The following is a 54165-nucleotide window of genomic DNA, read 5'->3' as shown; positions in this document are numbered from 1 at the left end:
CGAGTGGTCCATGATGCGTCTCCCCGACATCGGGGTTCCGGTGCTCGCCGTGCTGGGCACCGAAGTTGACCCGATGGGATGGGGCACCACCGCCGCCGACGTGCTCTCGCACCTTCCTCACGGTGGACGCTTAGTAATGTTGGAGGGCGCTGGTCACTTTCTGCACATCGAAAAGCCGCGCGAGGTAGCCGACATGGTGCTGGAGATTCTCGCATGAACGCTTCGGTGCGTCTCCGTCATAACCGGATCGAACTGGCCCTGCACGAACTGCGCCCGGCGGCCGGTAGGCCTCTCCTGCTTCTGCACGGACTCGCCGAACGGTCACCGAGTGCGGTGCCGTCGCATCTGGCGGCCTGGCCGGGGGCGGTGTGGGCCCTGGATCTAGCCGGCCACGGCGACTCCGACGTGGCCATCGGGGCCGGCTACTTCTGCGAGGCCCTCATGGGCGACGTCGACGTCGCCATCGCCCATCTGGGTGCGGTCACCCTCTACGGCCGCGGCCTCGGGGCCTACGTGGGCCTGTTGGCGGCGGGCGGTCGGGCCGAAGAGGTGCGCGGGGCCATCCTCGCTGATGGCCCTGGCCTGGCCGGGGGCGGACCGAGCCCTGCCTCCCCCGCGGTGCCCACCGCAGTGGGTGCCCCCCCGCCGGGCGGTACGCCCGATCCCTGGGCCCTTTATGAACTCACCCGAGATGTGCGCCCACCGGATTACGCGGCCACCTTCGCTCGCCAGGCCAGCACCCGGAGTGGCCTCGACACGGCCCTGGCCGTAGTGGGGGTCAACCGGCCCCCGTGGCTGGAAGCGGTTGTGCAAGAACCCGGAGTGATCGAGGGGACCCTCCCCGACGCGCTGGTGTTATTCGCTCGCCCCTGACCCTTCGGGCGACCCCGCCGCGCTCAGGTGTCGCGCCAGGCCACGAACTCGGCGAGTTCCGTGAGGGCCGTCCGCGCCTCGGGATCGATCGGAGCGGCCTCAATGGCGGCGATCGCCCGGCCGGTCAGCGCATCGATGGTGGCCTCGCTCTGGTCCCGGGCACCGGTGTCGATTAACACCGCTTGGATCCGGTCCACCGCCTCCGGCGAGAGGTCTTGGTTGCCCACCTCTTGTAGCACCGCTGCCTGTGCCCCCGTCGCCGCCGCCACGGCTAGCGCCAGTAGGGGGGTGGGCTTGCCTTCGCGCAGGTCGTCGCCCACCGGTTTGCCGGTGCGGGCCGCCTCACCGAAGGCGCCGAGCAGATCGTCGCGCAGTTGGAATGCCTCGCCCAACGGGTCGCCGTAGGCGCTCAAGGGCGCTTCAAACTCTTCGAATCGCCCGGCGAGGGCGGCCCCGAGGTGCAGGGGACGCTCGATGGTGTACTTGCCGGACTTATAGCGAGCGATACGACGGGCCGACTCCAAGTCTGTGTCGCCGCGAGCAGTGCCGACAATGTCGAGGTACTGCCCGATGTTGAGTTCCACCCGCAGTTCGTCCCACAGGGTCAGCACCTCCGGACCGCTGCCGCGCAGGAGTTTGTCGGCGTACACGTGAGCGAGGTCGCCGATGAGGATCGCCACCCCCTCTCCGAAGCGGCGAGGCTCGCCCCGCCACGCCGAGTCCAGGTGCCGATCGACGAAATCGAGGTGGGCGGTGCGAGCGCCGCGGCGGGTGGCGGAACCGTCCATCACATCATCGTGGACGAGAGCGAAGGCCTGGAGCATCTCGAAGGCGGCCCCGGCATCAATCACCCGGTCATCGTCGGCATCGCCCCCGACGGCCCGGAATCCCCAGTAACAAAAGGCGGGCCGAAGGCGCTTGCCGCCATTACGAACGAGAGCGTGGAGGGAATTGAGAGGATCGATCAATTCCGGGCTGAGGGCGCCCCAGCGGAGGCACTCGGCCGCCAGGAGCGCAGCGATGCGGTCCTCCACCCGATCGGCCACCGTGAGGAGGCCCAAGGGAACGGGGACAGGGGGGTGAACCATGGTGAGCCGCATCGTAGAAGGGCACGGTGATCCACGTCGGTTTGGTCGCACCCCTCGGCCTGCGGCGGGACGGCCTTAGCCCTCGGGGGTGGACTCGGGCTCGAGTTCGGCGACGATCTGGGTGACCTCCACCTGGGCGGCGGTGATTCGATCGCGACAGATACGGAGTAACTCGGCGGCTCGTTTCACTCGGGTGGCCAGCACGTCCACGTCGACGGTGTCGTCCTCGATTTCGGTGAGAATCGTTTCGAGTTCGCCAAGGGCCTCGGCGTAACCGATCTCGTCGGGGGTGGGGGCATCAGCCATTGGTTGACACCGTAGAGGTTTCCGTCACCGTGGAACGCACCGTTCCTCCTGCCAGCACCGTCACGAGCGCGTCGCCGGCACCTACCTCGCGGGGGTGGCGCACCACCTGGCCATCGGCGGTGCGAGTGATGGACCAGCCCCGCGCCAGGGCGCGTTCGGGATCGAGGGCACGAACGCGCGCTTCGATACTCTGGAGCACGCGGTCGGCTTCGGTGGTTACTCGGGGGGCCCGGTGGGTGAGGCGGCGCTGGCGGGTGCCCACGGTGACCTCCGCCGCCCGGAGGTGGGAGCGCGCCCCGCCCGCGACCCGCTCCCGATAGTTGGCGAGGCCCCGGTCGGCGGTTTCGAGCGCCAGGCGGCCCACCCGGTGAAGATCGCTGGCGTGGCGGTCGAGTTGCTGGTCATGGTGGGCCACCGTGCGGGTGGCCTGTCCGGCAATGGCCCTCCAGGCGCTCGCGAGGGCATCGGTCACCTCCTGTACCCGGGCCACCAGCAGTCCGGCGCAGGCGGTGGGGGTCTTGGCGGGGGTGTGGCCAACGTCGTCGGCGATCGACGAGTCGGTTTCGTGACCGATTCCGGTGAACACGGGAACCGGCGCCGCTGCGATGGCGCGTGCCACCGCTTCGTCGTCGAAGGCCGCCAAGTCGGTGCGGGCTCCGCCGCCGCGCACCAGCGCGATCACATCGGGGCGGTGGGTGCCCAGCATCCGAAGCGCCGACGCAATCGACCGGGGAGCGTCCATGCCTTGCACCCGAGTGTCGGCCTGCAGCACCTTGAAGGCGAAGCCACTGCGACGGAGTTCATCGAGAAAGTCGGCCTCGGCGGCGCTGCCCACGCTGGTGATCAATCCGATGCGCAGGGGGGCCAGGGGGACGGGAAGCAGGCCGTTGGCCTGCAGGAGGCCTTCCCCTTCGAGGCGATGCAGGAGTTCGGCTCGGGCCAGTTCCAACTGACCCAGCGTGTACGCCGGATCGATGGCGGTCATCTGGAGTTGGAGTTGTCCGCGCGGGGCGTACCAGCGCAGCCGACCCCGGATGCGCACGTCGGTGCCGGCAGTCATGCGAACGGTGTCGCCGGCCCCGGTAAGGGTGGCGTTCACCGCCGGCTTTTGGCGCGCGTGCAGCATGACTGAGATGGAGGCTCCGGATCCCATCGCCGCGCCCGGGGCGGCTGGGTCGGTGAGGGTGAGGTAGACGTGACCTGACTGCGGGCGCGAGAGATCTCGGATCTCGCCTCGAACCCACACCTCGTCGCTGAAGGTGGAGCGCAACGCTTGGTCGATGGCTACGGCGAGGTCGGAGACCGACCAGGTGACCTCGGCCGGGCTGCCCACGTTGGGATCTTCGAACAACGACATGAGGCCTTACGGTAGGCGAGGCGGGGGCGAGATCAAGGCTGAACTGGCCGCAGTGGCAGTCTCCGACCAAACTCCACCCCGTCCTACTCCGTTCTGCTCAAGGAGGGCTCCCATGCCCGAAGCTGTCATTGTCGCCACCGCCCGCACCCCCATTGGCCGGGCCAACAAGGGGAGCATGACTGAATGCCGCCCCGACGATCTGGCGGGCTTCATCATCAAGTCCGTTCTGGAGAAGGTTCCATCGCTCGATCCGCAGACGGTTGAAGACGTCATTCTCGGTTGCGGTCAGCCCGGTGGCGAGGCGGGCTACAACATCGGGCGGGTGGCGGCGCTGCTCGCTGGTCTCCCTGACGTACCGGGGGTAACGGTGAACCGGTACTGCTCGTCCTCGCTCCAGACCATTCGGATGGCCGCCCACGCCATCAAGGCCGGCGAGGGCGACGTGTTCGTCGCCGCCGGCGTGGAGACGGTGAGCCGCTACCTGCACGGGGCGTCCGACACCGGCCCGCACAACGTCCTCTTCGCCGACGCCGAGGCCACCACCGCCGAGCGCACCGGGGGTGCCCCCTCTTGGGCGCCGCCGGTTGGTCTTCCCGACATCTACATCGCCATGGGTCAGACCGCCGAGAACGTGGTCCTCTCTGAAGGCGTGACCCGTGAGGAGATGGACGAGTGGGGGGCCCGCTCGCAGCAGCGAGCCGTCGCCGCCCAGGAACGGGGCTTCTTCGACCGAGAGATCACGCCGGTCACGCTCGCTGACGGCACTGTGGTGAGTAAGGACGACGGCCCTCGCGCCGGTACCACCGCCGAGAAACTGGCCGAACTCAAGCCGGTGTTCCGCCCCGATGGCCAGGTCACCGCCGGCAATGCCTGCCCACTGAACGACGGCGCCGCCGCCGTGGTTGTGATGAGCGACACCCGGGCCGCAGCCCTCGGGCTCACTCCGCTCGCCCGTATCGTGTCGTCCGGGGTCACCGGATTGAACCCCGAGATCATGGGCATGGGTCCGGTGGCGGCTATCCGCCAGGCCCTCGGCCGGGCCGGGCTCACCATCGAAGACATCGACCTCGTGGAGATCAATGAAGCCTTCGCGGCCCAGGTGATCCCTTCGATGAAGCATCTCAACATCGACCCGGAGAAGCTGAACGTGAACGGTGGGGCCATCGCCCTGGGTCACCCCTTCGGCATGACCGGAGCGCGCATCATGACCACGCTGATCAACGGCCTTGACGATACTGGCGGCCGCTACGGCCTCGAGTCCATGTGTGTCGGTGGAGGCCAGGGTATGGCCATGGTGATCGAGCGTCTGTCGTAGCCACCGGGGGATTCTCTCGGCGGATCGGTCTGATCCGCCGGGGCCGCGGCGGAGATTGTCGGTTGGTTCATCGCCTCGTTTAGCGTCGCCGTGTGCTGGCTGTAGCGAACCCCGATGCGGACCTCGAAGGGACGCTGCGAGACTGGCGGCGGTTTCGGCGCCAGAAGCGCACCGCCGACATCCATTGGATCGATGCCCTCTATCAGGCGTACACCACCGCCATCGTAGGCCTGGTGATCGTGCTGTTCGCCTCCGGGGCGGTGGGCGACGATCCCTTGAGCGCTTCGCAGACCGCCGGGTTGCTCGCCCACGGCCCGGGCTGGTTGGGCGGGCTGGCGGCGTTTGCGATTGCGCTCGGGCTGCGCTCGGGCAGCCGGGGGGGACCGCTGGCCCTGGAGCGCACCGAGGTCCGTCATGTGCTGCTCGCTCCGGTGGACCGCACCACCGCACTGCGGGCCCCGGCCGTCCGGCAACTCCGCTTCGTGACGTTCGTGGGGATCGTGGTGGGAGCCATCGCCGGCAACTTGGCCACCAATCGGCTCGACGGCGGGCGGGTGGCGTGGATCGCCACGGGTGCCTTGGCCGGCCTTGTCCTGGTCGCGCTGTGCGTTGGCAGTGCGCTACTGGCGGGCGGTACCCGCCTGCCGCGCGGGGTCGCCTCGCTGGTGGGGGTGGTGCTCATCGGCCTGGTCATCGCCGATGGCACCGGCGTGATCGGCTTCAGCGCCACCTCTACCTTTGGCGACTTGGTGCTGTGGCCCTTACGGGTGGATCTCGCCGGCCTGGTCCCGGTAGTGGTGGCCGGGGTGGCGCTGTTGGTAGGAATGCGCCTCCTCGGTCGGCTATCGCTCGAGGCAGCCGAGCGGCGGTCCACGCTGGTGGGCCAGCTTCGCTTCGCCGCCACCCTGCAGGATGTGCGCACCGTGATCGTGTTGCGGCGTCAACTCGCCATGGAGTTGCCCCGGCTGCGACCTTGGGTTGGACTCGCCGTGAACGGTACCGGACGGTGGCCGGTCTTCGTTCGGGGGCTCCGGGGGCTGATGCGCTGGCCGGCCGCCCGGGTGGCTCGGCTGGTGCTGCTGGCGGCGGTGATCGGGCTGTGCCTGCGGGGGATCTGGTCGGGCACGACGCCGCTGGTCATCGTGGCGGGCATGGCGCTGTTCATCGCCGGTCTTGATTCGGTGGAGCCGCTGGCTCAGGAGGTGGACCATCCCAGCCGCCGGGATGCCACGCCCCTGGAAGCGGGCGAAATCCATCTCCGTCACGTCCCCGTGGCGGTTCTCACCCAGTTGGCGGTGGCGGCCATCGCGCTGGCGGTCGCCATGGTTCCCGGTCGGGCGCAGTTGCCCCTCGAAGCGGGGGCGGTGGCCTTCGTGCCGTTGGCCCTCGGTGGCCTCGGCGGCGCGCTCGTGAGTGTGTTGGCCTCGGCCCCCAGCGTGGGCGGAAACTGGTCACTGGCCCCGCCCGAAGCGCAGGGGATGCGGTTGGCCTTCCGCACGGTGTGGCCGCCCGCGATCGCCATTCTCGGCGTCACCCCGGTGTTCTTCGCTCACCGGGCGCAAGAGCAGGGACTGGCGCCGATCACCGGTGGTGTCCGTATCGTTCCCCTCGTGATATTGGTGTTCGGTCTCATCTGTGGGTGGGTGCGGGTGCGTGCAGACATCGGAACCTGGTGGCGTTCCCAGATGGAGATGGCTCATGCCAAGCCCTGATCCCACCCCCGCGCTCCTGGTGGCTGAGCAGGCCAGCAAAACATACGCCGACCTGGTGGCCTTGGCGCCTCTCGACCTGCAGATCTCGGCGGGAACGTTGGTGGCTCTGGTGGGCCACAACGGCAGCGGAAAGTCCACGTTTCTGAGGCTCGCCTCGGGCCTGTTGGAACTGACCGACGGTGAAATCACCATCAATGGCGCCCCGGCGGGCAGTTCCGACGCCCGGGCCGCCCTGAGTTTCCTGCCCGATGAGCCGGTGCTCTACGACGACCTTTCGGTGCAAGAGCATCTGGCCTATGTGTCCGCCTTACACGGAGTGCACGCCACCCGCGACGACTTCAACGAACTGGTGGAGCGGGTGGGCCTCGCGGCGCGGGCCGACGACCTCCCGGCTCGCTTTAGTCGTGGCCTGCGCCAGAAGACGTCTATTGCCTTGGCCTTGGTGCGGCCGTTCGATCTCCTGATGGTGGATGAGCCCTTCGTGGGTCTGGATGCTCCTGGTAAGGATGCCCTTCTTGGCATCTTCGACGAGTTACATGGTCATGGCCGGGCCATCGTGGTGGCGACCCACGATGCCGGTTTTGTGGAGCGGGTGGGACGGTGCATTGCGCTGCGCGATGGAGAGGTTGTGCATGACGGTCCGGCCACCCCGGCCGAGGTCCTCCGTTTGGTCGGGTCGTGAGGTCATCGGAACGGGCCGCCGCGCCCCGTTGCTAGTCCGTCGCGGTGACAAACGGCGAGAGGGCGTCCACCATCTGGCGGGATATCGGGTCGAAGTGGGCGGAGACGTCGAAGACCGCTGGGTCCATGTTGCGGGTGCCGCGTCGCACGATGGCCTTATGGGCATCGATGGTGATCTCGGCGATGCATCGGGGGAGACAGGCGGAGGCGAAGACCAACTCGGTGATGAAGGAAGACAGGGGTGATGTGCCCTGGAGGCGTGCGGGAAGCGGCATGCCCCAGGGGTTGACCGACCAGGCCCAGTCCTCGATCACGTAGAGGCCCCCGGGTCGGAGGTGGGGAAAGAGGCGGTTGAAGCTCGCTTTGGTTTCGGCGAGCAGGTGAGAGGCGTCGTCGATGATGAGGTCGATCGGATGGCCGTCAAACTCGCGTTGGACGATGGTGTCGAGCGCCACCACATCGGACTGGTTCACGCCATAGATGGGCACGATCACCTCCTCGAGCGAGTGGGTTCTGATGAACTTGTCTAGCGGCCGACACGAATCCCGTAGTTCGATGGCGACGAGTTTTTCCGGTTTGGCGAGTTGGGCCAGGAGCGCGGTACTGCCGCCTTTGTAGATCCCCAACTCGAGAATAAATCGCGGCTGGATGGCCTCGATCATCGCTACGTAGTGCTCCACTTGGGACCGAGGTTTGATCAGGAACATTTGGCCCGGGGATTGGGCGGCATTCGTTTCCGGAGTGAGGATGAAAGTCGAGAGATAACTCACTCCATCGAGGGTGAACTCATTGTCGCTCGACCAGTCCAAATGGTGTTCCATGCGGCCCACTTTCCCGTTCGCCGACTGGGCTCGAAACTAGCAGCACGACGGTGGCGGCCGGCTCGGCCGTTGGCTACTGGGTGCCGTAGACCGGCGTGGGCTCGGGAGCCTCGGCGATCAGACCATCAATGACCTCTCCCAACTCGGCGGCCTCCCATCGGTCGCCTTTGTCCGCGGCGGGGCCGTGCTGCCAGCCGGTGGCGAGGCCCACGTGGCCACCTTCTACTTCGAACATGCGGCCGGTGATGTGGGCGGATCGGGGAGAGGCCAGCCAGGCCACCAGAGGCGACACGTTTTCCGGAGCCATGGCGTCGAAGGCATCGGGCTGATCAGGGGTAGCCATCATCTCGGTGAACACTCCCTCGGTCATCCGGGTGCGGGCGGCGGGGCACAGGGCGTTGGCGGTCACCCCGTAGCGGCCCAGTTCGGCGGCTTGCACCAGGGTGAGGGTGGCGATCCCGGCCTTGGCGGCGGAGTAGGCGGCTTGACCAACCGATCCGAGGATGCCTGCACCGGAACTGGTGTTGATGATCCGAGCATCGACGGGCGTGCCCGCCTTGGCTTGGTCGCGCCAGTGGGCGGCGGCGTGGCGGGCCACCGCGAAGTGGCCCTTGAGGTGCACGCGCACCACCGCGTCCCATTCGTCTTCGGCGGCGTTGGCGAACATACGGTCGCGCACGAAACCGGCGTTGTTGACCACCACGTCGAGCCCGCCGAAGGCCGCGATGGCGGCGGCAATCATGCGGCCGGCTCCGTCGAAGTTGGCTACGTCATCACCGTTGGCGACAGCCTCGCCGCCTTCGGCACGGATCTCGTCCACCACCTCTCCAGCCGGCCCGGTGCCGCCGCCGGACCCATCGAGTTCGCAGCCGAGATCGTTCACCACCACCCGTGCGCCTTGGCGGGCTAGTTCCAGGGCGTGGGCTCGGCCCAGTCCGCGGCCGGAACCGGTCACGATTACGATGCGTCCATCACAGAGGCCAGGCATGGGCTTCAGCATGGCAGGATCTGGCCATCCATCAGAAAACGGGTTCGTGGCTCGCGCCCGCCTCCGATACGAGTGTGAGCGGGCCCCGAACCCAGGAATCGAGTTGCCTTGCGCTACGGGATCACGATGTTCGCCACCGATGTGAGTATGGATGTGGTGGCCTTGGCCCGGGAGGCCGAGGGGCGCGGGTTGCACTCTCTTTGGCTGCCGGAGCACACCCACATCCCCACCAGTCGTCGTACGCCCCCGCCCACCGGCGACGCCGAACTGGGCGCGGAGTACAAACGCTGCCTGGATCCGTTGGTGGCGCTGGCCGCCGCCGCCTCGGTCACCACCACTCTGCGGCTCGGCACCGGAATCCTGCTGGCCGCCCAGCGCGAACCGATCGTCACCGCCAAGGCCGTGGCCACGCTCGACCATCTGAGCCACGGTCGAGCAGCCCTGGGTGTTGGTTTCGGATGGAACGAGGACGAACTGGCGCACCACGGCGTGTCGATGTCCGATCGCCGGGCCGTGGCGCGCGAGACGATCCTGGCGATGCAGGCGCTCTGGGCCGATGAGGCGGCGAGCTTCGAGGGGCAGCACGTGCGCTTCGATCCGAGTTGGGCGTGGCCGAAGCCAGTGCAGACCGGGGCGAACGGGCGCCCTCGGGTGCCGGTGCTCCACGGCGGCGCCGCCGGTCCGAAGTTGTTCGCCCACATCGCGGAGTACGGCGACGGCTGGATCCCGATCGGCGGCGCCGGGCTCAGAGATGCCATTCCCCGCCTGCGTGAGGCGGTGGCCGAGGCCGGCCGAGACCCCGCGACGCTGGAGATCGTGCCCTTCGGGTCGGTGCCCGACGAGGGCAAACTCGACCACTTCGAGCGCATCGGGGTTACCGAGTGCGTCTTCCGGTTGCCCAGCGCGCCGCGCGATGTGGTGCTGCCCCTGCTCGACGAACAAGCCTCCCTAGTGGCCAGTCGCTCCTAAGGGGCCACCCCGACGGCGGTTAGGGGACGAGGACTACTTTGCCGGCAACTTGACGCGCCTGCAGATCGGTGAGGGCGCGCACCACATCGTCGAGCGGATACTCGGTGGGCTCCACCGGCGTGAGCGCACCGGAACCCGCGAGCACCAGCAACTCCTGCAGCAGTGCTTGGTTGCCGACGGGATCTCGCATGGTCCAGGCCCCCCAGTCGATGCCCACGAGAGTTCGGTTGTTGAGCAGCACCTGGTTGATCGGCAGACGCGGGATCTCCCCGCCGGCGAACCCGATGACGAGGTAGCGACCCATCCACTTCAGGGCCCGCAGCGCCGGATCGGCGAAGCGATCGCCCACGGGATCGACCACCACATCCACGCCGCCATCGGAGAGTTCGCGGGCCCGTGCCTTGAGGTCTTCGGTCTCGTAGTTGATCGTCGCTTCCGCCCCGGCCCGTCGGGCTGCCTCGAGCTTCTCCTCGGAGGATGCCGCCGCCATTACCCGGGCGCCGAGATGGCGGGCCACATCCACGGCTGCGAGACCCACACCGCCCCCCGCCCCGAGCACCAGTACCCATTCACCCACTGCTACCGGGGCGCGGTGGCGGAAGGCGAAGAGCATGGTGCCGTAGCTCTGCACCAGCCCCGCCGCTTGGCCGTAGGTGAGATCCCCGGGGATGGGCACGACCGACTGGGCGGCCAACTCCACGTGGGAGGCGTAGCCGCCGAGCCAGGGCATGGCGAGCACGCGGGCACCCACGGCGATGTCTTCCACCCCCTCGCCCACCGCTATGACATCGCCCGCCACTTCGCCGCCCGGGGTAAAGGGCAGCGGGGGCTTGATCTGATAGCGACCCTCCACGAAGAGCCCATCCACGAAGTTCACTCCCGCTGCCCGAACTGCCACCACCACCTTGCCCGGCCCCGCGGTTGGGTTGGGCCGCTCTTGAATCACCAGGCGATCGATGGGGGCGAACTCTTCGCAGACGACGGCGCGCATGCCCTAACGATGACACGGCGCTCTATGTGGGGCGATTCCGTGCGACGATGGCGTATGGCCGTGGAGATCGTCGACGACTTCGACGATCCCCGTCTGGCCGACTACCGACACCTGCGGGAACCGTCCCGGCGGATGAAGGTGGAACGCGATCGAGGCATCTTTACGCTCGAGGGCGCCCTTTCGGTAGAGGCGCTCCTGGCGTCGACCTACGTGGCGCGATCAGTGCTCGTGGCGGCGGAGCACGTCGAGAAGATGGCTGGTCGCTTCGGCGCGGACGTCCAGATGTTCGCGATGCCAGCGGCGTCTATGACGGAGCTGACCGGGGTGCACTTCCATCGCGGGATCCTCGCGGTGGCCGAGCGGCCGGCACTCCCGCTGGTCGATGACCTCATCGCCACGGCGCGCACTGTGCTGGTGCTCGAGGCGGTCAACGACCACGAGAACATCGGCGCCCTGTTCCGCAACGCGGCCGCCTTCGGCGTCGATGCCGTGGTCCTTGATCCGACGACGGCCGACCCGCTGTACCGCCGGTCCACCCGCGTCTCGCTCGGGCACGTGCTGCGCGTCCCGTTCGCACGAGCGGACCCGTGGCCGGCCGCGCTTGATGAGCTCCGCGCCGCCGGGTTCACCACGGTGGCGCTCACCCCTGCCGCCGAGGCGGAACCGCTCGGTCAGCTGGTCGCCGATGCGCCCGAGCGCGTCGCCCTGGTGCTCGGCGCCGAGGGTCCCGGGCTCAGCGAGGCGGCGCTCGATGCCGTGGCCCGGCACGTGCGGATCCCGATGTCGCCGGGTGTTGATTCGGTGAATGTGGCCACGGCGGCGGCCATTGCGCTGTCGGCCCTCTACGGCATTGGTTGAGCGCGGTTCGTCGCTGCGTTGCGTCAGGCTCGGCCGGTGACGTCGACCACCCAGGACAAGTCGGCGGTGTCGAGGCGTTCGTGCCAGGCGGCGGGGGCCGCCTCCATCAGTGTCTGGAAGTCCCAGTAGTCCTTCCACAGCACGATCACACCGTGTTGCACCTGTTGCACCGAGACGAACGGAAGGGCCACGGTCTCGCCACTTTCCCAGGTCCATACTTCGGTGTGTTCGGTAACCACTACACCGTCGGATCCCTCGGCCACCACGCCGGGGCGGTGCTCGTAGCCGATGAGTCCCTCTAAGCCGAGTCGCAGGCGGGCCTCAATGCTGTGCGGCCCCACGCCGGCGCTCGCCGGGCCGGTGGGTATGTCGTAGTAGATCGATTCGGGCCCGAAAAACGAGCGAATGAGATCCCAGTCGCGGGCGTAGAGGGCGGCCCAGAAGGCCGCAGCGGTGGCGGCGGGGGAGGCGCTCATCGGGCACCGCGCAGCAAGGCGCCGGGACGCGCTCCGGTGTCTTCGCCGTTGACGAAGGTGGGTTCACCTCGCTTGATCGTGGCGAGGTAGCCGTCGGCCCTCTGGATGAGTCGGCTGGCATTGCCGGGAAGGTCAGCCACCAACTCAGGGCGACGTAGTTGCAAGGCGCCGTGGTCGATCACGTTGGCATCGCCGACGTACCCCGGAGCGAGCACGCCGCGATCGCCGAGGCCGTAGAGGGTGGCGGTGGCCTGGGTCATTTTGTGCACCGCCTCCTCGACGCTGAGCCGTCCGTGATGTCGGTCTCGCGCCCAGTGGGTGAGCAAGAAGGTGGTCGTGGAGGCGTCGCAGGTCTGGCCGGCGTGGGCGCCACCGTCGCCGAGGCCGAAGGCAGAGGTGGGGTGTTGGAGCATCTCGCCTACCGCGTCGAGATTGCCGTCGCTGTAGTTGAGGACCGGCGCATTGAGGAGTTCGCGACCGCCGTCGCCGAGGAAGAGTTCGAGGAGTAGTTCCCACTCGCTGATCCCACGGGCGGCGGCGAGGGCGGTGGCGCTGCGCTCCACCCCCGGTTCGTACACCGGGGGATCGCCGAGCAGGTAGATGCGGCTCGGGTGCATGAAGCCCATGACGATCGGGTCGTCCTTGAGGGCGGCGGCGTCGGCGACGATCCGGGCGGCGAGGTCGGGGTCGGTCTGGAGGCGCGCCACCTGTTCGGTCCAGGGCAGGAAGCCGAGTCCAGCCTGGGACCACGCCCTAGTGAAGGCCAGCGGGTGGAACGTCTGGAACCCGAGCAACAAAGAGACGGTGCGGCCGTGTACCTGCGGGCGTACGGCCAGACCTTCGGCCGCCGCTTCGGCGGAGAGGTCGAGGAGCCGCTTCCATCCCTGCGGGTCGGCGTTGTTTTGGCTGAGGGCGAAGGTGACTGGTCGCCTGATGGCCGCGGCGAGGCGGCGCATCCAGTCCATTTCCACTTCCGGGGCCGCCAGGTCCTCACCCAACGCCCCCGCCGGAGCCAGTTCGAAGACGCCGGTGCCCAGTTCGCCGAGCACACGGCCGATGCCGAAGAGTTCGTCTTCGGCCGCGAAGGTGCCCGGCACCGGCTCACCGTCGATGGCGCGGTGGGCGAGGGTTCGACTGGTGGAGAAACCGAGCGCCCCGGCCTGGATTCCTTCCTTCACGATGGCTGCCATCGCTTCGATGTCTGCGGCGGTGGCGGGTTCGTTGCGGGCCCCGCGTTCGCCCATGACGTAGCCGCGCACTGCCCCGTGGGGTACCTGCGTGCCGAGGTCCATCACATGGCGGCGTTCCTCGAGGGCATCGAGGAACTCAGGGAAGGTTTCCCAGTTCCATTTGATGCCCGCACTCAGGGCGGCGCCGGGGATGTCCTCCACCCCTTCCATCAGGCCGATGAGCCAGTCATGGCGGTCGGTGGCGACGGGGGCAAACCCCACGCCGCAGTTCCCCATGACCACGGTGGTCACCCCGTGCCAGCACGACGGGGTGAGTTGCTCGTCCCAGGTGGCCTGGCCGTCGTAGTGCGTGTGGATGTCGACAAAGCCCGGCGTCACCAACGCGCCGTCGGCGTCGATCTCGTGCCGTCCGGCACCGTCGACGGAACCCACCTCGGTAATGACGCCGTCGCGTATGGCCACGTCGGCAGTGCGGGCCGGCGCGCCGGTACCGTCAACGACGGTGCCTCCTCGGATCACCAGATCGTGTGCGGCCATGGTTCCCCCCCCGGGTGGTTGCTCTCCGAGTTGGAATCATCGCATGACCCCGGTGCCGCGTCATGTCCTACCCCGGTGGCCCGGGTGTATCCCCCCGGCGTCAGAGGCGTTCGATGATGGTGACGTTGGCCTGTCCGCCGCCTTCGCACATCGTTTGGAGGCCGTAGCGGCCGCCGGTGCGCTCGAGTTCGTTGAGCAGGGTGGTCATGAGGCGAGCACCGGTGGCACCGAGGGGATGGCCGAGCGCGATGGCACCACCGTTGACGTTCACCTTGGAGTGGTCGACGTCGAGTTCCTTCTCCCAGGCCATGACCACCGAGGCGAAGGCTTCGTTGATTTCCACCAGATCGATCTGGTCCATGGTCATCCTGGTTTTCTCCAGCGCGTAGCGAGTGGCGGCGATCGGGGCGGTGAGCATCCAGATCGGGTCGTCGGCCCGCACGCTCATGTGGTGGATGCGCGCCCGTGGGGTTAGCCCGTGGTCGGTGAGGGCCTGTTCGCTCACGATGAGCAGCGCGGCGGAGGCATCGGAGATCTGTGAAGCAGCTGCGGCGGTAACCCGCCCGCCCTCGGTGAGGGTTTTGAGGGAGCGGATCTTTTCCCAGTTCGGCTCGCGGGGGCCTTCGTCGTGGCTCAGTCCGTTGAGGGGAGCGATCTCCGCCTGGAATCGACCCTCGGCGGTGGCGTGGATGGCTCGCTCGTGGCTCTGCACGGCGAAGGTCTCCATGTCCTCGCGCGAGCAGTTCCAGCGTTCGGCGATCATCTCGGCGCTGGTGAACTGGCTGACCTCCCCGGCGCCGTAACGCTTCACCCAGCCCTCGGAGCCAGTGAAGGGGTCCTCGAAGCCGAGGTCGGTGGCGAGCGTCATGGCCGAACTGATCGGGATCATGGACATCTGTTGCACGCCGCCGGCGACCACCACATCGTTCACGCCGGCCATCACGGCCTGGGCGGCAAAGTGGATGGCCTGCTGGGCCGAACCGCACTGCCGGTCGATGGTGGTGCCGGGCACATGGTCGGGCAACTGGGCGGCGAGCCAGCAGGTCCGGGCGATGTCGCCGGCTTGGCCTCCTACCGTGTCGACACAACCGAACATCACGTCCTCGACCGCCCCCGGGTCGATCCCGGTGCGTTCCATCAGCGCCCGCAGCGAGTGGGCGCCGAGGTCGGCGGGGTGCACCGTGGCGAGGCTGCCACCTCGGCGACCGACGGGGGTGCGAACGGCATCGACGATGAAGGCTTCGGGCATGGCCTCATTCTCCCGCAGTTGGGGTCACCATCGGCAACTTGTGGCGGGTATCGGCGGGGGCCGAAACAGACCCGGCTAGGGGCGGCTTTACTCTCGAGCGAGGGAGTCCCTCGCCGGTCTCCACCACTGGGGTCAGGGTGAGGGCAGGTTGGCTTCGAGCGCGTCGGCCACGCGATCGGTGTGGTGGGCCGTGTCGCCCCAGGCCCGAGCGAGCGCCCAGGTGCGTTTGAGGTAGAGGTGGAGGTCGGCCTCCACGGTGTAGCCGATGGCCCCGTGGCATTGGAGCGCCTGGCGGCCGACGAGTTCGGCGGCGTCGGATGCCATGGCCTTGGCCATCGACACGTCACGGGAGCGGGTGGGGGCGACCTGGGCCAGGGACCAGGCGGCGCGGGCCACGGCGGGACGGGCGAATTCGAGCGCCAAGGCGGCGTTGGTGAGGTGGTGTTTTACGGCCTGGAAACTCCCGATGGGAACTCCGAACTGCTGCCGTTGGCTGACGTAGTCGACGGTGAGGTCGAGCATTGCTTGGCCCAGGCCCACCAGCATGGCGGCCGTGCCGAGGGCGCCGCGATCGAGAGCGAGTGCGATCACGGCGGGGTCCTCGGTGAGTACCTCGGATTGGCGGGGGGTACTGAGGGTGGCGGCCCGGCGGGCACCGTCCACGGTGGTGGCGGCGGTGAGTTCGACGGCGTCGCCATCGGCGACAGCGAGGGTGTCGCCCTGGTGGAGGAGGATCCGGTCGGCATCGGCGGCGCAGGGCACGAGGGGGCCGCCGAGGTCGCTGGCGATCATGCCGATCCCGGCCCCCAATAGGGGCGCGGCCACCATGGCGGTCTCCACGATGGGGTGGGGGAGCGCCACGCGGCCGGCTTCCTCGAGGATCGGTACCAGGAACGTCTCATCGAGGCCGAGGCCCCCGCCGACTTCGGGCACCAACACGGCGAGTACGCCCATGGCGTCGAGGCTGTCCCACACGCCCCTGTCGAGGTGGCCGGGCGGAGCATCCCAGGCGGCGCGCACCACCAACGGGGTGGCCTCCTTGGCCAGCAGTTCGCGTACCGCGTCGCTAAACGCCTGCTGGTCCTGCGACCACGCGAATCTCATGAGGGGTTCCCCCCGACGGTGTGGCGAGTGCGCATCATCGGGGAAGTCCCAGGACGCGCTCGGCGGCGATGTTGCGCTGGATCTCGTTGGTACCGGCGTAGATCGGGCCCGACAGGGAGAACTGCCAGGCCTTGCTCCACGGTCCCTCGAGTTCGGCGGCGGGGCCGAGGAGATCGAGGGCGAGTTGGTGCAGTTCGATATCGAGTTCGCTCCACCAGAGTTTGGTGAGGCTGGCTTCGGCGCCGGGTTTCATGCCGTCGGCCAGGGTTGTGACGGTGACCAGCGTCTGCTGTTGGTACGCGTCGGCGTGCATCCAGGCGGTGGCTGCCCGTCGCCGCAGGGTGGGGTCGCCATGGTCGCGGGCCAAGGCCACGAGCCGTTCGGCGGTGACCACAAAGCGGCCCGGGGAGCGCAGGGTGAGCCCGCGTTCGGAGCCCGCGGTAGCCATCGCAACAGCCCAGCCGCCTTCGGGTTCGCCCAGCACCACCCCGCCGGCCACGGCGTCATCGGCGAGGAAGGCATTGTCGAAGAACACCTCGGCGAAGCCCTCGTCGCCGTCGAGGCGACCGAAGCCGCGCACGGTCACCCCCGGGGTGTCGAGCGGTATGAGGAAGTAGGTGAGTCCTTTGTGGCGGGCACTGTCGGGGTCGCTGCGAAAGAGACCGAACAGATGGGTGCAGAAGGCGCCTCGGGTGGTCCAGGTCTTCTGGCCATCAAGGATCCAACCACCGGGCACCCGCCGCGCTTTGCTGGTGACGCTGGCTAGGTCGCTACCGGCGTTGGGCTCAGACCAACCCTGACACCAGAGATCCTCGGCGGCGGCCATGGGGCGCAGGATGCCGTCCTGTTGCGCCGGCGTGCCGAACTCGAAGAGGCTCGGGGCGAGCAGGAAGATGCCGTTTTGGGTGACGCGCGGGGGCGCCCCGGCCCGGTAGTACTCCTCTTCGAAGATGAGCCACTCCCACAGCGTCGCCCCCCGGCCACCGTGGTCGGTGGGCCAGGACACCACGGCCCAGCGGGCGTGAAAGAGGCGTCGTTCCCAGTCGAGGTGTTGGGCGAAGCCCTCGCGAGTGTCGCCTGATGCCACGTCGCCGCCGTGGTCGGTCCGCCACTGCGACAAGTTGGCGTGGAGCCACCTGTGGGCGTCGGCCCGGAAGGCCTCTTCGGAGGCCGACCACGTTAGGTCCATCTCATCGACGCCCTTCGCTCGCGCCAACGGTGGGCGGGCGGGAATGATGCGGGCGCATCGGCGTCATCGGGGGCTGCCGAGGCGATCGAGCACGGCCTCCGCCTCGGCCTCGATGCGGGCGAGGAGGTCGGCCACGGTGGGTAACTCGTTGATCACGCCGGTGACCTGACCGGTGGGGAGGATTCCGATCTCGGGTTTGCCGTCCACCATGGTGGCCTTGATGAGCATCGGGGCATTGGCGGCCATGGCCATCTGGCTGAGGGTGAGGCCTTGGTTCCGACGCATGGCCATGCCCTCGCGCATCATGTCGCCCAGTTTGGTGCCGGTTTCCCGCCGGAACCGCAGCGCCGCGTAGGCGGCGCGTGGGAAGCGCAGCAGCATCGGCGAACGTTCGATGCGATCCACTACGTCGGTGCGGATGACTCGTTGGGGGGCGCCATCAAGAGCGGTGGTAACCACGGTGTCGAAGACGGAGGCGGCCGTGTAGAGATCCTTGACGCCGGGGGGAACGTGGCTCTCTTGGGTGAGGAGGAAGCGGGTGCCCATGGCGATCCCGTCGGCCCCGTAGGCCAGCGCCGCCACCAGGCCGCGACCATCGTGGAAGCCGCCGGCCCCGAGCACGGGAATCTCTGCTCCCACCGCCTCGACCACCTGGGGCAGGAGCAACGAGGTGGGCACGGTGCCGGTGTGGCCACCGCCTTCCCCGCCTTGGGCAATCACGGCGTCTACCCCCATCTCGAGCACCTTTTCGGCGTGCCGTCGAGCCCCCACGGTGGGAACCACCGCGACGCCCGCATCGTGGCAGCGGGCCACCGCATCTTTGGTGGGTGCCCCGGCGAAGGACACCAGTTTCACGCCTTCGGCAACGACGAACGCCACCCGCTCCGCGAGATCAGGTTGGTCGGCCCGAAAGTTCACCCCGAAGGGGGCGTCGGTGCGGGCCCGCACCCCGCGCACCGCGTCGCGCATCTCTTCCGGAGTCATCGTGATGGCGGCCAGGATGCCGAAACCACCGGCCGCACTCGTGGCGGCGGTGAGGTTGGCCCCCGATACCCAGCCCATCCCCGTCTGCACGATGGGCAACCGGCAGCCCACCAGATCGCAAAAGCGGGTCCGCAGGGCGGAAGGAACAGCGTCTGACACCTCGTCAGATTACCGGTGCCCTGATCGGACGGCGAACCGGTGGCCATTGGCCCGGCCGTGGCAATGACGGGCGACGGGCGCATAGTCTTCCGCCGTGTCGGATTCAACGGGAAAGGCGAGCGAGCCGGAAGGGGCTGGTCCCCACTCCCCGCTGGACGATGTCGATCGGGCCCCCATGGGCCAGGAGCGTCCGACGGCCGATGCCCAGTGGGACGAGGTGCACCGTCGCTGGGAGCGCTGGGACGAGGACGGGCAGGATTGGGTGATTGTGGGATCCGATCTGGGTGATGGCGTCGCGCCCGAAGATGAAAATCCGCTTCCCCCGGAACTCACTCGGATGGTGCACCATGCCGATGAACTGGACGCACTCGAGCGCGAGCATGATCTCCGGGAAGCGGGGGCGGTGGCCGCGCCGGGCCCGGGCGGGGATCATCGGCTTCTCCCCTCCGGGCCGCGCCCGGACGACGCCCAGTGGGACGAAATCTTGGGCCGCTGGGTGTATTGGGATCCCGAGACCAACGCGTGGGCCGATGGGTCGGAGGCCGATCCCGACGTTTAAACGGCGGCGTGAGGGCGTCGTCGGGCGGCTGGCCGGGAGGTCAGTTGGGTACTTCCACCAGGCGTTCGCCGGTGGGATCGATCACGGTGGCAATCAAGTGGATCTCAGCGGCGGTGGGGAGGCGCGACTGCGGAACTTCGTCGGGAATGACGAGGTCGAAGCCGGTGGCCTCCTGAACCTCCTCGGGGGTCACCCCGGGGTGCACGGAGCGGAGGCGAAGGCGGTGATCGGGGGTGGCGAAGTCGAGCACGGCGAGGTTGGTGACGACGTACCGGATCTCGTGGAAGCGCCGTTGGTGTTCATCTAGCAACGCAGCCCGGTTGTACCCAACGCCGCACACGGTGTCTACGTTGGCGCAGAGCACGTTGGGCGAATGGTTGGGCACCCAGTAGGAGGTGGTGTTGTTGATGGTGTTACCAGGGGCGCCGCGGTAACCGAGCAGTTGCACTTTGGGTCGGCGGTAGTCGCCGATGGCGGCGAAGTTCTGGTTGCCGTACTGGTCGATCTGGGTGCCCCCCATGACCACGTGGCGGCGGCCGTTCCATACCCAGCCAAACATCTGCCGGTAGGGGTTGAAGGTTTCGACGACCTTGCCGTCGGGCCACGCGAACGCTTCGGGGTTGGCGATGAGGCGGGCTTCGCCGTCGGTCATGGCGAGGTCGGGCTCGAAGGTGGCCCGCGCCAGGCGACCACCGATCATGGGGATGGTGCCGATCGGATTGGCGAGCAACTCGCCGTCGCCCCGGAAGCACTCGGCCATGGCGACGACGCACACATCGGCACGGCTTACGGGGCCATGGGTGGGTTCGGTCATGAGGCCCGCAACTTTGCCTGGTAGTCGGATTCGCTGAGATCAAGCCATCCGGCGCGGAACTCCGCCCAGGCCTCGGGCGACTTGGCGGAGGCGGCGTAGTGCTTCTGGAACGCCTCATCGCGGGGGTAGTCCGGGTCGCAGGCGGTGAAGTGGGCACCGTTGGGGGCTTCGATCACGCCGTCCACCAAGAGGCGGCTGATCAGGAGCGACTGGGGCGGGCCTTCTTGGGCAAGATCCTGGGTGGCCACGATGCGTTCGGTGGAGAGGAAACCTTTGGTGGCCGCCCCCAGGAAGAGATCGTCCATGTAGGGGTCGGGGCCGAGGTACTGGCCGTTGCCACGCGCATCGGATCGGTTCATGTGGACAAAGGCGGCATCCATCACCAGGGCGGGCACAGCCACCAGTTCTTCTCCGTCATCGAAGGGGGACGTCACCATCTTCAGGCGGTCGTTGTCGCGCAGAATGTCCGATCCCAATCCCACTCGGGTGGGGAGAAATGGCACCCGCCAGGCGGCGGCTTGCAGCCCCAGGAGGAACATGCCCTCGTCGTAGGGCTCGTCCTCGATGGCCCCCCGTTGGCGGGCGGCGCGGAAGTGGGGTTCGAGGGGGATCGAGTCGAGTGAGACAAAGGCGTAGACGAGGCGCTTCACCTTGCCGGCAGCACACAGCAGGCCCACGTCGGGGCCACCCCAACTCACCACGGTGAGGTCCGTGAGATCCGAGCGCAGTATGGCCCGCACGACCGACATGGGTTTGCGGCGCGATCCCCAGCCGCCGATCCCGATCGTCATGCCGGAGGACAACTCCGCCACGGCTTCGTCCTCGGTGCAGCGTTTATCCTTCGGCTCAGTCATCACTCGCTCGTATCGGTGGTGCGCTTGTCCACGAAGGCATCGCGATGTTCATCGGCCACGCCCGACAGGTTCAGCTCGAAGGTGAAGCCCTGTTCGAAACGGTAGGAGCGCTTCACGTCCCAGGGGTCGATCCCGTTGAGGCTTTCTTTGGCGGCACGGATGACGGTGGGGGATTTGGCGGCGATCTGGCCGGCCACCTCCAGGGCCGCGGCTCGCAGGTCAGCGAGGGGCACCACCGAGTGCACGGAACCGAAGTGGTGGAGTTCTTGCGCGGTGGCGGTAGCCGATGTGTAGACCATGGCGCGCATCTTGTGCTGAGGCACCAGGCGGCTGAGGTGGGTGGCGGCGCCGAGGGCTCCTCGGTCTACCTCGGGGAGGCCGAAGGTGGCGTCCTCGGCGGCCACGATCACATCGGCGTTGCCCACCAGCCCGACCCCGCCGCCAAGACAGAAGCCGTTGACCGCCGCCACCACGGGAACGGGACAGTCGTACACGGCGGCGAAGGCGGCGAAGCAACCCTTGTTGGCCCCGATGAGGGCCTCGAACCCTTCCGAAGCCTGCATTTCTTTGATGTCTACTCCTGCGTTGAAGCCGCGTCCCTCGGCTCGCAGCACGACCACCCGCACCTGCGGATGGCGGCCAGCTTCGGTGAGCAGGTCGGCCAGGCCGAACCATCCCGCCACCGTCAGTGCGTTCACGGGTGGGTTGTCCATAACGATCTCGGCGATGCCGTTGTCGTGGATGGTGCTGGTGGTGGGCATGGTGTCGCCTCGGGTTTCGGTCTGACGGGGCGTCAGAAACCTAGTGGTCCGTCCCCGTCTGGTACACCTTCGTTCGATGACTCTTACGATCGACCTGCGCGGCCAGGTGGCTTTGGTGACCGGCGGTACGAAAGGCATCGGCGCGGCCATTGCTGATCGTCTGGCCGAGGGAGGGGCCACGGTGGTGGTCTGTGGGCGCCACGAGCCGCCCACGCCAACCCATGCCTTTCTGCCCTGCGACGTACGGAACCCCGATGAAGTCGATGCGCTAGTGGCCCAGATCGTGGCCACCCAGGGCCACCTGGATCTTGCCGTAAACAATGCGGGGGGGTCGCCCAACGCCGAGGCCGCCGAGGCGTCCCCGCGGTTCAGTGAAGCGATTATTCGCCTGAATCTCCTCGCCCCCCTTCATGTCGCCCAGGCCGCCAATCGGGTGATGCAGCAGCAGGAGGGCGGCGGTGTGATCGTGAATGTGGCCAGCGTCAGCGCGTTGCGCCCGTCACCGGGAACGGCCGCTTACGGCGCCGCCAAGGCCGGTCTGATCAACCTCACGCAGTCGTTGGCGGTGGAGTGGGCTCCGAAGGTGCGGGTGAACGCGGTGTCAGCCGGTCTGGTGGCCACCGCCGACAGCCTCGAGCATTACGGCGGTGCCGATGGTTTGGTTCAGGTGGCCGCCACGGTTCCCCTGGGTAGGTTCGGTACACCGACCGAGGTGGCCGATGCGGTGGCCTTCCTGGCTAGTCCTCTGGCGGGTTACGCCAGCGGGGCCAATCTGATCCTGCACGGCGGCGGCGAGTGGCCGGCCTTCCTGCGCTCGAACAAGGACTGAGCCCTCAGCCCATCGCGAGAGACCCAAAGGTCCGGTTGGTTCGGCCTGGCCAGAGATAACTCGACGCTGTCGTGGAGAGGAAGAACAAGTCGACGCTGCCACGAATGGTCGTATCCATCGGCCCTGCCGCGATGACGTAGGTCCCCAGGACCGAAACGGCGCGGGCATCGATCCCGGTGGGGGTGGAATACCACACTTGGTCGGCGGCGGCTCCGGCGGCGACGATCGCTACGTCGCCGCGACCGTCGGCGTCGAAATCTCCTGCGATGGGCGTACCGGTGAGCGGGCTGGTGTTGAGGGCGCGCGAGGTGGCCACGGCGGCGGTGTTGAACTCCCATCGATAGGCGACGTTGGAACCGGGGGCGTACCAGAAGATGTCGGCTCGGCCGTCGCCGGTGGCGTCGGTTACGACCGCCGTATACCACCCATAAACGGGACGGTTTGCGACGGCCCACGCCCGGCCGGTGCTGCGCCAGAGGGTATCGGCTTCATCAGGGCCGGGGCCGTAGAAGAAGATATCGGCGTCCCCATCGCCGTCGTAGTCACCTGTGAGTGGCACCGCGGTCCCACTGTCCTGCCGCACGGCGGTGCTCACATGGCTTCGGTTGCGCTGGAAGTACCAGACGTAATCGGGCGCGAGGCCGGTGCCGTAGAAAAAGATGTCGTCGGTGCCGTCCTTGTCGTAGTCGCCCACGTAGGTGAGGTAGGAACCACCGATCGTCACGGATTGAGAGGTGATGGCACCGCTGGATTCTCTCCACCAGAGGTAATCGGAGGAGGAGCCAAGCCCGTGCCACAGTATGTCGCTGCGACCGTTCCCGTCGAAGTCGCCAGTCGTCGGGCGGTAGGTCCCGAGCACGGTCAGTGGCGTTTTGACCAGACTTTCGGCCCCATCTGAGCGCCACTGGGCGTCAGCCGATGGGCCCGGGCGGTACGAGAGTGGATCGGTGAGGCCATCGCCGGTGAGGTCGGGCGTGAGCAACGTCGGCTTGATACCGGTTTGGTAGATGGGAACCAACTGGGCCACGCGATCGCGGATGGTGCTCAACCGGGCGTACAGCTGGGCACCAGGACATTCGGTGTTCTGCACGTCGCGGTGAGCGACCACGCGCGACAGGGTGACCGCGCTGCCGGAGGCGTACTTGGATGATCCGGCGCTCACATAGGGCACTTTCGATGATGGGTCAACACCGTGCACGGCGAACTTCCAGGCGATGACCCGCGCAACGGATTCCACCGTGGCGCTCGGGACGGAAGTGGAGCGGAAGTCACCCAACACCACCACGCCCACCGAGCCGGTGTTGAATCCCTGAGCGTGCCCACCGCGCACCACTTCGCTGATGCCACCGGCCCGGGCTTCCCAGATCTTTCCGAAGCGATCGACGGCGAAGTTGTAGGCGATGTCGTCCCAGCCCTGAACGTCCTGGTGGTAGGCCTGGATCGCCCGGAGCAGAGCGGGCACCTCGGCGGCGGAGTAGGTGTTGGTGTTCACCGAGTGGTGGACGATCGCTACCTTGAGATCGGTCGTGATGGACGGGTGGACACGGGGGGCTCTGGCGCCCCAGGCGGAGCGGGGCGCGACGCTGGGGGCGGTGGCCGCCCCGGCGAGGGTCGACGTGACGGTGAGTGACCGTTGCCGGGGGTTATCACCGACGAGGTGGACGTTGGCGCTGGTGAGGCTCTTGGGCGCGTCGAGCTCGTAGGCATCGGCCCCCCCGAGCCACACGAGATCGCTGTGGGCGCCTGTTGGGGTTCCTTCGGTGCCCCGATCGGGAGCATCGCCATCAACGAAGTGAACTTCCACCCACGGGGTCCAGAGACCGGCTACCTGGCCGCGCACCAGAACGGGCTGATCGGGGATGGTCGCCGCGGTGAGGCCGACCGCCTGGAACGGGCCGTCGTGGCGGCGGAGGTGGTTACGACCCGCGCGGGCGTCGAGGGCGGCCCGCAGGGCGGGACCCTCGGTGCTGGTCGCGGCGGCGGGGGCGAGTGGCTCGGTGGCGAGGCTGGTTGTTCGAGGCTGAAATTCCACCCGGTGGGTGGTGACCCGCATTTCGGCGGCACTCACGAGTTCCGGGGTGGGAACGAGCACCAGCACCGTGGCTAACAGGGCCATCGCGAGGGCCAGGCGGCTGCCGCGCCGACCCTGCGGTGGGGCCACCGGCGTGCTGGATCCGTAGTGAACAACGGGAGGCATGGCACTCCTGCGGTGCGGCGGATGAGACGTAGTGGATTGGTTCTCTGGGCTGATTCTACCGCCCGGTATCATGGGTTCGGCGCGGCAGCGCCCGGCCGAAGCCGGGCGCTGCGCGGGGGAATTGGGGTTGAGGTCAGCTCATGCTGCTGGCCGACGCCCGCGGCTCGTCTGCACCGAAGCCGGCCTTCTTCCGCTTCGAGAAGGCAACGGACGCAATGAGGATCAGCAAGGCGACCCCGGCAATGGCGACGCTGGTGCCATTGGGAGTGGCGATCCTGGTGTCCTTATTGAACGTCGAAAGTCCGAGCATCGCCGGGAGCATCAGCAACGAGACCAGGTTCATCACCTTGATCAACGGGTTGAGGGCCGGGCCGGCGGTGTCCTTGAAGGGATCGCCCACCGTGTCGGCGATGACCGCGGCCTTGTGGCCTTCGGAGCCCTTGCCGCCTTCATTGCCGTCTTCGATGTACTTCTTGGCGTTGTCCCACGCACCACCGGCGTTGCTCAGGTAGTTGGCCATGAGTTGGCCTACGAGGATCACGGCCACCAGGAAGGCACCGAGGGCGGTGAAGCCCATCCCGAAGCCGATGACCACCGGGGTGAGCACGGCCAACAGGGCGGGGGTTACGAGTTCGCGGAGCGATGCGGTGGTGCAGATATCGATCACCGGACCGTGGTCGGGGAGCTTCTCGCCTTTCATGATGAGGCCGTCGGCGAACTGACGTCGCACCTCCTGCACCACGACACCAGCCGTGCGAGACACGGCATTGATGGCCAGGGCAGCGAAGAGGAAGGGAACGGCACCGCCGATGAGCAGGCCGATGAACACCTTCGGGTCGGCCACGTTGATCGGCAGCAGGTCGAATACCCCGCGACTCCCCTTCAGGGCATTTTCGATTTCCTCCCGGGGAAGGAGTTCGTCTACCGCCGTCTCGATGAAGCTGGCGAAAATCGCCACCGAGGCAATCACGGCGGAGCCGATGGCGAAGCCCTTGGTGACGGCCTTGGTGGTGTTACCCACCGCGTCGAGCATCACCATGATGCGCTCGGGCTCACCGTGGAACTCGCCGGACATTTCGGCGATACCCGCCGCGTTGTCCGATACCGGGCCGAAGGTGTCCTCGGCCACGATCACCCCGGTGGTGGCGAGCATGCCCATGCCGCACAAGGCGACGAGGTAGAGCGAGAACTGGAGGTTGCCGCCGCCGAGGGCCAACGAAACGCCAATGGCGAGAGCGATGGCGATGATGGCGTAGACGGAACTTTCCAGGCCGGCGGCGGTACCCGACAGGATGGTGGTGGCCGGACCGGTGCGGGTGCTCTCGGCGATCTCTCGCACGGGGGCGTGGTGGGTGGCGGTGAAGTACTCGGTGAGGCGGCTGACCACCTGGGCGAGTACGAGGCCGATGACCACAGCACCGAAGCAACGCCAGCCGACGTTGTTGATGGTGACCGCGTCGCCGCTGCCGTCGAAGGCCACGGTGGGGTTCTTCACGTAGAACAGCGCCAGGGCGCCCACGCCCACCACGGTGATGATTCCGGCGGTGAGGAAGCCGCGGTTGATCGGCTTGAGGGCGTCGGTCTCGCCTTCCTTAGCCTTCACGGCGTAGACGCCGAAGATGGAGGCGATGACGCCGATGGCGCGGGCGGCCAGCGGGAACACGAGGCCCAGGGCGGGGTTCAGGCCGGCGGCCGCGAAGGCGGGAACGCCGAGGATGATGGCGGCCACGAGGGTTACCTCGTAGCTCTCGAACAGATCGGAGGCCATGCCGGCGCAGTCGCCCACGTTGTCGCCGACGTTGTCGGCGATGGTGGCAGGGTTGCGGGGGTCGTCCTCGGGGATGCCTGCCTCAACCTTGCCCACGAGGTCGGCACCGACATCGGCGGCCTTGGTGAAGATGCCACCACCGACCCGGAGGAACAGGGCCAGCAGCGAGCCACCGAAGCCGAAGCCCACCAGGATGGCGGAACTCGTGTTTTGGAAGATGGCGATGATGATGGTGGCGCCGAGGAGGCCGAGGCCCACCGTGAACATGCCCGCTACGCCGCCGGTGCGGAAGGCAATCCGCAGGGCGTCGGGTAGGGAGTTGCGCTTGGCGGCCGCCGCGGTACGGACGTTGCCGCGGGTGGCCAAGGTCATGCCGATGTAACCGGTGAGACCAGACAAGAACGCTCCGGCCACGAAGGCAATGGTCCGAGCGGTGCCGGAGGTAGCGAAGGTCAGGACGATGGCATCAGGGTTGTTGGCGATCGCCGGTTTGATCACCTCTTGGGAGGTGATGAAGACCACCGCGGTCAGCGGGATGAGAACCATGATGATGGTGCGGAACTGGCGCTTGAGATAGGTAGCGGCACCTTCCTGGATGGCGGTGGCGATCTCGATCATCTTGGGGGTGCCCTGGTCCTCGGCCAGGACCTCCTTCATCAGGATGAAGCCGACGGCGAGGGCGAGCAGCGCCGATAGGCCCGACAAGGCCAGGATCAGGTACTCACCTCCGTTCAGGGTGAACTCCTGATAGCCGCCTTCAGCGGCCAGGATGCTGTTCATTCGGTTTTCCTCTGGTTCGGGCCACGCTCACCGTTGGGTTCGGCGCGGCGGTTGACATAGATCTGGCGGGCAACTTTTTCGCCCAGCGTTCTGTCTTGCCCGTTGACGGTAATCACAAGGGGGCCGTCGAAGGGGTGCCGCTCCACCACCACGACCTCTACCCCGGGGACCAGCCCGAGCGTGCCGAGGAAGGCCACCAGGTCAGGGTCGGTGCTGCCGGAGAGGGCGACCTCGGCCACCTTTCCTGGTTCGAGCGCGTAGAGGTTGGCGGTGGCCGGCAACTCGCTGTCGAGCGAGGTGGGGATGGGGAAGCCGTGGGGGCAGGTGACGGGGCGGTGGAGGGCCACGTAGAGGCGTTCCAGCACGGCATCGGGTAACTGGTGCTCAAACCCGACGGCGAGTTTGTCGGCCTCGTTCCAGGCGTAGCCGAGCATGTCGGCCAGGAAACGCTCCACGATCCGATGGCGACGGATGGCCGACACTGCGGTCTGCTGGCCGAGCGGGGTGAAGGTCACGCCTTGGTAGGGGCGGTGGTCCACGAAGCCGCGATCGGCCAGACGCTTGACCGTGGTGGTGACCGTCCCCGCCGAAAGTCCCAGAACGTCGGCCAGAGCGCCGGTGTGGGCTTCGGACCCGTCGCGCGTGAGGCGGTAGACGGCCTTGAGGGCCTCTCGCTCGGATTGGGTGAGGGTGTCGTCCAACGGGCCTCGTTCGTCGTTTCTTTGGGCTATCGAAATTCTGGATTTGCCCCTAGGCGATTCAATGCGCGCTTATCCCATCATGTGAAGCCCGGCGAGGCAAAACGGTGGGCTGCGCTTGTCGCTGCTCTGATCTGCCTCTAATGTCGACCCGCTGGATCAGGTTTCCAACCGAAGGGATGGCTATGTCCACCGATGCTTGGGGTTTTGAGACCCGTCAGATCCACGCTGGGCAGATCCCCGACGCCGAGACAGGGTCTCGGGCCCTGCCTATCTACCAGACCACGAGTTACGCGTTCCGGGACGCGGCCCACGCCGCCAACCTGTTCGGCCTCGCTGAAGTGGGCAACATCTATACCCGGATCATGAACCCCACCCAGGCGGTGCTCGAGGCCCGAGTGGCCTCCCTGGAAGGTGCCCCCGACACGGCCCTGGGTATTCCCGGTGCGCTGGCGGTGGCGAGCGGCCAAGCGGCGGAGACACTGGCCATCTTGAACCTCGCCCATGCTGGCGACCACCTGGTTTCCTCGACCTCGCTCTACGGCGGCACCTACAACCTCTTCCACCACACGCTGCCCAAGTACGGCATCGAGGTGAGTTTCGTGGCCGACCCCGACGACCTCGATCAGTGGCGGGCTGCGATCCGGCCGAACACCAAAGCCTTTTTTGCCGAGACCATCGGGAACCCGCGCAACGACGTCCTCGACATCGAAGGGGTAGCCGGGGTGGCCCACGAGGCGGGCGTTCCCCTCATGGTGGACAACACCGTGGCCACGCCGTACCTCATCCGCCCGCTTGAATGGGGTGCAGACATCGTGGTGCATTCGGCCACCAAGTTCCTCGGCGGCCACGGCACCTCGATCGGTGGCGTGATTGTGGACGGGGGCACATTCGACTTCGGGGCGGGCGACAAGTTCCCTGGCTTCACCGAACCGGACCCGAGTTACCACGGCTTGAAGTTCTGGGAGGCCCTCGGGCCCGGCGCTTTTGTTCTGAAGGCGCGCGTGCAACTGCTGCGCGACCTCGGCGCGGCCATCAGTCCCTTCAACGCCTTCCAGATTCTGCAGGGCATCGAGACGCTCAGCCTGCGTATGGAGCGCCACTTCGAAAACGCCGACAAGGTGGCTGCCTTCCTCAGTACCCACCCGCAGGTCGAGTCGGTGTCCTACGCCGGGCTGGAGGGTTCTCCCTGGCACGAGCGGGCGAAGCATTACGGCCGGGGGCGCGGCTTCGGCTCGGTGCCGGCGTTCATGATCAAGGGAGGCAAGCAGGCCGGCCAGCGCTTCGTGGAGGCGCTGGAGTTGCACAGCCATGTAGCCAACATCGGTGACGTGCGTAGCCTGTCCATCCACCCCGCCAGCACCACCCACTCGCAGCTCACCGAAGAGGAGCAGGCCACCACCGGGGTACATCCCGGTTTGGTCCGGCTGTCGGTGGGCCTCGAGTCGATCGACGACATCCTGGCCGACCTGGAAACCGGCTTCCGGGCCGCCAAATAACCAGGCCGTCGGGCCGCGGTAGAAGGTCCGCGCGCCCGAGGGCCAGCCGCTTCGTGCGGTTGCCCCGTCGGGGCTTCGCCTCGCCGCGCGTCGCTGCGCGACACTGGGGGCTTCGCTGACGGATCGTCGGGTCCGTCTTCATCGCGGGGAGTGCTGTCTATGACCACGACGTCGGTTCCAGCGGTGGAGGGGTGGTTCACCACGTCCACCGAGCCTCATCTTTTGGGCACTCGCTGCACCACCTGCGGCACGGTGTTCTTTCCGAAGGCCAGCGGTTTCTGTCGCAATCCCGTGTGCCGGGGCCGCCAGTTCGACGAGGTTGAGTTGTCCTCCACGGGCACCGTCTGGAGTTATACCGACGCCCAATACCAGCCGCCCCCTCCCTTCATCCCTCCCCCCGGCGAGGTCTACGAGCCCTTCGCCATCGCGGCGGTGGAGTTGGCCGCCGAGCAGGTGGTGGTCCTCGGTCAGGTGGCCAAGGGCTATGGCGTGGAGGACCTGTCGGTGGGGGCGGAGGTGGTGCTCGTGGTGGAACCGCTCTACGAAATCGACGGCGTTGAGCACCTCATCTACCGCTGGAAGCCGGTGGCCTCATGACCCCGCCGGAGAGTGTGGCGGTGCTCGGTGTGGGTATGCACCCCTGGGGCAAGGAAGGCCGACCGTTTGCCGATTACGGGGTAGACGCCGCCCTGGCGGCGCTCGATGACGCGGGCGTTGCGTGGAGCGATGTGCAGTTCGTGGCCGGTGGCGAGACGGTTCGCAACGGCTACCCCGGCTATGTGGCGGCCGCCACGATCACCCAGGCTCTGGGCTGGAACGGGGCCCGGGTGGCCTCCTGTTACGCGGCGTGTGCTTCGGGGGTCACGGCGTTGGATGCGGCCCGCTCTCGGATCTTGGCGGGGTTGTGCGATGTGGCACTGGTAGTGGGGGCCGATACCACCGCCAAGGGGTTCCTGGCCCCGGTGGCGGGTGAGCGCTGGGACGACCCTGACTGGCTGCGGTTCCGTCTCCTCGGCGCCACGAACCCCACCTACTTTGCGTTGTGGGCCCGTCGCCGGGTGGATCTCTATGGCGCCACGGTGGCCGATTTTGCCCGAGTGAAGGTGAAGAATTCGAAGCACGGGCTGCACAACCCGAACGCCCGCTACCGCAAAGAGGTGACCGAGGCGGAGGTGTTGGCGAGCCCGATGGTGGCCGATCCCCTCCACCTCTTGGAGATCTGCGCTACCTCCGACGGTGCCGCCGCGGTGGTGCTCACGTCGATGGCCTACGCCAAGAGTCACGGCGTGACCTCGCCAGTGCGGGTGCGGGCGGTCTCCACCGTCACCCCCCGTTTCCCGAACACGGTGATCGAGATGCCCAACTTCGCCACCGACTCGGCGGCCGCCCTGGCCCCCCCGGAACTGAGTTTTCGCGACTCGATCGCGGCGGGGGCCTACGAGGAGTGCGGCATCGGCCCCGACGATCTGAGCCTGGCGGAGGTGTACGACCTTTCCACGGCGCTGGAACTTGATTGGTACGAGAACATCGGGCTTTGCAAACAGGGCGAGGCCGAGCGTCTCTTGAACGACGGCGACACCACCATTGGGGGCCGCATCCCGGTGAATCCCAGTGGTGGTCTGGCCTGCTTCGGGGAAGCGGTGCCGGCCCAGGCCATCGCCCAGATCTGTGAGGTCACCTGGCAGCTACGCGGGCAGGCCCAGGGGCGCCAGGTGGAAGGGGCTCAGGCGGGCCTGACGGTGAACCAGGGCCTCTTCGGCCACGGCAGCGCGGTGTTGCTCACGACGTAACGCCCGGCGTGGCCGGCTCGGGCGGTGAGAGGAGCGGGCGGGCGAGGTCAGGCGAGCCAGCGGCTGAGCGACTCGATGACGCAGGCGGGTTTGTCCTGGTTCTCGACCTGGATGGTGATGGTGATGGTGGTTTGCACGCCCCCGGCGATCTCCTCGACGGCGGTGATTTCGGCGCCGCCTCGCACCCGACAACCCACCGGCACGGGACTGGGGAAGCGAACCTTTCCCGTGCCGTAGTTCACTCCGGCGGAGGCCCCCGGCACCGCCAACAGTTCGGGAAGAAACAGGTTGGACAGCGCCAGGGTGAGATAGCCGTGGGCGATGGGACCGCCGAAGGGGCTCTCGGCGGTGGCCCGCTCCACATCCACATGGATCCACTGGTGGTCGCCGGTGGCCTCGGCAAAGAGGTTCACCCGCTCCTGGGTGATGGGAATCCAGTCGGTCCAGCCGAGGTGTTGCCCGGTGGCGCCCCGCAGGTCGTCGAGGGTTGCGAAGGTGGTGACCATCGTTACGCCCGCTGGCTCGATACGGACACGATCTCACCGGTCATGTAGGTGGAGTAGTCGCTGGCCAAAAAGGCGATCACCGTGGCGATCTCCCAGGGCTCGGCGGCGCGCCCGAACGCCTCGCGCTGGGTGAGTTCATCGAGTAACTCATCGGTGGTGACTTTGGCCAGGAAGGCGTGCATCGCCAGCGACGGCGCCACCGCGTTGATCCGCACGCCATGCGGGGCCGCTTCCACCGCCGCGCAGCGGGTGAGGGCCATCACTCCGGCTTTGGCCGCCGCGTAGTGGGCCTGGCCCGCTTGGGCCCGCCATCCGAGGACGGAGGCGTTATTCACGATCACGCCGCCGCCGGCGGCGTAGAGGTGGCGCAGGGCGGCACGCATGCAGCGCATGGTGCCGGTGAGGGTGATGTCGAGCACCTTGTTCCACTGCTCATCGGTCATATCCACGAGGTCGGCGGTGCCCCCCAGACCGGCGTTGTTCACCACCACATCGAGCCGACCGTGGGTGGCGACGGCACCGTCCACCATGGCCTGCACCTGGGCTTCCACGGTGACGTCGCATACGAAGGTGGCGGGCCGGGCGCCGCCGGCGAGCGCCGTCATTTCGTCGGCGGCCTCGTTGAGGCGGCGTTCGTGAGCGTCGCTGAGCACCACGGTGGCGCCCTCCTCTACACAGCGGAGGGCCGTGGCATGGCCGATGCCGGTGCCGGCCGCGGCGGTCACGAGGACGATTTTATCGGCCAGGAGGTTCCGGCCGGGCGGGGGAGTGGGTGCGGTCACGAAGTTCTCCGGTTCTGGGAAGGCTCAGGCTCCCGGCGCGAGCGTAGGCGTCGGCTCATCGGCTGGGTTCCTTGGGGAGCCCGAGGGCCCGTTCGCCGATGATGTTGCGTTGAATCTGGTTACTGCCGGCGTAGATCGTGTCGCTGCGGCTGAACAAGAACAGGCGCTGGAGGCGACTGAAATCGGCGTCGTCGCCGGTGCGGATCATGGCGTGGGGTCCAACCACATCCATGGCCAACTCGCCGAGATCTCGATGAAGGGTGGCCCAAAACAATTTTGTGATCATGGCCGCCGGAGGGGCTTCGTGGGCGGAGGACATGATCCGCATGGCGTTGAGCCGCATCAGTCGGAGTCGGATCCACGTGTCGAGCAGGCGTTGGCGGATAACCGGATCGGCCACGCGACCATTGTGTTGGGCCAGGGCGAGCACTTCGTCCCATTCGTTCAGGAACATCAGGTTTTGCCCCAGGGTGGAAGCGCCCCGCTCGTAGGCGAGTGTGCCCATGGCTACCCGCCAGCCGTCGTCGATGGCGCCCACGACGTGGTCGGCTTCGGTGGTGGCTCCGGTGAAAAACACTTCGTTGAACTCGGAGTCGCCGGTGAGTTGATGGATGGGGCGGGTCTCGATGCCGTCTTGGTGCATGGGCACGAGGAGGTAGGAGATGCCTTTGTGTTTGGCGACGCCGCCGTTGGTGCGGGCCAGCACGAAACACCAGTCGGCCCAGTGGGCCTGGCTGGTCCATACCTTTTGCCCGTCGATCACCCATTGCCCGTCGGCGATATGGGCGCGGGTTTGGATGTTGGCCAGGTCGGAGCCGGCACCGGGTTCGCTGTATCCCTGACACCACAGCTCGGTGCCGGCCACGATGCCGGGAAGGAACCGCTGGCGCTGGGCCTCGGTGCCGAAGGCGATCAGGGTGGGCCCGAGCAGTGTTTCGCCGATGTGACCGATCCGGCCGGGGGCGCGGGCCCGGGCGTACTCCTCGAAGTAGACGACCTGCTGATGGAGGGTGAGACCGCGGCCGCCGTACTCGGCGGGCCAGGCCACGCAGGTCCAGCCGTGGGCGCCGAGGTGGCGTTCCCAGGCTAGGCGTTCGTCGAAGAGGCAATCGTCGTCGCCGGGCCCGCCGCGGCCTCGTACGGCGGCGAAGTCGGAGTTCAGCGCCTCCTCCAGGAACGTACGGATTTCCGTTCGGAACGCTTCGTCTTCGGGGCTAAAGCGAAGGTCCATGGGGCGAGACGCTATCGCCGGGTCTGACGGGTCGTCAGATCTCCTGGGAGGCGACGACCATGCCGGCATCGCCGCTGTCGGCGCGTATCAGGGTGCGATAGAGGTCGGCGTAGAGGCCACCGCGGTCGAGGAGGTCCAGGTGCGAGCCCGCCTGCACGAGGTGGCCATTGTCGAGCACGAGGATGAGGTCGGCGGCTTGGATGGTGGAGAGACGGTGGGCGATCACCAGGCTGGTGCGGCCAACCAACGCCACCGCGAGCGCCTGCTGGATGAGGTGCTCATTCTCGGAGTCGAGGTGGCTGGTGGCTTCGTCGAGGATCACGATGGCGGGGTCTTTGAGGAGCATCCGAGCGATGGCGAGTCGTTGTTTCTCGCCCCCGGAGAGGCGGTAGCCGCGCTCACCCACCAAGGTGTCGAGCCCGGCGGGCAGGGAGGCGACGAGTTCCTCGATCTGGGCGGCCCGGATGACTTCCCGAACCTCGTCGTCGGTGGCTTCGGGCCGTCCGTAGCGCAGGTTGTTGCCGATGGTGTCGTGGAAGAGATGGGCATCTTGGCTCACCACTCCAATGGCGCGACGCAGGCTGTCTTGGGTGAGGTCGCGCACGTCGTGGCCGTCGATGCGCACGGCCCCGCTCGTGGTGTCGTAGAGGCGGGGAACGAGTTGCGAGAGGGTGGTCTTGCCGGCCCCTGATGGGCCCACGAGGGCAACGAGTTGGCCGGGTTCGATCATGGCCGACAAACCACGGATCACCATCGGTGGCGGTTCGTTGGGGGTGGGACGGGGGCTGATGGCTTCGAGGCTGGGCACGATCGCTGCGTCGGGGTAGGCGAAGCGGATGTTGTCGAACTCGATGCGCCCGAGGGGACCGACGAGGTCGACGGCACCGGGGCGATCGGGGATCGGGTTGGGGGCGTCGAGTACCTCGAACACGCGCTCGAAACTCACGAAGGCCGTCATGATGTCGACGCGAGCGTTGGTGAGGGAGGTGAGCGGTCCGTAGACGCGACTGATGAAGATGACCAGCGCCAGCAGCGTGCCGATGCTGACCGAGCCGGATACGGCCAGCAGACCACCGATCCAGTAGACCGCCGCTCCGGCCAGTCCCCCCACCAGCCCGAGGGCAACGAAGAATGTGCGCCCGTACACCGCCGACCGCACCCCCACCTGCCGCACGGCGTCGGCCCGGCGCGCGAAATCGGCGGTCTCGTCGTCGGGGCGGCCGAACAGCTTCACGAGAAGGGCACCGGACACGTTGAACCGCTCGGTCATCGTGGTGTTCATGGACGCGTTGAGATTCATTTGGTCACGCGTGAGTTCTTGGAGCCGATGGCCCACGCGTTTGGCGGGGAAAATGAACAGCGGCAGCAGCACCAAGGCGATCACTCCAAACCGCCAATCGAGCAGGACGATGGCGGTGCCGTTGGCCAGCAGCGTGACGATGTTGGACACCACCGAGCCGAGGGTGCCGGTAAGGGCTCGCTGGGCGCCCATTACGTCGTTGTTGAGACGACTGGTGAGGGCCCCGGTCTGGGCCCGGGTGAAGAACGACATGGGCATTCGCTGCACGTGATCGAACAGCGATACCCGCAGGTCGTAGATCACTCCTTCGCCGATCCGAGACGACACGTACCGCTCCACGAGAGCCAGTGCGGCATCGACGATGACGGCGAGCACCACGAGGCTCGCCAGCAGGTGGAGTAGGCCGCGGTTCTTCTCGGGGATGGCCGTGTCGATGATGGCCCGGAACAGGAACGGGGGGGCCAGGCTCACCACCGCCGCCGCCACGATCACCACGAGAAAGGCCAAAAGTGCCGTCCGGTAGGGTCGGGCGAATCGCCACACTCGGCGCACGATGATGCGGTTGAGTTGGACGCCCTCCACTGCTGCGGGGTCGCTACCGATCATCGTGTGGGGGCCGCCGTGACGCATCTACCCAGCGTACGGAGCCGGAGCGAAAACTGATCGGTGGGGCGTGCTGCCCGGCACCAACCCGACCATCGGGCGGAGCGCCTGCGATGGCTTTCCCTTAGTATTCGTAGTAACATGTATGCATGACTAAGCAGATAAATACACTTCCGACACTGGCCGAGTACACCTCGGCTGTCGGCGTTCTCAAACTGCTGGCTGACACCACTCGCCTTCGACTGCTCCATGTGCTCACGGCAGGCGAACAGTCGGTCGCCGACCTGGCCGAGGCGGTTGAGGCCGCTCCGGCAGCGGTATCTCAACACCTCGCCAAGCTGCGCCTTGGCGGTCTCGTCCTCACCCGCCGAGAGGGCAACAGAGTCTTTTACAGCCTGATCAACGAACACGTTGGGAAGCTCGTACGGGAGGCCTTGCTCCAAGCCGATCATCTGGTCGGTGGTGCGCTTCACCACTCCGTCGGGACGTCGTCGTGAGCGAGGAGCATCCGGCCGGACACGGTGAGCCCCCCGGCCACCGCCACGACGGGATGCACGAGCACGATCACCCCGAGACTCATGACCACCCCACTGGACTCCGGGGTGTGCTCTACGAGATCTTCCGTCCACACAGTCACGATGCTGCGGATTCGCTCGACACGGCCCTGAAGTCCAGCGAGCAAGGCATCCGGGCAGTGAAGATCTCCTTCCTGATCCTCCTGGCAACCTCGATCATCCAGCTGGGCATCGTCGCGGTGACTGGTTCGGTGGCTCTGTTGGCGGACACCATTCACAACTTCTCGGACGCCCTGACTGCCATCCCGTTGTTCTTGGCCTTCAAGTTGAGTCAACGGCCCAGCAATCGCCGCTACACCTACGGCTACGGACGCGCTGAGGACCTGGCGGGCATCTTCATCATCGTGATGATCGCCGGATCCGCCCTGGTGGCCGGCTGGCAAGCGATCGAGCGATTGATCGACCCGCAACCGATTACCCATCTGTGGGTGCTGTTCACCGCCGGCATCGTGGGCTTCCTCGGCAACGAGGTCGTCGCGCTCTACCGGATACGGGAAGGCAAGACGATTGGCTCGGCAGCTTTGGTCGCTGATGGGTACCACGCCCGAACGGATGGGTTCACGTCGTTGGCGGTGGCCTTTGGCGCCATCGGCGTCGCCCTGGGCTTCCCCCGGGCTGACCCCATCGTGGGACTGCTGATCTCGGTGGCGATCTTCGTGGTGCTCGCGTCCGCTACCAAGCAGGTCTACGCCCGCTTGATGGACGCCGTTGATCCGAAGATCGTCGGCGAGATCGAGCACCAAAGCGAACACGTCGATGGCGTCATCAGGGTCAGCAACGTTCGCGTGCGCTGGGTCGGTCATCGTCTGAGCACGGACCTGACCATCGAGGTCGACGGCACCCAGAACGTGGCTCGAGGGCACGAGATCGCCACTGCGGTCCGCACCCGGCTCACCTCCACGGTCGCCCACCTCGACGAGGCGACCGTTCACGTTCACGAATCGGCCCATGCCGAACACGCACACTCGTAGCATCCCGTCTGATCAAAAGCGCGCGGCACGGCGCGGGTCGGCGCCGGTCCTGGTGCTCTCGGCCACCGTCCTGTCGGCCTGCAGCCGCAATGACAACGCCGCCCCCACCGCCGCCCCCACCGAGCGCCAGATCCCGACGACCCGGGCGACCGCAACGACTACCGTGGGTTCCCTGGCCGACTTCGTCATCGCTCGGGCGATTTCCGGCCTGAGTAAGGAGTAGCTCTCATGCGGTTCGGAATTGTTGGGGGAGGCATCGGCGGCCTCACCTCGGCGTTGGTTATGGCGCGCCGCGGCCACGATGTGGCGGTCTTTGAGCGGTCTTCGGCGATTCGCGAAGTGGGTGCCGGAGTTCAGATCAGTCTGAACGCTGGGTGTGTCTTGCGCTCGCTCGGCTTGGGCGATGCCTTTGACGCGATCTCGGTGCATCCCGAGCGGATGGTGTTTCGCCGTTGGGAAGACGACTCAATCATCCGAGCCAACGACTTCGACGAGGCGTTCGCCGACCAGTACGGCATGCCGCTGGCGAGCGTGGCCCGCACAGACCTCATCGAAATCCTCGCTCAAGCAGTTGCTGCTGTGCCCACTATCAACGTGTCGCTGGCTAGCCGCGTGACACACGTTGAGCCGGGCGACGACGCCTCGACGATCTCCGTGAGCGTTTCGCAGGTTGGTCGCCAGAACTCCTTTCGATTCTGGATCGTGTTGAAGAACCCGTTTTTCGTTGGGCCCTGTACGACCGCGAACCGCTCGAGCAGTGGGGCATCGGCAGCACAACGTTGCTCGGCGATGCATGCCACCCGGTGCTTCCGTTCATGGCGCAGGGGTCATGTCAAGCAATCGAAGATGCCCCGATTCTCGCACGTTGTCTCGACGACGTTCACGCCGGTGACGGCCCCGACGGCGCCGCAGCCGTTGCTGCGCTGCGCCGGTACGAAACCGCGCGGCAAGGCCGAACTGCGCGCGTACAAACCACGTCGTTCATGAACCGAGATCTGTTTCATAGGCCGGATGGGCCGATGCGGCAGGGCCGTGATGAGTTCTTGGCTAGTGGAGTCGCAGGTTTTGGACCCCTCGAGTGGGTCTACAGCTACGACCCACTCACAGCGGCCATCTAGAGGAGCCCCTTGGTTCGTCAGCGCTCGCCGATGGGGCCGACCACGATCCACGGGTGCGGCAAGCCCGCTCGTCCGGTCTCACCAGAGGTCTCCGGAGACGTGATCCCGTTCGACGCCGATCGGCGTTCTGAGTACCAACGCAGAGGCCCTGGTCGATTGACCCAGACCTTCTCACCTCTGTTGAGTTCGAAAGAACGACAGGTGGCGGAGAGCGTGGGATTCGAACCCACGGTGAGCCGAAACCCACAACGGTTTTCGAGACCGTCCCATTCGTCCGCTCTGGCAGCTCTCCGCTGCGCAGGGTACTAGGAGGACGGAGGCGGTATCCAAGACCTCAGAGGCGACGGGTGGCGAAGAACTCCCCGAGAAGGGCGGTGGAGGCCGCCGCCTCGACTCCGTGGACTACCTCGACCTCGTGGTTGAGGCGAGGATCGACACACAGATTGTAGAGGGTGCCGCACGATCCGTTCTCCGTGTTGGCCGCCCCGAACACCACGCGTTGTACCCGAGCGGCGAGGAGGGCCCCGGCACACATGGGGCAGGGTTCAAGGGTGACCACCAGGGTGGCCCCGGTCAGCCTCCAGGTACCGAGTACCTCGGCGGCGGCCTGGAGGGCCAGCACCTCGGCGTGGGCGGTGGGGTCGTGGCGCAGCTCACGCTCGTTGCCGGCTTGGGCAATGATCTGTCCGTCGTGGACCACGACGGCGCCCACGGGAACATCGCCGCGAGCGCCCGCCGCTCGGGCCTGCTCGAGGGCGAGGGCCATGGCATCGGCATCGGAGACGAAGGCAGGCATCGGGGGCAGGGTATCGGGGGCAGGCAGGGCGGAGCCTGCCGGCCGGCGTCAGGGAGCCTTCACCACGAGACCGGTCAACCATTGGCACACCGTGTCGATGACCTCGGTGTCTACCGGTTCGGCGATTTGGCGCGGGTAGTCGGCCAGGGTCGGCGGGGCGGGGTCGTGGCGCAGGAGGTGGGTGAGATCGGCGGGACGGAGGGTGCGACACGGTCCCGGCACGGCTTCGGCCATGGTGGTGAGGTCGTCAGGGTCGACCTGCAGGTCCTTGTCACCGGTGATGGCAAGCATGGGGCCGCGTACCTCGAGCAGGTCCGGTTTCGGGTTGTAGTCGAGGAACTGTCGGAGCCACCCGGCGTTGATGGACACCCCAGAAACTTCGGCCACGTTGGTCGAGGTTGCTCGGATCTGGCGCTGCGCCTCCTCGGCCTGCTCGAGGATGGCGGCGGCATGGGCCGCTTGGCTCTGGCCTTCGCCCGGTTGCGACGATCGGCCGATCAACCGGGCTTGGCGCAGCAAAACGTCGCGGCCGAGTTGCGCCGAACCCGCCAGCAGCACGGTGGCGCACGGTGCTGGCCGGAGCGCGCCATCAGCGGCCAGTTGGGTGGCGTGGAGCGCTCCTTCGGAGTGACCGATGAGCACCATCTTTTGGGTATCGACGCGAGGGTCCGCCGCCATTGCTAGCCATGCCTGTCGGGCGTCGGCGTAGTTGTCGGAAAAGGTGGCGTCCTTCCAGTCGTGGTCATCGGCAACGCCTCTCCGGTCAAACCTGACCGACGCCATTCCCGCCACCGCCAGGGCTTCGGCCAGGGCGAGCTGAATCCCCAGCGGTGCCCCGGGCGCATTGCCGTCGTGATCGATCGGTCCGGAGCCGGGGAGGAGCAGCGCGGTGGCCCACGGCGGGGGTGATCCAGGCGGTGAGCACAAGAGGGCGGGGAGCACTCCTGTGGCGATCGCCAAGTCGAAGGGGTGTGACGCGAACGCGGCGGTCACAGAGATTTCTGGAGTTCCTCGGCGATGGCGGCGGCCTGCGCGCTGCCGATGAGAATGTCGGGGGAATCACTTCCGGCCCGGCCGGTGAGCCGCAGCGCCGGCTCGCCCCGTTTGACCGAAACCAGCACCCGTTTATTGCGGCTTCGGTAGGTGCCGGCCTTTCGGTAGCCCGGCAGGCTAAAGCCGGGGGAACGCATCCCATGCACCGCCGCCACGCCATCCGGGGCAACGGTCACATCAGCGATGTCGGCCCGAGGTACGTCGATGTCTCGGAGCATGCCCGCAATTTTCTCCCAGCGGGAGAAGTGCACTGACACCGCTTTATCCGTCACGGTTATCGACGCCATGGGACGGTTCTTTCCGAGTACGAGAGGAGCCTGACGGGAACGGGAGCGTAACACCGGATTTTTCGTAATGGGCGGGATCAGGTTCCCCGAATCACGGCGCTGGTGGGGGGTGGATAACCGGAGGGGATGGTGGCTCCAGAAGTAGCGGGACAGGTGATCCCGTGCGACGCCGACCCACGTTCTGCGCAGCGACGAAGAGGCCCTGGTCGATTGACCCAGGGCCTCTTCGGTTGGGTTCCAACCTGACCAACTTGGCGGAGGGAGTGGGATTCGAACCCACGGTGAGTTGCCCCACACACGCTTTCCAAGCGTGCCGATTCGGCCGCTCTCGCACCCCTCCTCGGAAGCACCCAAAGGTGCGCCCAGGACCAATAGGGTTCAAGGGTGACCACCAGGGTGGCCCCGGTCAGCCTCCAGGTACCGAGTACCTCGGCGGCGGCCCGGAGGGCCAGCACCTCGGCGTGGGCGGTGGGGTCGTGGCGCAGCTCACGCTCGTTGCCGGCTTGGGCAATGATCTGTCCGTCGTGGACCACGACGGCGCCCACGGGAACATCGCCGCGAGCACCCGCCGCTCGGGCCTGCTCGAGGGCGAGGGCCATGGCATCGGCATCGGAGACGAAGGCAGGCATCGGGGCAGGGTATCGGGGCAGGCAGGGCGGAGGCTGCCGACCGGCGTCAGGGAGCCTTCACCACCAGATTGGTCAACCATTTTCGCGATAGCGCGTCCTTCTGAAAGGTGGTCCCCGTGAAACCTGCTCGTCGTCGCCTTGGCTTGTCCGGCATGGCTTGGAGCCGTCGCCGATCGGGTACCCACCGATGCCGTCGTTGACCTTGCCCGTGCAGGTTTCCGGCACGGGTATGGTGCAACGGTGGTGAGTAAACCGGTTGAGGATAATCTGCATGCCGCGGTGCTCGAGCGCTTACGTTCCGGCGGGCACCTGTACACGAGTGGCCGGCGGCGGTTGGTGTCGTTGCTGATTGCCGTTCCCCGTCCGGCCACGCTGCCGGAGCTGCTAGCGGGCCAAGCGGACTTGGCCCAGAGCTCCGTGTACCGGAACCTGGCGGTGCTAGAGGAGGCGGGGATCGTCACTCGAATCGCAGGTAGCGGTGAGCATGCTCGCTTTGAGATGGCCGAGGATCTCATCGGCCACCATCACCACCTGATCTGTACCGCGTGTGGCCGAGTGGACGACTTCACGGTCTCGTCCGCGGTGGAGCAGACGGTGGACAAGGCGCTGGCGAGGGTCGTCAAGGCGAACGGCTTCGTGGCGACGGCCCATCGCTTGGATCTGCTCGGTGTGTGCGCCGCGTGTCATGCGGCGCGCTAGCCGCCACCACCTTCAGTCGGGAGATTCCGGACGGTGCCGTCGGCCCCGTCGACGGCCATCGCCGCGTGATCCGGGCACCAACATCGTCACCTGGCCTGGTCGAGAAACGGGCGTGCGACCCACCGCAAGGGGCGGGAGGCAGTACCGGTGGTCAGCGGGGCAGCAGGGGCGCCGCATCCTGAGCCGGCGGCTCGGATGCGGTGACGGGATGAGCGCGACTTGAGTGTGAGAGGGCTCGTCTCGCCGCCGCGATCGATGCCACGATCGCGAAGGCCGCGATGGCGGTCAGCACGATGGTGCCGCCCGAGGGGGTGTCGGACTCAAAGGAGATCCAGATGCCGGCCACCGACTCGGCCACTCCGAGGGTCACCGCCACGGTAACCGTGGCACGGAAGCTGCGGGCGACGAGCTGAGCAGTCGCCACCGGGACGATCATCAGAGCGCTGATCAGCAACAGGCCCACCACCCGCATCGACACCACCACGGTGATCGCCGTCACGAGGGCCAGGGCAAGGTTGATGGCCAAGACCGGGAGACCGGCCGCTCGGGCGAACTCCTCGTCGTGGCTGACCGCGAACAGATACCGACCGAGGCCGATCGTCACGGTGAGCACCACGGCACTGAGGACAGCGAAGGTCACAATGTCGGCTCTGGTCGTGGTCGTGATGGCGCCGAAGAGGTACGCGTTGAGGTTGCCAGGCGTTCCGCCCGGGGCCAGGGAGATCACCACGACACCCCCCGCGATCCCGCCGTAGAAGAGGATGGCGAGCGCTACATCGCCGCTGGTACGTCCTCGATATCGGATCACTTCGATGGCCACTGCCCCCGCCGCCGCGAAGGCCAGTGCGGTGAGCACCGGAGCCCGCCCCGTCACCACCCCCACCGCGACACCGAGGATCGCCACGTGACCGAGCCCATCGCCGATGAGCGCGAGGCGACGCTGCACGAGGTGCACGCCGACCGTCGGGGCGGTGAAACCTACGAGGATCGCCGCCGCCAGCGCCCGCTGCATGAAGTCGTACTTGAGCATGCTCAGCCGCCCAGACCGAACCGACTCGAAAGTGGAGGCGCGTCGAGGTGGTGGTGATCGGGATCATGCACGTCTCGATCGCGTGGGGGGCCGTCGTAGGCGATGCGCCCCGCCTGCATGAGGACGACGCGGGTGATGATCGGCGCCGCCGGGCCGAGCTCGTGGGCTACCAAGAGGATCGTGGTCCCGGCTTCCGCCAGCCGCTGCATCGTTGTGGCGAGAGCCTGCTGGTTCTCGGCATCGACGCCCGCGCCGGGTTCGTCCAGGATCAAGAGCTCGGCATCAGACGCCAGCGCTCGGGCAACCAAGACCCGTCGCTGCTGACCGCCTGATAGCTCGCCGACGAGCGCTCGTTCATGGCCGGCCAACCCGACGCGCTCGATGGCCGCACTGACCATGGCCCGTCCCTCCGGTGTGTCGCGGCGCCAGCGCAAGGATCGCGAGAGCCGACCCGAGCTCACGACCTCGCGTACGGTGGCCGGAATGCCGGTCGCCAGCGTGTGCCGCTGAGGCACATAGCCCACGCGCCATCGATCGCGGAGATGATCGATGGGCGTGCCGAAGATGTGGATGCGGCCACCTTGGTGTTGAGCGAGCCCCAGCACCCCTCGCACGAGGGTGGACTTACCCGAGCCGTTCGACCCCAGGATCGCAACGACTTCGCCCCGGTTGATCGAGAGGTCGATCCCGTCGATGACCGCCTGGCCGTTGTAGCCGATCCGGGCAGCAGCGAGCTCGAGGACTGGCCCCGTCGGAGTCGGGGTCAGGAGCAGTCTTGGCCCCGACGAAGGTTGGCAAGGTTCGAGGCCATCACCTCAAGGTAGTCACTTCCCTGGGACTCGTCGTTGAGGCCCTCCAGCGGATCGAGCACGTCGGTGTCGACCTCCGCCTCGGCGGCGACCGCTTTGGCGATGTCCGGGCTGACAAGGGTCTCGAAGTAGATGGTCTGGACGTCGTTCTCCTCGACGAACTGCGTGACGGCGGCCAGGTCGGCGGGGGAGGGCTCCTCCTCGGGAGTGAGCCCGGTGATGCCCACCTGGACCATGCCGTAGCGATCGGCGAGATAGCCGAAGGCGTTGTGACTAGTCACGACGTTCTCGCTGGTGCAGTCCGCCAATCCGGTTTTGAAGTCGGCGTCCACGTCCTCAAGACGGTCGGTCAGACTGGCGAGGTTCGCCTCGAAGTCGGCGGCGTGCTTCGGATCCCTCTCGCTCAGTTGCTCAGCGAAGGCCGTCGCGACCGCGGCGAAACGTGCTGGGTCGAGCCAGAAGTGGGGATCCACCGCCCCGGCCTCGTCGGTCTCCTCCTCGCCTTCCTCGATCGGCGTGTAGGTGAGGCTCAGGTCGGCCCACTCCGCCGCGTCGAACACCGCGGCCTGGTCGGCCTGGGTGACAGCCTCATCCACCGCGGGCTGGAATCCGCTCAGATAGACGACAAGGTCGGCATCGGACACCGCCGCGACGTCCGACGGCGTGAGCTCCAGATCATGCGGCTCGGCGCCGGGGGGGGTGAGGTTGCTGACCTCCACGTGTTCGCCGCCCACCTCCTCGGCCATCCATGCCAGGGGGTAGAACGACGCGCTGAGCCGCATGGCGCTTTCCGAGCCTCCGGTGGTCTCCGGCGAACCGTCGGTGTCTTCACCACAACCAGCCAGTACGGCGAGCAGCGACAGGACTGTTGCAGCCACGGCAATGCGACGAGAAAAGAGCATAGGAATCATTCTTATAGAAGTGAGAGTCGTTGTCAAAGTGAGATACAGGAATAGTTCTTACTCCTATATGAGGGCCACGTCCATTGCCCCCATGATGGTTACTGGGAAGAGCGTTGGTACCGCGCCGACACGTCGGAGGTGGGCAATCTTCAGTTTGTGGTGGGGAACCCGGACGGGTATCTGCTTCGCCATTTCAGGATCTCGGGCGACGCGCCGGCGGGGATGGGCGTTGCGATCATTGTCGGGCGCGCGAGCCTGGTTGGCGTGATGGTCGTCGAGGAGCTGACGGCGACGTGTCGGGCGTCTGGATGGGACCAATCGGGTGGTTCCCGCTCCTTCGCGTCGAGACCACCACCGATGTCACCAGCGGTGTCGTTCGCTGGTTCCACCACGACCAACTCGGATCTACCCGCAGCATCCGATCGATTCGATCCGCATCCTTCCAACGGGGAACCTACCGACACCGCCCTTACCGCCACCACGAAGAGCACGAGGAGCCTGAGGACTGCGGGAGCGGGTAGTGGCGAGCGCGGGTGCTGACTCGATGAGTGACCAGACCATGAACGCCGCCGCGTTGCACCTACTGGCGAGGGTCGAGATCGTCGCCATCGTGGCGTACTTCGCCGCAACGGCGGATTCCGATGGGCTGCTGATCGCCCTGGTGCTCTCCATGATCGTTTGGCCGATCAGCCTTCTGGCCCCCATGCGGTGGAGTGGTCAGATCAGCGAGCGGGCCTACCTCCGGCGCAGCGGCATGTTCTTGCCGGGGTTCCTCGGACTCGCCGTCGGGGCCTTCGGCGCCGCTCAGGGCTCGTCGTTCCCGGCGGCGGCTCTGATCGTGGGATTCGGAACTGCCCACATGGCTGCGATCTTGCTCTACTTGGGTCCGCAGCGCTCTGACGTTCGCGGTCTCACCCCGTGGATCGGTGCCTGCCTGTTCGGCATCGCTGGAGTCCTCGCCGATGGCCCCGGGTCGCTCGGATGGAACACTCCGACGTTCTTCCTCTACGGCCTGGTCGGCTCGCTCACGATGCTGCGCTTGACCTCGGCGAGTCTCAGCGACGCGGGCACCGCCGTCAGTTGAGGCCGCCGGTGAGGGTGGATCGGCGGGTTCGGGTGAGGAGGCCGTCGATGACGCCGTTGAGGGCGTCGTCGTCGAGTTCGTTGATGGCGGCGAGGCGGTCGCCGAGGGCGTTCTCGGGGGCACGGAGGGGTCGGCGGGGGACGTCGTCGAACACGAGGTGATAATGCACAGGGCCAACATCCTCCCTGTGGGCCAATCGAGCTATGCGGCACCGGCCGCGTGTTGAACGACGTTTCGCAATGGGTGGCCCGTCATCCGGTGAAATAGTGGGCTGGGAGTACAACCAGCCCTTCGAAGCGCTCATGACCCGACACGGCAAGCCGGCGCTGATGGTGGCTCCAGAGGTCGCCGGAGATCCGGTCTCGTCCGATGCCGGTCCAGCTCGGCCTACCAACGAAGAGGCCCTGGTCGATTGACCCAGGGCCTTCTCGGTTGGGTTCCAACCTGACCAACCTGGCGGAGGGAGTGGGATTCGAACCCACGGTGAGTTGCCCCACACACGCTTTCCAAGCGTGCCGATTCGGCCGCTCTCGCACCCCTCCTCGGAAGCACCCAAAGGTGCGCCCAGGACCAATGAGGCTATCGTGTCCCACGGTCCGCTCTCGCATGTGGCGGTCGGGTCCTGTGCAACTTCAGTCCGTGAACCGAGTCAGGGCCGGAAGGCAGCAGCTCTCAGCGGAGCCTGCGGTGTGCCGCAGATCACCTGGCCGTCACATCCGGGAGCGGGCCGCTTCGCGCCCCCATTAGGGTCGCCCCCATGGCCGACGGATATCAGGCGCTCTACCGGCGCTATCGCTCCAAACGCTTCAGCGAGTTGCGAGGGCAGGACCATGTGGTTCGGGCCCTGCGTACCGCGGTGGACGAGGGCCGGGTTGGTCACGCCTATCTTTTCAGCGGCCCCCGGGGTACCGGCAAGACCTCCACGGCGCGGATCCTGGCCAAGGCCCTGAACTGCGAGCACCCGCTCGATGGTGAGCCCGATGGAACCTGCCCGAACTGCCTTGCCGTAGACGACGGTCGCATCGTGGACTGGCTGCTGGAACTCGACGCGGCATCGAACAATGGCGTGGCCAACATCCGCGATCTGATCGAGCGCATTCCTCTCGGTACGTCGGGCAACCGAAAAGTGGTGATTCTCGACGAGGTGCACATGCTCAGCACCGGTGCCGCCAACGCCCTGTTGAAGTCGTTGGAGGAGCCGCCATCCCACGTCGTGTTCATCCTCTGCACCACCGACCCCCAGAAGGTGCTGCCCACGATCCGTAGCCGCACCCAGCACTTCGAGTTTCATCTTCTCCTGGCCAGTGAGTTGGCCGATCACGTTCGCTTCGTCATCGAAGACGCCGGCCTGGACCTCGGCGAAGACGCGGTGGAGTACGTCGTTCGCCACGGCGGCGGTTCAGCCCGAGACACCCTCTCTGCCCTCGACCAAGTATCAGCCATGGGAGGGGTGGTGGAGGAAGGCCAACCGGTGGAGGCCATCGTGGCCGCCCTGGTGGCCCGTGATGCGGGGGCGGCGTTGGTCGCGGTGGCGGACGCCACCGCGGCGGGCCGGGATCCGCGTGTCCTGGGCGAGGTGCTCATTGCTCGTCTGCGTGACGCGTTCCTTTCCGTGATGGGGGCCCCTGATCGCCATTTGCCCGATGTCGATCTCGTCAAGGCGGAAACCCTGGGCAAGGAACTCGGGGCGGCCGGGCTCACCCGCGCCCTCGAGGTGCTCGGCGACGCGCTGGTGGAATTGGCGAGGAAGCCCGACCCCCGCATTGTGTTGGAGGTGGCCCTGGTTCGGCTCTGCCGCCCCGATGCCGACCGCTCACTCGACTCCATCTACGAGCGGCTCGAACGGCTCGAACGCGCTGGACCCTCATCCCCGGGCGCCCCCGCCCCGGTGTCATCGGACCCAGCGGTGTCGGCACCGCCCGCCTCCGGGCCGGCTGCCGCTGCGCGCGACGAGTTGGCCCGGGTCACGGCCCGAACGCCTCGCGCCCCCGTGAAGAAGGCCACCGCCCCGGCGGTGACCCCCGCCCCGGCGGTGACCCCCGCCCCGGCGGTGACCCCCGCCCCGGCGGTGACCCCCGCCCCGGTCCCGGCTGCGGCGGCGTCGGTGCCCGAATCCGCCAATGCCGGGGCGCCTCGTGCCGCCCTCGATGCAGCCGGGCTCACTGCCGCGTGGAGCCAGGTGTTCGATGGGCTGAAGGGGGGCACGAAAGGGATCTTCCGCGACGGGGAGATCACCGACGTAGACGGCAGCACCGCGGTGCTCGCCCTGCCCAAGGGCCCTCCGGCCGATCTACTCGAGCAGCGTCGCCCCGAGGTAGAGGCGGCCCTCGCCGCCCACTTCGGGTATCCGATCACACTGCGCTTGGTCATCGGCGACCCCCATCGCCCAGCATCGGCGGCCGGTGCGCCGCTGGCGGCCGCCGCGACCGACGATGACGACGATGTTCACGATGTCGATTCCCTCGAGGACGCGCCGCCGGCTGGTAACAGTGCCCAACGCCTCAGCGTCGCCTTCCCCGGCGCGGAGCTCGTAGAAGAACCATGATCCGCGCCGCTGGCCTCTACGCTGCCAGCGTGGATGACCAGCCTGACGGTGACCTGCCCGCCAACGATCCCCGCGAGTCGACGGCCGTTGGCCTCCCCGACTTCGCCGGCCTGTCCGGAGATGGTCTGGGTGGCCTGCTCGAACAGGCGCAACAGATGATGCAGGCCCAACAGGATGCCTCCGAGCAAGAGGTGGAAGGAGTGGCCGGAGGTGGCGTGGTGCGGGTGCGCACCACCGGCACGGGTCAGGTGCTCGGTGTGTCCATTGCGCCCGAGGTCGTGGATCCGAACGAGGTCGAGATGCTCGAAGATCTGGTGGTGGCGGCGCTCCATGACATGAACACCAAGTTGCTGGAGATCCAGCGTGCGGCAATGGGCCCGCTCGGCAACCTATTCGGCGGATGACAAGCGTCTACGCCCAGCCCGTTCAGGAGCTGATCGACGAACTCGGGCGCTTGCCGGGAGTGGGCCCCAAGTCGGCCCAACGGATTGCCTTTCACCTTCTCAAGGTGGAGAAAGTAGATGCCCTCCGGTTGGCCACCGCCATTATCGAGGCCAAGGATCGTGTGACGTTCTGCCAGCGGTGCTTCAACATCGCCGAAGGGGGGATGTGTGCCCTCTGCGCCGACGATCGTCGAGACCCCACGATCCTTTGTGTGGTGGAGGAACCGCGCGACATCGTGGCGGTAGAAAAGACGCAGGAGTATCAGGGCCGGTACCACGTGCTCCAGGGCGCGATCAGCCCCATCGACGGAGTGCGGCCCGAGCAATTACGGATTCGCGAACTCTTGGCGCGCATCGACGGCGAAAATGTGCAGGAAGTGATCCTGTGTACCAATCCCAACCTCGAAGGCGAGGCCACCGCCATGTATCTGAGCCGACTGCTTCGAGGCCTCGTCCCCAAAATCACCCGCATAGCCAGCGGACTTCCCGTGGGCGGCGACTTGGAATATGCCGATGAACTCACGCTCGGCCGGGCCCTCGAAGGCCGTCGCGAGGTCGACGGCTAACCCTGCGGCTGGCTGCCGAGGTGGCGGCTACTCCTCGCCGGGGGAGCCCCTGCGGTGCAAAACCACCATGGCTCCCACCGCCGCCATCACCGACGCGAACAGGATGCCGATCTTGCTGTCGGACTGGCTGGGTGGATCGATGAAGGCCAAATCGGTGATGAACAGCGCAACGGTGAAGCCGATCCCGGCCAGGATGGACACCCCAAAGATGTGACGCCAGTTCACGCCGTCGGGTAGGCGCCCCAGGCCCCACCGCACCGCCAGCCAGGAGGCGCCGAAGACCCCCACCATCTTCCCCACCAAAAGGCCGAGTACAACCCCGATGGTGATGGGCGAGCCCACCGCATCGCGCAGCGCAGGGCCAGTGATAAGGATCCCGGCGTTGGCCAGGGCGAACAGCGGCAGGATGAGGTAACTGCTCCACGGGTGCAGCGCCCCGCTCAGGCGCTCAGTGACCGACACCGACTCCCGCAGTTCGAACCGCACTTGGCGCAGGTCCTCGGAGGTTACCGCAGTGTCGGTGGACAGACGCTGGGCGATTTGCTCGGCTTCGGGCGCAGGAAGAAGGGGCCGCGCCGGTGCCAGGAGCCCCAGGATCACCCCGGCGATGGTGGCGTGGATCCCCGATTCAAAGGTGGCCCACCAAATAGCGGTGCCCAGCACCACATAGACCGGCAGGTACCAGACTCGGGCCCGGCGCAGAAGCACCACGAGGACGAGGCCTAGGACCGCACCCATCAGCCAGACCATGTTGATTTGGTCGGTGTAGAAAATCGCAATGACGGTGATCGCCCCGATGTCGTCTACGATGGCCAGGCTCAAGAGCAGGACCTTGAGTGACGAGGGTATGCGGTCGCCCAGGAGAGCCAGGACCCCCAGGGCGAAGGCGATGTCCGTGGCCATGGGAATGCCCCAGCCCCCGATGCCCGGTCCGCCCCAGTTCACTGCCACATAGATGAGGGCGGGCACCACCATGCCGCCCGCCGCCGCCAATACCGGGAGGCTGGCGTTGCGGCGATCGCTGAGTTCCCCCACCACGATTTCCTGCTTGATTTCCATCCCCACCACGAAGAAGAACAGGGTCATCAGCCCGTCGTTGATCCAGTGTCCGATGTCGTTGGACAGCTGGTAATTACCGATCGTGAGCGAAAGGTTCGTGTTCCACAGGGCGGTGTAACTCGCCGCCCAGGGGGAGTTTGCCCACACCAGGGCGATGATGGTGGTACCGAGAAGCACGAACCCCCCGGCGGTTTCCACCCGAAGAAATTTCGCTAGCGGGCGTCCCACGGTGCGGGCGAGGCGGGCATCCCCATGGACCCAGGTGGGGCGGGCGGGCGGCGGCGGAAGGCTCATACGGGTGGCGTTTCGCCACGCTGTCTCGGCCAGCGACGAGGTTGGGGAACGACCGTCGAGAGTCTAGCGGTCACGTCGCCGGCGCGATCCCGACCACGAGGCGTACCGCGGTGCCCTCCGCCGTGGCGGAAAAACTCACATCGTCGGCCAGACGCCGCATGAGGGGTATGCCCAGGCCCCGCTCGTGACGCAGGCGCTGCGGGTCGTCGGCGGCCGGTATCGAAGCGGTGGGGGCGGGGGGCACGAACCCGCCCCCATGGTCGGTGACGGTCACCGCCACACCGTGCGCACCCAACTCAACGACGATGCGAATGGGCTGCGGGGATTCGCGGACGCGCTCGCTATCCACGGCGTTGGCGCACGCCTCGGATACCGCCAGGGCTAGGTCGTCCATCTGGTCGGTGGAGAGGGATCCTTCGGACAGGGCAGCGTTGGCCACGACGAGCCGGACGAGCGCGAGGTAGTGGCTCAGCGGCGGGATGGTGAGTTCGACGGTAGACACGGCGATCAGCCCGGTCCCGGTCCGGCGGCAACGGCCGCCGCCACGGTCGATTCGATCGGCAGGGCCTTGTTGAGGCCGGTGATCTCGAAGACCCGGGCCAGGATCTCGCGGGTGGACACCAGCCGAAGATCGCCCCCCAGGGATCGCGTGCGCTTGAGGGCGCCGATCACCACGCCCAGGCCGGTGGAGTCGATGAAGTGCACTTGATCAAGGTCGAGAATGAGGTAGTGGTGACCGTCGGTGACCGCCCGGAGGAGGTGCTCTCGTAAGCGAGGGGAACTGGCCACGTCGACATCGCCGAAGACCCGCAAGACCGTCCAGCCCGCTTGCTCCTCTTCCACCACCTGCAGGTCCATCACGGGCAACTTTACCGGACTGCCGGGGAGAGATCACGGGAACATTCCGTCGATGGTCCGGGCGCAGTCACTCCACGCGCATCGTGGCCGTGGAGCGCAGCCTGCGGTGGCCGAGCAGGGCACCCACGAGGGGGATCGACGTGGGCAGGTCGTAGGCGATGGTCACCTTGACGCGCGACCCTGGGCCCGCCCGGCCCATGACGGTGACCTCTAGGCGATCGGGGTCGAGCCCACTGGAGGCGATGGCGGCCCGCCGGGCGGCATCGGGGGCAGCATCAGTGGCGGCGGCGCGCGCCGCCTCCCGGGAGGCGTGCGTGACCCGCACGATGTCGCGACCGGTGAGACCGATCTCCAGCACCATGAGAACCACGAGGAGAATGATGGGCAACAGCAGCGCTAGTTCCACTGACGCTTGCCCCTCCTCTCGGGAGGCGAACACGCCGCCACGGGGCATCAGGTCACCTGGGAGAGCACTTGGTCGAGGACCGAGTTGAGGAGCCGGGCGATCTTGTCGGTCTTGGTGGCCCAGGCCACGAAGAGCAAGGCGACGCCGGCCGCTCCGAGCAGTACGAGGGCGTACTCCGCGGTGGACTGGCCCCGGTCGTTGGTGAGGCGTCGTTGGAGACGAGTGGTGCCCGTAAGCACGAGGAGTTGGATGGACACCAGGGTCCGGAGCATGAGGTTGACCTCCATGGGTCAGGTGGGTTGGTTCAGGACGGCAGCGCCCGCAAGGACGCCACGAGAAGGGGGACGATGGTGAGCAACGCGAACGCCGGCAACGTGCACATCACCAAGGGGCCGAGCAAACGCACGGGCACCCGACGCGCCTGCTGTTCGGCCGCCCGCCGACGGTCGAGACGAAGTTCCAGCCCGAGCCGTTCGAGGCCTGGCACCAGGGGCACGCCGTAGCGGAGATGATCAGCGAGGAGGTGGGCCAGGGCCAGCGCCCGGTCGCCGAGGGGGGTGAGGGCATCCACGATGGCCTCGGCCCGACCCCGCCCGCCCACCGCCGAGGCCTCGGCCTCCGCCAGCGCCACGCCCACCGGGGACCGCAGGTGTGGCGCCACTAAGCGGTGGGTGAGGGGCAGGGACAAGCCCGCCCCGCTGCCGAGAAGCAGCAGATCCACCGCGTCGGGTAGTCCAGCGGTGACGAGCCGGGCGTGGACGCGCCGCGCCCGGACCCCGATGAGGTGACCCCGGAGGGCCACCGCCACCGGCACCACCAGGGCGAGGGGAGGGCTGAGGAGGCCCACCATCACCATGGCGCCGCCCAGGGTTACCCAGCGTCGGTGGGTGGACCTTGGGGTGGCAGGCCGGGCGGTGGTCCGCGCTGTCGGGGCCAGCCCGGCTCGGGGGAGCGGCGGTAGGGCTGCCCACACTGCGGCGGCCGCCAGCGCGCCCGCCGCCAGGGCGATCACCAGGCGCTCCGCACGATGCGGCCCATCCAGGCCGCCCCGAGGGCATCCAGGCCCGCTCCGGCGACGAGGCACCCAACGCCGAGGGGGGTGGTGAACAGCACGGCCGCCGCCCCCGGCTCGATCGTGGCCACCAGCGCCGTGAAGACCACCGGAGCGACCGCCAGCACCCCAGCCGACGCCCGGGCCTGGGTGGCCAGGGCCCGTGCCTCGGCCTGGAGTTCGCGTCGCTCGCGCAGCGTGGCGGCTACCCGATCCACGGCGCGCGAGGTGGCCCCACCGGCCTGCCGGGCCAGGTCGAGGGCTGCGGCCACGAGGCGTACATCCGGTGAGCTACCGGGAGTGGTGGCCCAGCGCTCCAGTTCGGCCTCGAGAGGGGCACCGTGGCGCAGCGCCAGGGCCAGCGGGGTGAGCTCGATGGCGAGAGGAGGGGGAGCGCCCTGCGCCGCTTCCATCAGAGCCGGACCAAGGGCCAATCCCGCCCGCAGGCCTGAAGCAATCCGTTCGAGGAGTTCGGGGAGTTGCCCATCGCGGCGGGCGGCGGTGGCGCGACGTTGCAGACGCGCCCAGCACCGTTCCAGGGGCTCCGGCATGGCTCGCAGGAGGGGGGTCGGGGCGGCCGCGCCCGGAGCGGAACGGGGTGCGGGCCGCGGGAGGGCCCCAACGAGCAGGAATGGGCTGGCCGCCCCGAGGCCCACCCACCAACCCTTCATGCACACCACCGCTTGTCGGGGGCGTCTACGGCGGCGCGAGGCGGGCGGATGGGGAGGTGGTGGACCCCATCGCCATCGGCGAGGAGGCGGATCCGGGGCCCGTCGCCGGCGCAGGGGTCCACCACCTCCCCCACGGCGGTGATGCCGCGTGCACCCCCGCCCAGTCGAGACACCTGCACCACCAGATCCAGGGCCGAAGTGAGTTGATCGCGCACGGCGGCCAACGGGAGATCGAGGCCGGCGGAGAGGACCATGATCTCCAGGCGACGCAATGCATCAAGGGGTGAGTTGGCGTGGCAGGTGGAGAGCGACCCTTCGTGGCCGGTATTCATGGCCCACAACATGTCGATCGCTTCGGCTCCCCGAACCTCGCCCACCACGATGCGGTCGGGGCGCATTCGCAGTGCGTTGTGCACCAGGTCTCGGATGGTGCCCGCGCCAAGGCCATCGGCGGTGGCCGGGCGGGCTTCGAGCCGCACCACATGGGGCCCGGGGAGCCGA

The 54165-nt window shown here is 67.4% G+C and carries 58 protein-coding genes, 3 tRNA genes, 1 other RNA gene and 2 pseudogenes (1 of these 64 only partly in view); 24 read left to right on the top strand and 40 right to left on the bottom strand.

The features are described from left to right. Positions 1-217: the 3' portion of an alpha/beta hydrolase gene (locus EXQ71_04990; GenBank protein ID MSO86858.1), read on the top strand. Its footprint begins 692 nt before the window's first position; the window shows 217 of its 909 coding nt (coding positions 693-909); its start codon lies off the left edge, out of view; the stop codon is at positions 215-217. Next, on the top strand, positions 214-873 hold the full coding sequence (locus tag EXQ71_04985) for an alpha/beta hydrolase (protein ID MSO86857.1): 660 nt from the start codon (positions 214-216) through the stop codon (positions 871-873). The genes EXQ71_04990 and EXQ71_04985 overlap by 4 nt, the downstream gene beginning before the upstream one ends. Before the next feature lie 23 nt (positions 874-896). On the opposite strand, the gene EXQ71_04980 is transcribed toward EXQ71_04985, so the two are convergent. The 3 genes from EXQ71_04980 to xseA form a co-directional block, all read right to left on the bottom strand. Further along, the gene (locus EXQ71_04980; protein ID MSO86856.1) at positions 897-1961 is read right to left on the bottom strand and encodes a polyprenyl synthetase family protein; all 1065 of its coding nucleotides are present in this window, start codon (positions 1959-1961) and stop codon (positions 897-899) included. Positions 1962-2036: 75 nt separating this feature from the next. After that, entirely contained in the window at positions 2037-2267 is a 231-nt protein-coding gene (gene xseB / locus EXQ71_04975; protein MSO86855.1) for an exodeoxyribonuclease VII small subunit, read from the bottom strand. Next, positions 2260-3624, bottom strand: a complete 1365-nt coding sequence (gene xseA, locus EXQ71_04970) for an exodeoxyribonuclease VII large subunit (protein MSO86854.1) — start codon at positions 3622-3624, stop codon at positions 2260-2262. Before xseA ends, xseB begins: the two co-directional genes overlap by 8 nt. Before the next feature lie 112 nt (positions 3625-3736). Between xseA and EXQ71_04965 the strand changes: the two genes are divergently transcribed. The 3 genes from EXQ71_04965 to EXQ71_04955 all read left to right on the top strand — a co-directional run bounded on the left by EXQ71_04965 (position 3737) and on the right by EXQ71_04955 (position 7333). Continuing rightward, the gene (locus EXQ71_04965; protein MSO86853.1) at positions 3737-4939 is read left to right on the top strand and encodes an acetyl-CoA C-acetyltransferase; all 1203 of its coding nucleotides are present in this window, start codon (positions 3737-3739) and stop codon (positions 4937-4939) included. Between the two features lie 92 nt (positions 4940-5031). Next, positions 5032-6651 (top strand): hypothetical protein, encoded by a 1620-nt coding sequence (locus EXQ71_04960; protein ID MSO86852.1) that lies wholly within the window; start codon positions 5032-5034, stop codon positions 6649-6651. After that, entirely contained in the window at positions 6638-7333 is a 696-nt protein-coding gene (locus tag EXQ71_04955; GenBank protein MSO86851.1) for an ABC transporter ATP-binding protein, read from the top strand. The genes EXQ71_04960 and EXQ71_04955 overlap by 14 nt, the downstream gene beginning before the upstream one ends. Positions 7334-7364: 31 nt before the next feature. On the opposite strand, the gene EXQ71_04950 is transcribed toward EXQ71_04955, so the two are convergent. Both EXQ71_04950 and EXQ71_04945 read right to left on the bottom strand, forming a co-directional pair. Next, positions 7365-8153 carry a class I SAM-dependent methyltransferase gene (locus tag EXQ71_04950; protein ID MSO86850.1) on the bottom strand — a complete coding sequence of 263 codons (789 nt, stop codon included), beginning with the start codon at positions 8151-8153 and terminating at the stop codon, positions 7365-7367. Between the two features lie 73 nt (positions 8154-8226). Next, on the bottom strand, positions 8227-9141 hold the full coding sequence (locus EXQ71_04945) for an SDR family oxidoreductase (GenBank protein MSO86849.1): 915 nt from the start codon (positions 9139-9141) through the stop codon (positions 8227-8229). A 108-nt stretch (positions 9142-9249) separates the two neighbouring features. On the opposite strand from EXQ71_04945, the gene EXQ71_04940 reads away from it, so the two are divergent. Next, complete coding sequence (locus EXQ71_04940; protein MSO86848.1) at positions 9250-10110, top strand: TIGR03619 family F420-dependent LLM class oxidoreductase; 861 nt, start codon at positions 9250-9252, stop codon at positions 10108-10110. A gap of 19 nt (positions 10111-10129) precedes the next feature. Here EXQ71_04940 and EXQ71_04935 read toward each other — a convergent pair whose 3' ends face one another. Continuing rightward, on the bottom strand, positions 10130-11101 hold the full coding sequence (locus EXQ71_04935) for an NADPH:quinone oxidoreductase family protein (GenBank protein ID MSO86847.1): 972 nt from the start codon (positions 11099-11101) through the stop codon (positions 10130-10132). 54 nt (positions 11102-11155) lie between these two features. On the opposite strand from EXQ71_04935, the gene EXQ71_04930 reads away from it, so the two are divergent. After that, positions 11156-11959 (top strand): RNA methyltransferase, encoded by an 804-nt coding sequence (locus EXQ71_04930; protein ID MSO86846.1) that lies wholly within the window; start codon positions 11156-11158, stop codon positions 11957-11959. A 23-nt stretch (positions 11960-11982) separates the two neighbouring features. On the opposite strand, the gene EXQ71_04925 is transcribed toward EXQ71_04930, so the two are convergent. The 6 genes from EXQ71_04925 to EXQ71_04900 form a co-directional block, all read right to left on the bottom strand. Next, the gene (locus EXQ71_04925; protein ID MSO86845.1) at positions 11983-12435 is read right to left on the bottom strand and encodes a nuclear transport factor 2 family protein; all 453 of its coding nucleotides are present in this window, start codon (positions 12433-12435) and stop codon (positions 11983-11985) included. Further along, complete coding sequence (locus EXQ71_04920) at positions 12432-14162, bottom strand: D-aminoacylase (protein MSO86844.1); 1731 nt, start codon at positions 14160-14162, stop codon at positions 12432-12434. The genes EXQ71_04925 and EXQ71_04920 overlap by 4 nt, the downstream gene beginning before the upstream one ends. Positions 14163-14262: 100 nt before the next feature. Further along, positions 14263-15411: an acetyl-CoA C-acetyltransferase gene (locus EXQ71_04915; protein ID MSO86843.1), complete on the bottom strand. Its 1149-nt coding sequence runs from the start codon at positions 15409-15411 to the stop codon at positions 14263-14265. Between the two features lie 132 nt (positions 15412-15543). Then, positions 15544-16515, bottom strand: coding sequence for an acyl-CoA dehydrogenase (locus tag EXQ71_04910; GenBank protein ID MSO86842.1), 972 nt, complete (start codon positions 16513-16515; stop codon positions 15544-15546). 34 nt (positions 16516-16549) lie between these two features. After that, entirely contained in the window at positions 16550-17704 is a 1155-nt protein-coding gene (locus EXQ71_04905; protein MSO86841.1) for an acyl-CoA dehydrogenase, read from the bottom strand. Positions 17705-17767: 63 nt separating this feature from the next. Continuing rightward, positions 17768-18823, bottom strand: coding sequence for a nitronate monooxygenase (locus EXQ71_04900; protein MSO86840.1), 1056 nt, complete (start codon positions 18821-18823; stop codon positions 17768-17770). 118 nt (positions 18824-18941) lie between these two features. Between EXQ71_04900 and EXQ71_04895 the strand changes: the two genes are divergently transcribed. After that, a complete protein-coding gene (locus EXQ71_04895) occupies positions 18942-19406 on the top strand; it encodes a hypothetical protein (GenBank protein MSO86839.1) in 465 nt (154 codons plus the stop codon). A 40-nt stretch (positions 19407-19446) separates the two neighbouring features. On the opposite strand, the gene EXQ71_04890 is transcribed toward EXQ71_04895, so the two are convergent. From EXQ71_04890 to EXQ71_04880, 3 genes are read right to left on the bottom strand one after another with little or no spacing between them, the layout of a single operon-like run. Then, positions 19447-20220 (bottom strand): CoA-transferase, encoded by a 774-nt coding sequence (locus EXQ71_04890; GenBank protein ID MSO86838.1) that lies wholly within the window; start codon positions 20218-20220, stop codon positions 19447-19449. Next, positions 20217-21074, bottom strand: a complete 858-nt coding sequence (locus EXQ71_04885) for a CoA transferase subunit A (GenBank protein ID MSO86837.1) — start codon at positions 21072-21074, stop codon at positions 20217-20219. Before EXQ71_04885 ends, EXQ71_04890 begins: the two co-directional genes overlap by 4 nt. Then, positions 21074-21835 carry an enoyl-CoA hydratase family protein gene (locus tag EXQ71_04880; protein MSO86836.1) on the bottom strand — a complete coding sequence of 254 codons (762 nt, stop codon included), beginning with the start codon at positions 21833-21835 and terminating at the stop codon, positions 21074-21076. The genes EXQ71_04885 and EXQ71_04880 overlap by 1 nt, the downstream gene beginning before the upstream one ends. A 76-nt stretch (positions 21836-21911) precedes the next feature. Here EXQ71_04880 and EXQ71_04875 point away from each other — a divergent pair, with 76 nt between their 5' ends. Further along, a complete protein-coding gene (locus EXQ71_04875) occupies positions 21912-22664 on the top strand; it encodes an SDR family oxidoreductase (GenBank protein MSO86835.1) in 753 nt (250 codons plus the stop codon). A gap of 4 nt (positions 22665-22668) precedes the next feature. Here EXQ71_04875 and EXQ71_04870 read toward each other — a convergent pair whose 3' ends face one another. The 3 genes from EXQ71_04870 to EXQ71_04860 all read right to left on the bottom strand — a co-directional run bounded on the left by EXQ71_04870 (position 22669) and on the right by EXQ71_04860 (position 28110). Beyond that, complete coding sequence (locus tag EXQ71_04870; GenBank protein MSO86834.1) at positions 22669-24861, bottom strand: hypothetical protein; 2193 nt, start codon at positions 24859-24861, stop codon at positions 22669-22671. A gap of 133 nt (positions 24862-24994) precedes the next feature. Further along, positions 24995-27409: a sodium-translocating pyrophosphatase gene (locus EXQ71_04865; GenBank protein MSO86833.1), complete on the bottom strand. Its 2415-nt coding sequence runs from the start codon at positions 27407-27409 to the stop codon at positions 24995-24997. Beyond that, positions 27406-28110, bottom strand: coding sequence for a metal-dependent transcriptional regulator (locus EXQ71_04860; GenBank protein MSO86832.1), 705 nt, complete (start codon positions 28108-28110; stop codon positions 27406-27408). The genes EXQ71_04865 and EXQ71_04860 overlap by 4 nt, the downstream gene beginning before the upstream one ends. Before the next feature lie 182 nt (positions 28111-28292). Between EXQ71_04860 and EXQ71_04855 the strand changes: the two genes are divergently transcribed. The 3 genes from EXQ71_04855 to EXQ71_04845 all read left to right on the top strand — a co-directional run bounded on the left by EXQ71_04855 (position 28293) and on the right by EXQ71_04845 (position 31396). After that, complete coding sequence (locus tag EXQ71_04855) at positions 28293-29606, top strand: bifunctional o-acetylhomoserine/o-acetylserine sulfhydrylase (protein ID MSO86831.1); 1314 nt, start codon at positions 28293-28295, stop codon at positions 29604-29606. Positions 29607-29765: 159 nt separating this feature from the next. Further along, the gene (locus EXQ71_04850; protein MSO86830.1) at positions 29766-30203 is read left to right on the top strand and encodes a benzoylsuccinyl-CoA thiolase; all 438 of its coding nucleotides are present in this window, start codon (positions 29766-29768) and stop codon (positions 30201-30203) included. Then, complete coding sequence (locus EXQ71_04845) at positions 30200-31396, top strand: lipid-transfer protein (GenBank protein MSO86829.1); 1197 nt, start codon at positions 30200-30202, stop codon at positions 31394-31396. The genes EXQ71_04850 and EXQ71_04845 overlap by 4 nt, the downstream gene beginning before the upstream one ends. A gap of 47 nt (positions 31397-31443) precedes the next feature. Here the strand turns inward: EXQ71_04845 and EXQ71_04840 are convergent, their stop codons facing one another. The 4 genes from EXQ71_04840 to EXQ71_04825 are packed head-to-tail and all read right to left on the bottom strand — an operon-like array spanning position 31444 to position 35821. Beyond that, positions 31444-31902 (bottom strand): MaoC family dehydratase, encoded by a 459-nt coding sequence (locus tag EXQ71_04840; GenBank protein MSO86828.1) that lies wholly within the window; start codon positions 31900-31902, stop codon positions 31444-31446. A gap of 2 nt (positions 31903-31904) precedes the next feature. Then, a complete protein-coding gene (locus EXQ71_04835) occupies positions 31905-32684 on the bottom strand; it encodes an SDR family oxidoreductase (protein ID MSO86827.1) in 780 nt (259 codons plus the stop codon). A gap of 55 nt (positions 32685-32739) precedes the next feature. Continuing rightward, positions 32740-33915 (bottom strand): acyl-CoA dehydrogenase, encoded by a 1176-nt coding sequence (locus EXQ71_04830; GenBank protein MSO86826.1) that lies wholly within the window; start codon positions 33913-33915, stop codon positions 32740-32742. 34 nt (positions 33916-33949) lie between these two features. Further along, positions 33950-35821 carry an ABC transporter ATP-binding protein gene (locus EXQ71_04825; protein ID MSO86825.1) on the bottom strand — a complete coding sequence of 624 codons (1872 nt, stop codon included), beginning with the start codon at positions 35819-35821 and terminating at the stop codon, positions 33950-33952. Positions 35822-35967: 146 nt separating this feature from the next. Between EXQ71_04825 and EXQ71_04820 the strand changes: the two genes are divergently transcribed. The 5 genes from EXQ71_04820 to EXQ71_04800 are packed head-to-tail and all read left to right on the top strand — an operon-like array spanning position 35968 to position 38482. Then, positions 35968-36315 (top strand): transcriptional regulator, encoded by a 348-nt coding sequence (locus EXQ71_04820; GenBank protein MSO86824.1) that lies wholly within the window; start codon positions 35968-35970, stop codon positions 36313-36315. 53 nt (positions 36316-36368) lie between these two features. Beyond that, positions 36369-37364, top strand: coding sequence for a cation transporter (locus EXQ71_04815; protein MSO86823.1), 996 nt, complete (start codon positions 36369-36371; stop codon positions 37362-37364). Further along, entirely contained in the window at positions 37342-37587 is a 246-nt protein-coding gene (locus tag EXQ71_04810) for a hypothetical protein (GenBank protein MSO86822.1), read from the top strand. The genes EXQ71_04815 and EXQ71_04810 overlap by 23 nt, the downstream gene beginning before the upstream one ends. A gap of 5 nt (positions 37588-37592) precedes the next feature. Continuing rightward, complete coding sequence (locus tag EXQ71_04805) at positions 37593-38351, top strand: hypothetical protein (GenBank protein ID MSO86821.1); 759 nt, start codon at positions 37593-37595, stop codon at positions 38349-38351. After that, positions 38057-38482, top strand: coding sequence for a hypothetical protein (locus EXQ71_04800; protein ID MSO86820.1), 426 nt, complete (start codon positions 38057-38059; stop codon positions 38480-38482). The genes EXQ71_04805 and EXQ71_04800 overlap by 295 nt, the downstream gene beginning before the upstream one ends. 202 nt (positions 38483-38684) lie before the next feature. On the opposite strand, the gene EXQ71_04795 is transcribed toward EXQ71_04800, so the two are convergent. The 6 genes and pseudogenes from EXQ71_04795 to EXQ71_04770 all read right to left on the bottom strand — a co-directional run bounded on the left by EXQ71_04795 (position 38685) and on the right by EXQ71_04770 (position 41247). Continuing rightward, positions 38685-38774 (bottom strand) — tRNA-Ser (locus EXQ71_04795). Between the two features lie 42 nt (positions 38775-38816). Further along, the gene (locus EXQ71_04790) at positions 38817-39248 is read right to left on the bottom strand and encodes a nucleoside deaminase (GenBank protein ID MSO86819.1); all 432 of its coding nucleotides are present in this window, start codon (positions 39246-39248) and stop codon (positions 38817-38819) included. Between the two features lie 78 nt (positions 39249-39326). After that, positions 39327-40271, bottom strand: a complete 945-nt coding sequence (locus EXQ71_04785) for an alpha/beta hydrolase (protein ID MSO86818.1) — start codon at positions 40269-40271, stop codon at positions 39327-39329. Further along, the gene (locus EXQ71_04780; protein MSO86817.1) at positions 40268-40618 is read right to left on the bottom strand and encodes a hypothetical protein; all 351 of its coding nucleotides are present in this window, start codon (positions 40616-40618) and stop codon (positions 40268-40270) included. Before EXQ71_04780 ends, EXQ71_04785 begins: the two co-directional genes overlap by 4 nt. Before the next feature lie 252 nt (positions 40619-40870). Beyond that, positions 40871-40958 (bottom strand) — tRNA-Ser (locus EXQ71_04775). Positions 40959-40992: 34 nt separating this feature from the next. Continuing rightward, positions 40993-41247 (bottom strand): annotated as a pseudogene (locus EXQ71_04770) (nucleoside deaminase). 123 nt (positions 41248-41370) lie between these two features. Between EXQ71_04770 and EXQ71_04765 the strand changes: the two are divergent. Beyond that, on the top strand, positions 41371-41946 hold the full coding sequence (locus tag EXQ71_04765) for a transcriptional repressor (GenBank protein ID MSO86816.1): 576 nt from the start codon (positions 41371-41373) through the stop codon (positions 41944-41946). A 151-nt stretch (positions 41947-42097) separates the two neighbouring features. Here the strand turns inward: EXQ71_04765 and EXQ71_04760 are convergent, their stop codons facing one another. Genes EXQ71_04760 through EXQ71_04750 form a run of 3 tightly spaced genes read right to left on the bottom strand, consistent with a single transcriptional unit; the run spans position 42098 to position 44687 of the window. Further along, positions 42098-42976 (bottom strand): metal ABC transporter permease, encoded by an 879-nt coding sequence (locus EXQ71_04760; protein ID MSO86815.1) that lies wholly within the window; start codon positions 42974-42976, stop codon positions 42098-42100. A 2-nt stretch (positions 42977-42978) separates the two neighbouring features. Further along, the gene (locus EXQ71_04755) at positions 42979-43749 is read right to left on the bottom strand and encodes a metal ABC transporter ATP-binding protein (GenBank protein ID MSO86814.1); all 771 of its coding nucleotides are present in this window, start codon (positions 43747-43749) and stop codon (positions 42979-42981) included. After that, positions 43740-44687: a zinc ABC transporter substrate-binding protein gene (locus EXQ71_04750; GenBank protein ID MSO86813.1), complete on the bottom strand. Its 948-nt coding sequence runs from the start codon at positions 44685-44687 to the stop codon at positions 43740-43742. Before EXQ71_04750 ends, EXQ71_04755 begins: the two co-directional genes overlap by 10 nt. A 105-nt stretch (positions 44688-44792) precedes the next feature. On the opposite strand from EXQ71_04750, the pseudogene EXQ71_04745 reads away from it, so the two are divergent. Together EXQ71_04745 and EXQ71_04740 are read left to right on the top strand one after the other, a co-directional pair. Continuing rightward, positions 44793-44882, top strand: a pseudogene (locus EXQ71_04745) (VOC family protein). 349 nt (positions 44883-45231) lie between these two features. Beyond that, entirely contained in the window at positions 45232-45771 is a 540-nt protein-coding gene (locus EXQ71_04740) for a hypothetical protein (protein MSO86812.1), read from the top strand. Between the two features lie 454 nt (positions 45772-46225). Here EXQ71_04740 and EXQ71_04735 read toward each other — a convergent pair. Beyond that, positions 46226-46313: transfer RNA gene (locus tag EXQ71_04735), tRNA-Ser, on the bottom strand. Positions 46314-46384: 71 nt separating this feature from the next. On the opposite strand from EXQ71_04735, the gene ffs reads away from it, so the two are divergent. From ffs to recR, 4 genes are all read left to right on the top strand, one after another. Beyond that, positions 46385-46483, top strand: an RNA gene (gene ffs, locus EXQ71_04730) — signal recognition particle sRNA small type. Between the two features lie 45 nt (positions 46484-46528). Continuing rightward, positions 46529-48316, top strand: coding sequence for a DNA polymerase III subunit gamma/tau (gene dnaX, locus EXQ71_04725; GenBank protein ID MSO86811.1), 1788 nt, complete (start codon positions 46529-46531; stop codon positions 48314-48316). Continuing rightward, positions 48313-48720, top strand: coding sequence for a YbaB/EbfC family nucleoid-associated protein (locus tag EXQ71_04720; protein ID MSO86810.1), 408 nt, complete (start codon positions 48313-48315; stop codon positions 48718-48720). The genes dnaX and EXQ71_04720 overlap by 4 nt, the downstream gene beginning before the upstream one ends. Next, the gene (gene recR, locus EXQ71_04715; GenBank protein MSO86809.1) at positions 48717-49325 is read left to right on the top strand and encodes a recombination protein RecR; all 609 of its coding nucleotides are present in this window, start codon (positions 48717-48719) and stop codon (positions 49323-49325) included. The genes EXQ71_04720 and recR overlap by 4 nt, the downstream gene beginning before the upstream one ends. A gap of 27 nt (positions 49326-49352) precedes the next feature. On the opposite strand, the gene nhaA is transcribed toward recR, so the two are convergent. The 8 genes from nhaA to EXQ71_04675 all read right to left on the bottom strand — a co-directional run. Then, positions 49353-50678 (bottom strand): Na+/H+ antiporter NhaA, encoded by a 1326-nt coding sequence (nhaA, locus tag EXQ71_04710; protein ID MSO86808.1) that lies wholly within the window; start codon positions 50676-50678, stop codon positions 49353-49355. A gap of 70 nt (positions 50679-50748) precedes the next feature. Beyond that, entirely contained in the window at positions 50749-51324 is a 576-nt protein-coding gene (locus tag EXQ71_04705) for an ATP-binding protein (GenBank protein ID MSO86807.1), read from the bottom strand. Further along, the gene (locus EXQ71_04700) at positions 51186-51536 is read right to left on the bottom strand and encodes an anti-sigma factor antagonist (protein MSO86806.1); all 351 of its coding nucleotides are present in this window, start codon (positions 51534-51536) and stop codon (positions 51186-51188) included. Before EXQ71_04700 ends, EXQ71_04705 begins: the two co-directional genes overlap by 139 nt. Positions 51537-51603: 67 nt before the next feature. Next, on the bottom strand, positions 51604-51990 hold the full coding sequence (locus EXQ71_04695; protein MSO86805.1) for a hypothetical protein: 387 nt from the start codon (positions 51988-51990) through the stop codon (positions 51604-51606). Continuing rightward, positions 51990-52229, bottom strand: a complete 240-nt coding sequence (locus tag EXQ71_04690) for a DUF4244 domain-containing protein (GenBank protein MSO86804.1) — start codon at positions 52227-52229, stop codon at positions 51990-51992. The genes EXQ71_04695 and EXQ71_04690 overlap by 1 nt, the downstream gene beginning before the upstream one ends. 17 nt (positions 52230-52246) lie before the next feature. Next, positions 52247-52954 carry a hypothetical protein gene (locus EXQ71_04685; GenBank protein MSO86803.1) on the bottom strand — a complete coding sequence of 236 codons (708 nt, stop codon included), beginning with the start codon at positions 52952-52954 and terminating at the stop codon, positions 52247-52249. Next, positions 52951-53544, bottom strand: coding sequence for a hypothetical protein (locus EXQ71_04680; protein MSO86802.1), 594 nt, complete (start codon positions 53542-53544; stop codon positions 52951-52953). The genes EXQ71_04685 and EXQ71_04680 overlap by 4 nt, the downstream gene beginning before the upstream one ends. Before the next feature lie 116 nt (positions 53545-53660). Continuing rightward, the coding region (locus EXQ71_04675) for a CpaF family protein (protein ID MSO86801.1) at positions 53661-54165 on the bottom strand (505 nt) is incomplete at its 5' end.

The organism is Acidimicrobiia bacterium (assembly GCA_009694375.1).
In the GTDB taxonomy this organism is placed as follows: domain Bacteria; phylum Actinomycetota; class Acidimicrobiia; order Acidimicrobiales; family VFJN01; genus VFJN01.
Note: the sequence above shows the minus strand (reverse complement) of the source record. Positions and strands in the feature narration are given on the sequence as shown.

What these genes read in the sequence shown, in the direction of transcription:
- EXQ71_04985 (MSO86857.1), top strand. Translation starts at nt 214, where the DNA reads ATGAACGCTTCGGTGCGTCTCCGTCATAACCGGATCGAACTGGCCCTG.
- EXQ71_04980 (MSO86856.1), bottom strand. Translation starts at nt 1,961, where the DNA reads ATGGTTCACCCCCCTGTCCCCGTTCCCTTGGGCCTCCTCACGGTGGCC.
- xseB (MSO86855.1), bottom strand. Translation starts at nt 2,267, where the DNA reads ATGGCTGATGCCCCCACCCCCGACGAGATCGGTTACGCCGAGGCCCTT.
- xseA (MSO86854.1), bottom strand. Translation starts at nt 3,624, where the DNA reads ATGTCGTTGTTCGAAGATCCCAACGTGGGCAGCCCGGCCGAGGTCACC.
- EXQ71_04965 (MSO86853.1), top strand. Translation starts at nt 3,737, where the DNA reads ATGCCCGAAGCTGTCATTGTCGCCACCGCCCGCACCCCCATTGGCCGG.
- EXQ71_04955 (MSO86851.1), top strand. Translation starts at nt 6,638, where the DNA reads ATGCCAAGCCCTGATCCCACCCCCGCGCTCCTGGTGGCTGAGCAGGCC.
- EXQ71_04950 (MSO86850.1), bottom strand. Translation starts at nt 8,153, where the DNA reads ATGGAACACCATTTGGACTGGTCGAGCGACAATGAGTTCACCCTCGAT.
- EXQ71_04945 (MSO86849.1), bottom strand. Translation starts at nt 9,141, where the DNA reads ATGCCTGGCCTCTGTGATGGACGCATCGTAATCGTGACCGGTTCCGGC.
- EXQ71_04935 (MSO86847.1), bottom strand. Translation starts at nt 11,101, where the DNA reads ATGCGCGCCGTCGTCTGCGAAGAGTTCGCCCCCATCGATCGCCTGGTG.
- EXQ71_04930 (MSO86846.1), top strand. Translation starts at nt 11,156, where the DNA reads ATGGCCGTGGAGATCGTCGACGACTTCGACGATCCCCGTCTGGCCGAC.
- EXQ71_04925 (MSO86845.1), bottom strand. Translation starts at nt 12,435, where the DNA reads ATGAGCGCCTCCCCCGCCGCCACCGCTGCGGCCTTCTGGGCCGCCCTC.
- EXQ71_04920 (MSO86844.1), bottom strand. Translation starts at nt 14,162, where the DNA reads ATGGCCGCACACGATCTGGTGATCCGAGGAGGCACCGTCGTTGACGGT.
- EXQ71_04915 (MSO86843.1), bottom strand. Translation starts at nt 15,411, where the DNA reads ATGCCCGAAGCCTTCATCGTCGATGCCGTTCGCACCCCCGTCGGTCGC.
- EXQ71_04910 (MSO86842.1), bottom strand. Translation starts at nt 16,515, where the DNA reads ATGAGATTCGCGTGGTCGCAGGACCAGCAGGCGTTTAGCGACGCGGTA.
- EXQ71_04905 (MSO86841.1), bottom strand. Translation starts at nt 17,704, where the DNA reads ATGGACCTAACGTGGTCGGCCTCCGAAGAGGCCTTCCGGGCCGACGCC.
- EXQ71_04890 (MSO86838.1), bottom strand. Translation starts at nt 20,220, where the DNA reads ATGACCGAACCCACCCATGGCCCCGTAAGCCGTGCCGATGTGTGCGTC.
- EXQ71_04885 (MSO86837.1), bottom strand. Translation starts at nt 21,074, where the DNA reads ATGACTGAGCCGAAGGATAAACGCTGCACCGAGGACGAAGCCGTGGCG.
- EXQ71_04880 (MSO86836.1), bottom strand. Translation starts at nt 21,835, where the DNA reads ATGCCCACCACCAGCACCATCCACGACAACGGCATCGCCGAGATCGTT.
- EXQ71_04875 (MSO86835.1), top strand. Translation starts at nt 21,912, where the DNA reads ATGACTCTTACGATCGACCTGCGCGGCCAGGTGGCTTTGGTGACCGGC.
- EXQ71_04870 (MSO86834.1), bottom strand. Translation starts at nt 24,861, where the DNA reads ATGCCTCCCGTTGTTCACTACGGATCCAGCACGCCGGTGGCCCCACCG.
- EXQ71_04865 (MSO86833.1), bottom strand. Translation starts at nt 27,409, where the DNA reads ATGAACAGCATCCTGGCCGCTGAAGGCGGCTATCAGGAGTTCACCCTG.
- EXQ71_04855 (MSO86831.1), top strand. Translation starts at nt 28,293, where the DNA reads ATGTCCACCGATGCTTGGGGTTTTGAGACCCGTCAGATCCACGCTGGG.
- EXQ71_04850 (MSO86830.1), top strand. Translation starts at nt 29,766, where the DNA reads ATGACCACGACGTCGGTTCCAGCGGTGGAGGGGTGGTTCACCACGTCC.
- EXQ71_04845 (MSO86829.1), top strand. Translation starts at nt 30,200, where the DNA reads ATGACCCCGCCGGAGAGTGTGGCGGTGCTCGGTGTGGGTATGCACCCC.
- EXQ71_04840 (MSO86828.1), bottom strand. Translation starts at nt 31,902, where the DNA reads ATGGTCACCACCTTCGCAACCCTCGACGACCTGCGGGGCGCCACCGGG.
- EXQ71_04830 (MSO86826.1), bottom strand. Translation starts at nt 33,915, where the DNA reads ATGGACCTTCGCTTTAGCCCCGAAGACGAAGCGTTCCGAACGGAAATC.
- EXQ71_04825 (MSO86825.1), bottom strand. Translation starts at nt 35,821, where the DNA reads ATGATCGGTAGCGACCCCGCAGCAGTGGAGGGCGTCCAACTCAACCGC.
- EXQ71_04820 (MSO86824.1), top strand. Translation starts at nt 35,968, where the DNA reads ATGACTAAGCAGATAAATACACTTCCGACACTGGCCGAGTACACCTCG.
- EXQ71_04815 (MSO86823.1), top strand. Translation starts at nt 36,369, where the DNA reads ATGCACGAGCACGATCACCCCGAGACTCATGACCACCCCACTGGACTC.
- EXQ71_04810 (MSO86822.1), top strand. Translation starts at nt 37,342, where the DNA reads ATGCCGAACACGCACACTCGTAGCATCCCGTCTGATCAAAAGCGCGCG.
- EXQ71_04805 (MSO86821.1), top strand. Translation starts at nt 37,593, where the DNA reads ATGCGGTTCGGAATTGTTGGGGGAGGCATCGGCGGCCTCACCTCGGCG.
- EXQ71_04790 (MSO86819.1), bottom strand. Translation starts at nt 39,248, where the DNA reads ATGGCCCTCGCCCTCGAGCAGGCCCGAGCGGCGGGCGCTCGCGGCGAT.
- EXQ71_04780 (MSO86817.1), bottom strand. Translation starts at nt 40,618, where the DNA reads ATGGCGTCGATAACCGTGACGGATAAAGCGGTGTCAGTGCACTTCTCC.
- EXQ71_04760 (MSO86815.1), bottom strand. Translation starts at nt 42,976, where the DNA reads ATGCTCAAGTACGACTTCATGCAGCGGGCGCTGGCGGCGGCGATCCTC.
- EXQ71_04750 (MSO86813.1), bottom strand. Translation starts at nt 44,687, where the DNA reads ATGCTCTTTTCTCGTCGCATTGCCGTGGCTGCAACAGTCCTGTCGCTG.
- EXQ71_04740 (MSO86812.1), top strand. Translation starts at nt 45,232, where the DNA reads ATGAGTGACCAGACCATGAACGCCGCCGCGTTGCACCTACTGGCGAGG.
- dnaX (MSO86811.1), top strand. Translation starts at nt 46,529, where the DNA reads ATGGCCGACGGATATCAGGCGCTCTACCGGCGCTATCGCTCCAAACGC.
- EXQ71_04720 (MSO86810.1), top strand. Translation starts at nt 48,313, where the DNA reads ATGATCCGCGCCGCTGGCCTCTACGCTGCCAGCGTGGATGACCAGCCT.
- recR (MSO86809.1), top strand. Translation starts at nt 48,717, where the DNA reads ATGACAAGCGTCTACGCCCAGCCCGTTCAGGAGCTGATCGACGAACTC.
- nhaA (MSO86808.1), bottom strand. Translation starts at nt 50,678, where the DNA reads ATGAGCCTTCCGCCGCCGCCCGCCCGCCCCACCTGGGTCCATGGGGAT.
- EXQ71_04700 (MSO86806.1), bottom strand. Translation starts at nt 51,536, where the DNA reads ATGGACCTGCAGGTGGTGGAAGAGGAGCAAGCGGGCTGGACGGTCTTG.
- EXQ71_04695 (MSO86805.1), bottom strand. Translation starts at nt 51,990, where the DNA reads ATGCCCCGTGGCGGCGTGTTCGCCTCCCGAGAGGAGGGGCAAGCGTCA.
- EXQ71_04690 (MSO86804.1), bottom strand. Translation starts at nt 52,229, where the DNA reads ATGGAGGTCAACCTCATGCTCCGGACCCTGGTGTCCATCCAACTCCTC.
- EXQ71_04680 (MSO86802.1), bottom strand. Translation starts at nt 53,544, where the DNA reads ATGCCGGAGCCCCTGGAACGGTGCTGGGCGCGTCTGCAACGTCGCGCC.